Origin of the sequence: Cryobacterium sp. TMT2-17-1 (assembly GCF_004402765.1) — a bacterium.
GTDB lineage: Bacteria > Actinomycetota > Actinomycetes > Actinomycetales > Microbacteriaceae > Cryobacterium > Cryobacterium sandaracinum.
Genome location: NZ_SOGC01000019.1, coordinates 1 through 57,671 on the forward strand (window position 1 = coordinate 1; position 57,671 = coordinate 57,671).

Below are 57,671 nucleotides of genomic sequence, written 5' to 3' on the forward strand. Positions count from 1 at the left end.
CAAATCACCCGACGCCCTCATCGCCCTGGCCATGCTCAGCCTCGGCGGCCACAAACCAGTGCTCCCCGGCCGGGTTTAACCCACAGAAGCAGCAGGAGAGCCGAGATTTTGCCCGGATCGGCCTTAAACTGGCCGAGAATCGGCTCAAACATCAAAATCTCCGTCGAATTGGTTCGACACCGGTCGCTGACTCGGCGACACGCGGGCGTCCTGCCACAGCCGGGTGAGCACGTCGGCCGCCGGTTCTGCGCGGGCAGAGCGGAAGCCGGTGCCCGCCCAGAGGGCGAGTCCGTCGGCGTCGCCGCGTCGACCCGCATCCGCCCTGAGGCCACTGGTGAGATGGTTCACCTGAGGATAAGCCCGGGGCGCGGTGGCGTCGTGCTCGATGATGAACGCGTTGCGCAGCCCCCGTGCCGGACGCCCGGAGAACGCGCGCGTGACCACGGTGCGATCAAAGTTCGGGTCGACGAGCGCGTCCTTGTGCGCCTGCTGGGCGCCGGACTCCGCGGTGCGGAGGAACGCCGTGCCCAGTTGCACGGCGTCCGCGCCGGCCGCCAGGAGCGTCGCGATCCCGGCACCGGAGTGGATGCCCCCGGCCGCGATGAGCGGCAGAACCGCCAGGTCCGAAATGGCGCGGACCAGTTCGATCAGGGGAGTGGTCTCCGGTTCTTCGGCCGTCGTGAAGGTCGCCCGGTGTCCGCCTGCTTCCGGGCCCTGCACGCAGAGCACATCGACTCCGCGTTCCTCCGCGAGAACCGCCTCCCGAACCGAGGTGACCGTGGCGATCACGCACGCGTCGACGGCGTGCAAACCGTCCACGGCCTCGGCCGGCGGTAACCCGAAGGTGAACGACACCACGGGGACTCGGTGCCCGATGAGAAGGGACACCTTGGCGGAGAACCAGTCATCGTCCGCGGCCAGTGTCGGGGGCAATTCCACGCCGTGTTCCAGCGCGGTCGCTGTCAGGCTCCGGCGGTAGGCATCGACTCCGGCCTGGTCGGTCAGTGGTGGCCCGGGAACGAATACGTTCACGCCGTACGGCGGCCGCGAGCTCTGGTGCACGTCGGCGATCTGCCGGGCCAGCGCATCCGGGGTCTTGTACCCGGCGGCCAGGAACCCGAGGCCGCCCCCCGCGCTGAGGCTGCGCACCAGGGCTGGGGTGGACGCGCCACCGGCCATGGGTGCCGCGATGATCGGAATGCGAAGGTCCTTCAGACTGAACATTGTCTCTTTCCGGTGTGTGGGTGCTTGCGTCACAGTGTGCGAGCCGCCTCGTGCGTGCGGTGTTTCCGGCCTATCCCGCCGACGCCAGCAGCGCCGCCCAGAGGTCGGCGCGGGCGTGGAAGGCGCCGAGGTCCCGCCCGAGCAACTGCTCGGCGTGGCTGATCCGGCCGCGCACGGTGTGTCGGTGCACGCCGAGCTCCGTCGCGGCCGGGCCGAACTGGCCGTTGCGCTCGAGCCACACCCGCAGGGTGGGGAGCAGCGCCGTGCCGTGGGCGGCATCGTGGTCGGAGAGCGGCCGGAGGGTGGCGCGGCCGACCTCCGAGGCATCCGTTCGGGCCAGGAACGCGAGCACGCCCTGCCGTGAGATCACCTCGAATTCGACGATGCCCGCCGCGCCTTCGTGGGCGCGCTCGAGCGCCTGTCGGGCCTGGGCCGCCGCGTGCGGCAGGGCACGATAGGCGCTCCGGTCGGAGACGCCCACGTGCAGCCCGAGGCCCACCAGCTCGGCGAGCACCGGATCGGCGGCGACATCGAGGATGAGCAGCACCTGGCCACCGTCGCGGGCGAAGAACAGGTGCCCGGGGCGTTCCTCGACCCGCAGTTCGAGCAGCTCGGCCAGAGCGTCCAAGCGTTCGGGCGGCGGGGAGACGACGGCGACCCGTACCGGCTCGGCCGGGAGGGCACCCCAGAGCTCCCGGGAGATGCTCTGCACCAGCGGGAGGTCGCCGCCGAGCAGCGCCTGCAGCAGCCCGGACCGCAGGTGGCCGCGGGCGCGACCCTGGGCGCTGTTCTGCTCGAGCGCGAGCCCGGCGAGGGCGATGACGCTGGTCACCACCTGCTGGCTGGCCTGGTCGAGCAGGGTGCCGCCCCCGAGGGCCAGCACCCCGCGCAGCTGGCCCTGCCTCCCCAGGGTCTGCAGGGTCAAAGTCTCGCCGCCCTCGTCGAGGGTGGTGCCGGCCCGCTGCCCGCGGCGGAGCAGCCGGCCGGCCTCCGCCTGCACCTGCGGCAGGGCGGTGGAGGAGGCGGAACCGGAGAACGCGTCGCGGGGGAAGACCCGGTCGAGCGTGCCGCTCGCGTCAAAGAGCGCGACCCAGTGGCCCAGCTGCCGGGACAGCTCGCTAAGAATGTTGCTCAGGCCGTCGGGTCGGAGGGCCGCGTGCGAGATGGCCCGCTGGGCGTCCAGCGCCCAAGTGTTGCGGGCATAGCGCAACTCGGCGACCAGGTCGCCGGCCGCGCGGGCCACCGCGATGAACGGAGTGTCATAGGGCACCTCGATCAGGGGCAGCCCCTCGGCAAGGCAGGCCGCAACGAGGGCCTCCGGCGTGCCGGCGCGCACGACCTCCGTGCCGAAGCCGAGACAGGCGATGCCGCGGGCCGTGAGCCGGCGCACGTAGTCGCGGTAGTAGGCATCCGTCATCGGGTCGGCGAACTGGGTGCCGGTGGTGAGGAGCACCTGGCTGGCGGAGAGAAACGGCGTCGGGTCGGCCAGGTCGGAGCCGTGCACCCACTCCACGGGCTGGTCGAGCGCGTGTGCCGGCAGCTGCGGCTCGGCCGTGAGCAGGCGCAGCTGGAGGCCGGGCTGGGCCAGCAGGCGGCGCACGGTGGGCAGGAGCGGCGGGGCCAGGTTCGGAGCCATGCGACGAGTGTACAACGTGGCGAAAGTTCACCCGCGCGTTGTACACGGTGCCGGATGTTGCGGGTGGCCGCCCTGCGTAGCCTTCTGGAATCGGTATCGTCGCCGGCCCCGCGCCGATGCAACAGCCAGCGAACTGGAGCAGCAATGACCCTCGTAGACGCCCTTTCTGTGATCCCGGTCGGCGGACCGTCCCTTCCCCAGGAACGCCGCCTCGTCACCGCCATCCCCGGCCCGAAGTCCCAGGAGCTCGGACGTCGCAAGATCGAGGCCGTCTCCGCCGGGGTGGGAGTGACCCTGCCTGCCTATATCGTCGCGGCCGGCGGCGGTGTGCTTGTCGACGTCGACGGCAACTTCCTGATCGACCTCGGCAGCGGCATCGCCGTGACCGGCATCGGAAACAGCGCCCCCGAGGTCGTGGCCGCCGTGGCCGCCCAGCTGGCCCAGTTCACGCACACGTGCTTCACCGTGACGCCCTACGACTCGTACATCGAGGTAGCCGAGATGCTCAACCGGCTCACCCCGGGCGACCACGCCAAGCGCAGCGCCCTGTTCAACTCCGGCGCCGAGGCCGTGGAGAACGCCGTCAAGATCGCCCGGCACTACACCGGCAAGCAGGCCGTCGTCGCCTTCGACCACGCTTACCACGGCCGCACCACCCTGACCATGGGCCTCACCGCGAAGAACCAGCCGTACAAGAACGGCTTCGGCCCCTTCGCCGCGGAGATCTACCGGGCACCCATGTCGTACCCCTACCGCGACGCCGGACTCGACGGGGTAGGGGCCGCCCGGCGCGCCATTTCCCAGATCGAGAAGCAGGTCGGCGCCGACAACCTGGCCGCCCTGATCATCGAGCCGATCCAGGGTGAGGGCGGTTTCATCGTGCCCGCACCCGGCTTCCTTCCCACCCTGGTGGACTGGTGCCGCGCGAACGAGGTCGTCTTCATTGCCGACGAGGTGCAGACCGGATTCGCCCGCACCGGCGACCTCTTCGCCAGCAACCACGAGGGCATCGTGCCCGACCTGATGGTGATGGCCAAGGGCATCGCCGGCGGCCTGCCGCTCTCCGCCGTCACCGGCCGCGCCGAGATCATGGACGCACCGCAGGTCGGTGGCATCGGCGGCACCTACGGCGGCAACCCGCTCGCCTGCGCCGCGGCCCTGGCCACCATGCGCAGCTATGAGACCGAGAACCTGGCCCAGCGCGCCCGTGAAATCGGCGCCATCCTGACCGAGCGGCTGAACGCCATCCGTGCCGTCGACAAGCGTGTGGGCGATGTGCGCGGCCGCGGCGCCATGATCGCCATCGAACTGGTCGACCCGGTGACCGGAGACCCGGATGCCGCCCTCACCGGCCGCGTCGTGGCTGCCGCCCACGCCATGGGCGTCGTGCTGCTCACCTGCGGCACCTACGGCAACGTGATCCGCTTCCTGCCGCCTCTGAGCATCTCCGACGACCTCCTCGTCGAGGGCCTGCAGGTGCTGGTGAGCGTGCTCGCCGCCGCATGAGCCCTGGCTCCGCGGTCTCCTGCCCGAAGCCGACGGGGGCACAGGGCGATCAGTCATACTGGGGGAACGCCGCGGGGAGGGTGGCGGAAACGCCCTTTCTGCACGGCCTCCACCCCTGATCAAAACTTCATTCGCATTTCCCGTATCGCATCGGAAAGAGTCTCATCGTGTCCACTCGTGAAACCGAACTGCTCGCCCGCGTCCCGGACGGCCTCTACATCAACGGCACCTGGCAGCAGGGTGGCGGTAAGGCCATCGAGGTCACCGACCCGGCGACCGGTGCTGTGCTCAAACGGATCGCGAACGCGGATGCCGCCGACGGCATCCGTGCCCTCGATGCGGCCGTCGAGGCGGCCGAGTCGTGGGCGGCTACCGCGCCGCGTACGCGGGCCGAGATCCTGCGCCGGGCCTTCGACCTGCTGCAGGAGCGCCGCGATGATTTTGCGCTGCTGATGACCATGGAGATGGGCAAACCTCTCGCCGAGGCCAATGGAGAGGTCACCTACGGCGGCGAGTTCCTGCGCTGGTTCAGCGAGGAGGCCGTGCGCATCAGCGGTCGCTTCGGGCTGAACCCGGAGGGAACCGGCACGATGGTTGTCTCTCAGTATCCGGTCGGACCGTGCCTGCTGATCACTCCGTGGAACTTCCCGCTGGCCATGGCCACCCGCAAGATCGCCCCCGCGCTCGCCGCCGGCTGCACGGTCGTCGTGAAGCCCGCCGAGCTGACCCCGCTGACCACCCTCTTCTTCGTGCAGCTGCTCGAAGACGCCGGGGTACCGGCCGGCGTCGTCAACGTGATCACCACGTCGACCTCTTCCGCCGTTGCCGGGCCGATCATCGCCGACCCCAGGTTGCGGAAACTCAGCTTCACCGGGTCGACCCCCGTGGGCCGCAAGCTCATTCAGCAGGCGGCCCAGGGTGTGCTGCGCACCTCGATGGAGCTCGGCGGCAACGCCCCGTTCGTCGTCTTCGAAGACGCCGACCTGGACAAGGCCGTCGAGGGCGCGATGCTCGCCAAGTTCCGCAACATCGGGCAGGCCTGCACCGCGGCCAACCGTTTCATCGTGCACGAGTCCGTCGCCGCCGAGTTCGCCCGCCGCCTGACCGAGCGTGTCGGCGCGCTGAAGATCGGCCGGGGCACCGAAGCCGGCGTCACCATCGGCCCGCTCGTCAGCGAGGCTGCCGTCGCCGGCACCGACGCCCTCGTGCAGGACGCGCTGGCCCACGGTGCCACCCTGCTCGCCGGCGGCAAGCGCCCCGAAGGCGCCGGCTCCTTTTACGAGCCCACCGTGCTGACGGACGTGGCCCCGGCCAGCGCCCTCCTGACCGAGGAGATCTTCGGCCCGGTCGTCGGCATCGTCACCTTCGCCGACGAGGCCGAGGGCGTGCGTCTGGCGAACTCCACCGAGTACGGCTTGATCAGCTACGTGTACACCCAGGACCTCGCCCGCGGGCAGCGGATGATCGCCAAGCTTGAAACCGGAATGATGGGTCTGAACACGGGCCTGGTCTCCAACGCGGCGGCACCGTTCGGCGGTGTCAAGCAATCCGGTCTGGGCCGCGAAGGCGGGCTCGAGGGCATCCAGGAGTACCTGTCCACCAAGTACACGCTCATCCCGGTCTCCTGACCGGCGACGTACCTGTTTTTCACCTGCTTCCCCACCACCAGAACGCAATGGAGCACTTCTTGAGCATCATCGAACGTGACATCGTCATTATCGGCGCGGGGGCATCCGGCCTGACCGCCGCGACCGAGCTGCGGAAGGCCGGCCTCACCGTGGCCGTGCTCGAAGCGCGAGACCGCGTCGGCGGCCGCCTCCACACCGACGACATCAACGGTGCCATGCTCGAGATCGGCGGCCAGTGGGTTTCGCCCGATCAGGACGCACTCAAGGAGACCATCGCCGAGCTGGGCCTCGAGACCTTTGCGCGGTACCGCGAGGGCGAAAGCGTCTACATCAACGCCGCGGGGGAGCGAACCCGGTTCGAGGGCGAGATCTTCCCGGTCTCGGCCGACACCGAGCGCGAGATGGTGGCCCTGATCGCCACTCTCGACGAGCTCGTGGACCAGATGGACCCCGACCGTCCCTGGGCACACCCGCGTGCGGTGGAGCTCGACCAGATCTCCTTCCGGCGCTGGCTGGAGCAGGAGACCGACGACCAGGAGGCCCGCGACAACATTAGCCTCTTCATCGCCGGGGCCATGCTGACCAAGCCGGCGCACGCATTTTCCACGCTGCAGGCCCTCCTGATGGCGGCCAGCGCCGGCAGTTTCAGCAACCTCGTCGACGCCGACTTCATCCTCGACGAACGGGTCGTGGGCGGGCTGCAGCGGGTGCCGATCCTGCTGGCCGAGAACCTCGGTGACGACGTCTTCCTCGGGCAGGCCGCCCGCACCGTGCGCTGGGGCGACGCCGGCGTGAGTGTGCTCACCGACGACCTCGAGGTGCGTGCGCGTCGCGTGATCGTTGCCGTTCCTCCCGTGCTCTACACCCGGATCTCCTTCGATCCGCCGCTGCCGCGCCGCCAGCAGATGATGCACCAGCACCTCTCGATGGGCTTCGTGATCAAGGTGCACGCGGTCTACGAGACCCCGTTCTGGCGGGAGGACGGCCTCTCCGGCACGGCCTTCAGCCCCTACGAGCTTTCCCACGAGGCCTACGACAACACCAATTTCAACGACCCGCGCGGCACTCTGGTCGGCTTCGTCTCCGACGAGGCCGCCGATGGCGTGTTCACCGTCTCGGCGGAGGAGCGCAAGCAGCGCATCCTCACCTCGCTCTCGCACTACTTCGGCCAGAAGGCACTGACGCCCGTCGTCTACTACGAGAGCGACTGGGGCACGGAAGAGTGGACCCGCGGCGCCTACGCGGCGAGCTTCGACCTGGGCGGGCTGGCTCGCTTCGGCGCGGACCTGCGCACACCGGTTGGCCCGATCCTGTTCTCCTGCAGCGACCTCGCCGGAAGGGGCTACCAACACGTCGACGGCGCAATTCGGATGGGACGCGCAACGGCCGCGGAGATCGTCGCCGAGCTCGACTCGTAAAGCAGGCGCGGCGGCATCCGTCGGTCGGCCTGGTTCGGTCGGTCTGTGTCTCGCGGCGCAGATTGCAGAAGCGAGCGCACGGTAAAACCTGCGCCTGCGTCCCACGGGTGCGCCGAGAGCGGGTGCGCTGCTACTCGTCGAAGGTATTGAGCATTGCGAAGGCCGCGCGCTCGAGGTAGTCCCAGAGCTGGTCGCGCTGCAGCGGTGCAAGAGCGGCCTTGTCGACGGCGGCGCGCATGTGGTTCAGCCAGCGGTCGCGGGAATCCGGGTTCACCTTGAAGGGCTGGTGCCGTTGGCGCAGCCGCGGGTGGCCGCGCTGCTCGCTGTAGGTGGTCGGGCCACCCCAGAACTGCTCGAGGAACATGGTCAGACGCTCGGCGGCCGGGCCCAGGTCGTCTTCGGGGTACATCGGCTTCAGTACCGGGTCGGTAGCGACGCCGCGATAGAACTCGTTCACCAGATTCTCGAAGAACGGCCTACCGCCGACCTGCTCGTAGAACGTGGCGCCGATCGCGGTGCCGTTCTCGCCCGCGCGCAGGTGGACCGCACCGGGCGTGGCAGGAGTGGGGGCGCCGGCGTCATTCGTCATCGTGAGTCTCCGGATCTGGTGCCGTGTGCGTGGGTGCCTCGGTCTTGGGTGTCGGGGCCTTGGGTGCCGCGGTCTTGGGTGTCGGGGCCGTGGGCACAGCCGGGTCTGTACCGGAAACATCCGCTGACGCTGCGCGTGGGTGGGCCTCCTGGGGCAGCGCGGTCGCGGCGTTCTTGGGTCGGCGGGGTGCGCGGGGAGCCTTTTTCTTCCGCACCGGGATCGGGGCCGTGAACGGGCCGGTGGTGAGGTCCGGCATGGCCGCGGCTGCTTCCGCGGCCGCGTCGGGCGTTCCCTCGGAGCCGGGGTCGGAGCCGGCGGCGACCGCGCCATCCGTGCCGGCCATGACCACGCTGTTGAGCGGAGTCAGACCGATGCCGAGCCCGTCCAGCGCCTTCTTCAGGTGCAGGCGCAGGTCGCGGGCGAAGTCCCACTTCGCCGCCACCCGGGTCTTGACGACGAGGCGCACGACGAGGGCCTCGGCGGAGATCGACTCGAGTCCCCAGATCTCCGGCTTCTCCAATATCACCGACCGCCACTTGCGGCTGGAGGCGAGCGCCTTCGCGACGCGCAGCAACTCGTTCTGCACCGCCTCGACATCGGACGAGTAGGGGATGGCGAGGTCGATGATCACGCGCGCCCAGCCCTGGGACATGTTGCCGACGCGCAGGATCTCACCGTTGCGCACGAACCACAGAGTGCCGTCGATGTCACGCACCTGGGTGACACGGATGCCGACGGTCTCCACGACCCCGGAAGCGAAGCCCACGTCGACGATGTCGCCCACGCCGATCTGGTCCTCCACGACCATGAACAGCCCGTTCAGGATGTCCTTGACGATGTTCTGCGCGCCGAAACCGAGACCGGCGCCGAGCGCGGCCGTCAGCAGGGCGAAAGAGCCCAGGATTTCATTGTTGATGATGTTGACGATCAGCAGGATCGTCACGATCAACAGGGTCACGTTGATGATATTCGAGAGCACCGAACCGAGGGTGCGGGTGCGCTGCACGACGCGCACGGCGGCTAGCGGCGAAACGCTCAGCGCCTGCGTGTCCTCCACGTTCTGGGTCTTCTTGACCCCCGTGACGATCTGTTGCACGACGCGGTCGATCACGAAGCGCAACACCCACCGGATGACCAGCGCGGCCACAATGATGACGACGATATTGATGACCCTGAGCCACAGGTCGATTTTGAAAAATTGAATCAGTTCAAGCCAGATTGCGTCAAAGTCCATAACGATCCGAGTCTACAGAGCCGCGTCCTGTCCAAGTCCTGAGTCCGCGACACCGCACCCAGCCGCACCCTGTTGACCCCTGCCACCCGCCCGAACGAATTCGACGGAGATTTCTACCCAGGCGACGAGCTGAACCGGTTTTGTGCGGCTCGGGGAGCAGAATCTCCGTCGAATTTATTAGGGGCGAGGGCGAGGGCGAGGGCGAGGGTGGGAGCGAGAGCGAGAGCGGGGGTGGGGACGGGGGCGAGGGCGGATGCGGCGTGGGGCACGAACGGCGCGGGCGGGCGGATGCCTCGGCGCGGCTACTCCGCGTCGCGCGCCTGGGCGGCGAGGGCGCGTTCGACCCCGGCCAGGTTCTCGATCACCAGGCGACGCAGTGCGAGCGGCTCCGGGTTGGCGTCGAGCCACTTTCGCGTCGCGGTGACGAGCGCCCGGTCAGCCAACGGCGCCGGGTATAGGCCGAGCACCAGCTTTTCCGCGATGGAGAAGCTGCGGGCGGCCCAAACCGGCTGCAACATGGCGAAGTACTGCTCGACGAACGGCTCCAGCAACGTGGTGTCGTTGGCCCGCAGGAAACCGGCTGCCGTGACCCGCACGATGGTGTTCGGCGCGGTGTCCACGTCGATCAGAGACGACCAGGCGGACTGCTTGCCCTCCAGGGTGGGGATGGCGGCGCGGGCCTGCGCGGCCGACTGGGCGCCGGTCGCGGTGTTGTCCGCGGCCAGTGCTGCGTCGATCTCGACCGCGTCGGCCTTGCCGCCGGCTACGAGGGCGATGAGCAGCTCCCAGGAGAGGTCGGTGTCGATCTCGAGGCCGTCGAGCGGCGCCGTGCCACCACGCAGCGCGGCAACGGATGCCAGCTGGCTGTCGGTGGTCGCGATGGCGGCGAAGAACTTCACGAACTGGAACTGCTCGTCGCTGCCGGCGTCGGCGTGGCGGGCGAGGGACCAGAGCGCGTCACCGACCTCCTTGACTGTACTCGTACGGAATTCCTCGGCGACGTAGTACGAGGCGGCGAGCACAACCTGGCCGAGCACGGTGCGCAGCGTGGTGGACTCGGATTCCGTCGCGACGTTGCCGAGCACAAGCGTGATGAAGTCGCGCGCCGAGGTCTCGGCGTCGCGGGTGGCGTCCCAGACCGCGCCCCAGATGATGGCGCGGGCGAGGGGGCTCTCGATCGCGGAGAGGTTCTCGAGGGCCACCTCCTGCGATTCCGGGTCGAGGCGGATCTTGGCGTAGGCCAGGTCATCGTCATTGAGCAGAACGAGGTCGGGTTGTTGGCGGCCGAGCAGTGACGGGACATCCGTCTGCTCGCCGTCGACGTCGATCTCGATCCGGTGAGTGCGCACCAGGGCGCCGTCCACCCGGTCGTAAAAGCCGATGGCGAGGCGGTGCGGGCGGATGGTGGGGTAGTCGGCCGCGGCGGTCTGCAGCACCGTGAAGCCGGTGATGGCGCCGGACTTGTCCACGACGATCTCGGGACGCAGCGTGTTCACGCCCGCGGTCTCGAGCCACAGCTTCGTCCACTCGGTGAGATCGCGGCCGCTGGAGGCTTCGAGCAGGGCCATCAGGTCGGTCAGCTCGGTGTTGCCCCACTGGTGCTTCTGGAAGTACGCGGCGACGCCGGCGAAGAATTCATCGCGGCCGACCCAGGCCACGAGCTGCTTGAGCACGGAGCCGCCCTTGGCGTAGGTGATGCCATCGAAGTTGACCTGCACGTCTTCGAGGTCGTTGATCGTGGCGGTGATCGGGTGGGTGGAGGGCAGCTGGTCCTGCTTGTAGGCCCAGCTCTTCTCCATCACGGCGAAGGTGGTCCACGCTTCGGTCCACTCGGTGGCCTCGGCGGTTGCCATGGTCGACGCCCACTCGGCGAACGACTCGTTCAGCCACAGGTCGTTCCACCACTTCATGGTGACGAGGTCGCCGAACCACATGTGCGCCAGTTCGTGCAGCACGGTGACGACGCGGCGTTCCTTGATGGCGTCGGTGACCTTGGACCGGAACACGTACGTCTCCGTGAAGGTGACCGCGCCGGCGTTCTCCATGGCGCCCGCGTTGAATTCCGGCACGAACATCTGGTCGTACTTGTCGAACGGGTACGGGTAGTTGAACTTGCCCTCGAAGTATGCGAAGCCCTGGCGGGTCTTCTCGAACAGGTAATCCGCGTCGAGGAACTCGAACAGGCTTTTACGGCAGAAGAGCCCGAGCGGGATGACGCGGGCGTCGTTGGAGGTCAGCTCGCTGCGCACGACTGCGTAAGGGCCGGCGACGAGGGCAGTGATGTAGCTGGAGATGGTGTGGGTGGGGGCGAACGCCCAGGTCTTGTGGCCGCTGCCGGCATCCATCGGCTCGGGCGTGACGGAGTTGGAGATGACTTCCCAGGCGCCGGGGGCGGTGACGGTGAAGGCGAACGTGGCCTTGAGGTCGGGCTGCTCGAACACGGCGAAGACGCGGCGGGAGTCGGGCACCTCGAACTGGCTGTACAGGTAGACCTCGTTGTCGACCGGGTCGACGAAGCGGTGCAGGCCCTCGCCGGTGTTCGTGTACTCGGCGTCGGCGACGACGGTGAGCGTATTCTCGGCGGCTAGGCCGTCGAGCTGAATCCGGATGCCGTCACTGACGAGTGAGGGGTCGAGCGCGGCGCCGTTCAGCGTCACCGAGTGCACGGTGCGGGTGATCGCGTCGATGAAGGTGGACGCGCCGGGCGTCGCGGTGAAGTGCACCGTGGTCTCGCTGCCGAACGTTTCCGGTCCGGTCGTGAGGTCGAGGGTGACCTCGTAGCTCTGAACGGTGATGAGCGCGGCGCGCTCCTGGGCTTCGATCCTGGTGAGGTTCTCTCCGGGCAACGGTTTCTCCATCTCGGTTTCGCGGTCTGCACGCGCGCCGACGCTTGTGGCGCCGCGCACCGACAATCAGCCTAGCCAAGGAATATGGTGTCTGCACGAGGGTAAGCACCGACCCGTGGGCCGCGACGGACGACCGGTACCGTGAGTTTGCTGACGTGGGAGCGCGCGGCATGAGCGCCTGCTAAGAGGCGTGGGCGCACAAAGTGTCGGATGACCCGGCGACCTCCGCTCCGATCGCCGGTTCTCGGCTCTGAAACGGCTTCGTGCTCGCGCCCGATGCCGAACTCCTCGCAGTCCCCCGGCCGCATAGGCGGGCGCTGCACTGGCGGTGAGCAGGGACCGTCGCCCCGGCAGGTGAGCGGAGGCGTCGCCCGGTCGTGCGCGTGCGCTCACCCGTCATCCGGTGTCTGGTGTCCCGCGTCCGGTGTCGGGCGTGGAGTCAATTCGACGGAGATTCTGCGGAAAAGGGCGGATTAAGGCCTCCGTGGAGCCGTTTCGCGCAAAATCTCCGTCGAATTCGTTCTGGGCGGCTCTAGGGTTATCCACAATGACAACCCGAGACGCGCTCCGTGATGCCTACGACGCACAGCTTCGGCTCTGGGTTCCGACCGACCGGCCCACGGGCATCCGTTACGAACTGTCGGGCCCGGTTCTGCGGATCTTGGGACGGCACCAGGGGCTCGTCGAGACCGCTCGCGACGTGGGTGCGACCGGCGCGGCGCTCGACGCCCTGATCGCGGAGCACCGCGATTTCTTCGCTGCCCGCGGCGAGGCCTTCGAGTGGAAGACCCGCGGCCACGACCTGCCAGCCGATCTGCCGGACCGCCTGCTTGTGGCCGGCTTCGTGGCCGAGGAGCTGGAGACGGTCGTCGTCGCCGAGACCGAACGCCTGAACGCCGTGCCGGTGCTGCCGGTCGGCGTCACGATCAGGCAGGTCGACACCCGGGCCGACTTCGAGCGCATCGCCGCGCTGCAGTCGCAGGTCTGGGACGAGGACTACGCCTGGCTGGCCGACCAGCTGGAGGCCGGTGTGCGTGAGGCCCCGGGCGACGTGCTCGTGTTCGTCGCCGAGGCCGGCGGCGTGCACGGCGGCGAGCTCGTCTCCTCGTGCCGGCTCGAGTTCACCCGCGGCACTGATTTCGCGGGACTCTGGGGTGGGTCGACCCTGGCCGCCTGGCGGGGCCGCGGCATCTACCGGGCGCTGGTGGCATACCGCGCGCGGCTCGCGCACCAATGCGGTGTGCGCTACCTGCAAGTGGATGCCTCCGACGATAGCAAACCGATCCTGCTGCGGCTGGGCTTTCAGGCCATCACGACGACGACCCCCTGGGTCTGGACCCCGCCGGCTCCTGACTGAGGTGCGGTTCGGCGGGGCGCGATCCCGGTGCCGGCACCCAGCGGCATCCGCTCGCCGCACCAAAATGGCCCGCACCATGTCGCCCGCCCGAACCAATTCGACGGAGATTCTGCCGAAACCAGGCCGCAACCGGCCGCCCGGGTGCGCAAACCTCAAAATCTCCGTCGAATTGGTGAGGGGCCTGCCGGCTGTCCTGCTGCCTGTCCAGCGCGCCGACGTGACTCGCCGACTCGACTCGCCGACTCGACTCGCCGACTCGACTCGCCGACTCGACTCGCCGACTCGCAGGCCGACCCCGCCGACTTGACCCGCCGACTCGCAAGCCGACCCCGCCGACGACCTGCCCCGGCTACCAGGCGCCGGGCTTGTAGTCCTTGAGGAAGACGCCGCAGAGGTCCTCGCCGCCCTCGCCGCGCACAATCGGGTCGTAGACCCTCGCCGCGCCGTCGACCAGGTCGAGTGGGGCGTGGAAGCCCTCCTCGGCGAGGCGGATCTTGGTGGGGTGCGGCCGCTCGTCGGTGATCCAGCCGGTGTCGACGCTGGTCATCAGGATGCCGTCGGACAGCATTTCCTTCGCGCTCGTGCGGGTGAGCATGTTCAGCGCGGCTTTGGCCATGTTCGTGTGCGGGTGGCCGGGCCCCTTGTAGCCGCGGCCGAACACGCCCTCCATCGCCGACACGTTCACAATGTAGGTGCGGCGGGCGTCGGATGCCGCGAGCGAGCCACGCAGACGGCTCACCAGCAGGAACGGGGCCGTGGTGTTGCACAGCTGCACCTCCAGCATCTCCAGCGGGTCGACGTCTTCCACGTTCGCGGTCCAGCTGTTTCGGGAGTGCAGGTCGGGCACGAGCCCGCCGGCGTCGATCGCGGTGCCGGCGGCGAGACGCGCGAGAGACGAGGAGCCCGGTGCGAGCGCCAGGGCGGTCAGGTCGTCGGCCGTGAGTGCGCCACTCGCTCCGGCTGCTGCGGCCAGGATCGGGTGGCTGGTGACGGATGCCGCGAGCGCGGTCGGGTGCGCGTCACTGGTGTGCCCGAACGTGACGATCTCCGGGATGACGCCCTCCGGCAGCGGCGACTGCTCGGCCTCGACCAGCATCGAGTAGGAGCCGGGGGAGCGGCGCACGGTCTGGGCGGCGTTGTTGATCAGGATGTCCAGCGGCCCGGCCGCGGCGACGGAGTCGGCCAGGCCGATCACCTGGGCCGGGTCGCGCAGGTCGATCCCGACGATGCGGAGACGGTGCAGCCAGTCGGCCGAGTCCGGCATGGCGCTGAAGCGGCGCACCGCGTCGCGCGGGAACCGGGTGGTGATGGTGGTGTGGGCGCCGTCGCGCAGCAGGCGCAGGGCGATGTACATGCCGATCTTGGCGCGGCCGCCCGTGAGTAGGGCGCGCCTGCCGGTCAGGTCGGTGCGGGCATCCCGCTTCTCATGGCTCATCGTCGCGCAGGCAGGGCAGAGCTGGTGGTAGAAGGCGTCGACGAGGGTGTACTTCTGTTTGCAGATGTAGCAGGCCCGCGGCACGAGCAACTCGCCGGCCGACGCCCGGTCGGTGCCCAGGCGCAGCTGGGCGCCAATGGTCTCGTCGTCGATGCGGGTGGCGGCGCCGGTCGCGGTCGCGGCGATGACCTCCCGGTCGGCATCCGCAATCGCCTGCCGCTTCTCGCCGCGTCGCACCATCTTGACGGACTTGAACATCTTGGCGGTGGCCTGCCGCACGGTGACGAAATCGGGGTCTTCGGGGTCGATCTCGCTGAGCGAGGCGAGCACGCGCAGGGCGATCGCCATCTCGGCAGGGTCGATGCTGAGGGTGGACACGGCCCCGGGAGCGGGCTCGGTCGGAGGCGTCGTGGTCATCGAACAATTCTACGATGGCCCCCGCGATGGCCCGGCCCGGTGCACACAGCACACAGACCGGTGGCCCGGCGCGCCGAGACCAGGGTCTCCGAACGCCGGGCCACCGGTCGATGCAGCAGGGTGTCGCTAGACCTTCAGCGGCTCCGGCTCGGTTTCCGGCTCCGTCGCGAGCGATGAGAGATCCATCGACGAGGTCGGCGGCTCATAGGTCTCGTCGAACGGCATCTCGTCGGTGTCCAGGGCAGGGTTGTCATCCTGCGTGGCTACCAGTTCGCGGGCCTCGAAGACCGAGTCCACGCTGGGCATCGAGCCGATCAGCGGACGCCCGGCAGACTCGCGCAGGAAGAAGATCGCGATTCCACCGATGACGGATGTCCCCATCAGGTAGTAAGCCGGCATCATGTCGTTCTCGGTCGTGGCGATCAGCGCCGCGATGATGAACGGCGTCGTGCCACCGAAGATGGCCACCGAGAAGTTGTACGCGATGCCCATGGCACCGTAACGGCTTTCGGTCGGGAACAGCGCCGGCAGGGCCGAGGCGAGGTTGGAGACGTAGAACGTGACGGGCAGGGCGATCAGAGCCAGGCCGAGCAGCGTCGTCCAGATCTCGCCGACGCCGATCAGCATGAAGGCGGGGATGGAGAGCACTACGGCGCTGAGCGAACCCATCCAGAGCACGGGACGACGACCGATCTTGTCGGACAGGCGGCCGGCCAGGGGGATGCAGAGCGCCATGATAACGAGGATCGGGATGGTGAGCAGTGTCCCGTGCAGCTCGTCGTAGCCCTTGGTGGCGGTGAGGTAGGTCGGCATGTATGAGGTGAGCGCGTAGCCGAGCGTGTTGGCCGCGGCGACAAGGATCATGGCGACGATGATGCCGCGCCAGTGGTTCTTGAAAATGCTGACCGGGCTGTTGGACGGGGCGGACTCGTCGGAGAACGACGGGTCGGTCGCGGCCAGTTCCTTCGCGTCCAGGGTGGCCTGGAAGGTGGGGGATTCCTCGATCTTCAGACGGAACCAGATGGCGATCAGGCCGAGCGGTCCGGCGATCAGGAATGGGATGCGCCAACCCCAGTCTTCCATGACGGGCTGCCCGAGGGTGACCTGCAGGATGGACACGAGCGCGGCGCCGATGGCGAAGCCGAGGTAGCTGCCCATATCGAGCAGGCTGGCGAAGAAGCCGCGGTGCTTGTCGGGCGAGTGCTCGCTCACGAAGGTGGTCGCACCGGCGTACTCACCGCCGGTGGAGAAGCCCTGCACGAGTTTGGTGAAGACCAGCAGCGCGGCGGCGAGCATGCCCACCTGGGCGTAGCCGGGCAGCAGGCCCACGGCGAAAGTGGATGCCGCCATCAGGATCAGGGTCATCGACAGCACCTTCTGGCGGCCGATCTTGTCCCCGAGCCAGCCGAAGAACACACCACCCAGCGGACGGGCGATGAACGTCGCGGCGAAGGTGCCGAGCAGGAACAGGGTCTGCACGGTCGGGTCGGACTCGGGCAGGAACACCGGACCCATGGTCGTGATGAGGTAGCCGAACACGCCGACGTCGTACCACTCCATCGTGTTTCCCACGATGGTTCCGCCGAGGGCTTTCTTCAGCCTTGACTGATCGACCACGTTCACGTGCGACACCTTCAAGCGGCGCTGCAGGAGCGGATTCTTGGTCTTCACCGCCGTGCCGTCGGCACCGGAAAGTGAGCTGGTTCTGGGCATGGGAACTTCTCTCGTAGAGATCATGTTGCTGCGAAAAAAAGGGGCCCGCTTTCGGGCATAACGAATAATTTTAGTCGGAAATGGGCAACAACCAGACATTTTGCCGAGGATACCGTCTCTGGACAGGGGTTTACGTTCGGTCTCCGTCGGCGCTTTCCCAGCCGGGAGACACTTAGGCTGGGCCCCATGGCTGACTCTGTGAAGTTCTGGTTCGACCCCTCCTGCCCCTGGGCCTGGATGACCTCCCGCTGGGTGGAGGAGGTCTCCGCCCTGCGCGGTTTCGACGTCGAGTGGAAGGTGATGAGCCTCGCCGTCCTGAACGAGGACCAGGACGTGTCCGAGGAGTACCGCGCGTTCTTCCCCCGGGCTCTCAAGTACACCCGCCTGGTTGCTGCCGCACAGGAACTGCACGGCCAGAAAACGGTCAAGGCGGTCTACGATGCCCTGGGCGCCCGCATCCACCTCGGTGGCAGCACAAACCCCGACGAGGTCATTCCCGCCGCGCTCGCCGAGGTGGGCCTGCCGGCATCGTTCGCGGAGTGGGCCGACAGCGACCACTACGACGTGCAGATGCGCGCCAGCCACTTCGACGCCATGGAGCGGGTGGGCCAGGATGTCGGCACCCCCGTCATCGCCGTGAACGACGTGGCCTTCTTCGGCCCGGTCATCTCGCCCGCGCCGAGCGGAGATGTGGCGCTCAAGCTTTGGGACGGTGTGGTGGCCGTTGCCGGGTATGACGGTTTCTTCGAGCTGAAGCGCTCCCGCACCCGCGAGCCGATCTTCGCCGCGGCTGCGACGGTACCAGCCGAGTAAGCCGAGTAAATATAATCGGTTGCATGCGCATCCACATCGCCACTGACCACGCCGGCCTCGACTTCAGCCACCAGCTGGTCACGCACCTCGCCCTTGCCGGTCACGAAGTCGTGGACCACGGGCCGGAGGTCTACGACGCCCTCGACGACTACCCCGGTTTCTGCATCCGGGCGGCCGAGGCCGTCGTCGCCGACCTGTCCGTCGGCGTCGACGCGCTCGGCGTCGTCTTCGGCGGCTCGGGCAACGGCGAGCAGATGGCCGCTAACAAGGTGAAGGGCGTGCGCGCCGCGCTGGTCTGGAGCCTCAGTACCGCCAGGCTCGCCCGCGAGCACAACGACGCGAACGTCATCTCCATCGGTGCCAGGCAGCACAGCATCGAGGACGCCATCGACTTCATCGACGCCTTTATCTCGGAGCCGTTCCCCGGCGACGAACGCCACTGCCGCCGCATCCTGCAGCTGGCGGAGTACGAGGCGCACTGCACCATCAACGGCACGCGTCTCGCCGACTAGCCGTGCCTGAGGGTCATTCCGTCCACCGCATTGCGCGCCAGTTCGCCCGCAACTTCGTGGGTAAAAGCATCCGACTGTCGTCGCCGCAGGGCCGCTTCGTGGACGGCGCGGCGATGCTCGACGGCCACATCATGACGGATGCCCGTGCCGTCGGCAAGCAGATGTTCCTCGAATTCGACAACGGGCTCTGGCTGCGCGTGCACCTGGGGCTCTACGGCGCCTGGGACTTTGCCGGGGACATCCAAGCGCACGGTACGGACGCCGCCATCAAGGGTCGCAGGCGCCGGACCGTCAGGCGCGACGCGGGTGACGTCATGCAGGGCCTGGCGGGGGAGGACTCGCTGCAGAGCATCGGCGCGCCCCGGCTGACCCGGCTGCGGATGGCGGAAGACGAGAAGGTCAGCGTCGAGCCCGACGGCTTCCCGCCCGCACCCATCGGCCAGGTGCGGGTGCGTCTGCTGGCCGACGACGTCGTTGCGGACCTGCGCGGGCCCACGGCTTGCGTGGTGCTCGACTCTCAGGAGGTGCACGTGGCGATGGACCGTCTCGGGCCGGACCCGATGCTCGACGACAGCCGCGCCGCCGAGGACCGCTTCGTCACGGTGGTGCGGAAGAAGCCCACCCCGATCGGGCGCCTTTTGATGGACCAGTTGGTGGTCAGCGGCATCGGCAACGTCTACCGGGCCGAGTTGCTCTTCCGTGCGCGCCTGAACCCGTATGCGCCGGGCAAGTCGCTCAGCGACGAGCAGTCCCGTGCGCTCTGGCGAGACTGGGCGCACCTGCTGAAGATCGGCGTGTCGACCGGGCAGATGATGACCATGGACGGCCTCGGCGACGCGGCTTATGGGCGAGCCCTGAGGCGACGGGCCGACCGGCACTGGGTGTACAAGCGCGAGGGGCTGCCCTGCCGGGTCTGCGGCACCCACATCACCGTTGAGGAGATGGCCGCACGCAAGCTCTACTGGTGCCCGAAATGCCAGGCCTGACCTGCTCGCCCTGATCTGCTTCACCTGATCTGAACCCACGACCAGAACGGGACACCGATGAGACACAACCCCATTTTTGAGCAGGGCGACCCGGCCGAGATCCGCCGTCTCATCCGGGAGAACCCATGGGCCACGCTGATCAGCCACACCGAGTCGGGTCTGGTGGCCTCGCACTACCCGGTACTGCTCGACGAGGAGGCCGACGAGACCGACGGAATCGTGCTGGTCAGCCACGTCGGACGCCCCGACGAGGCCCTGCACGAACTCGGCCGGCACGAGCTGCTGGTGATCATCCAGGGACCCCACGGCTACATCTCGCCCGGCTGGTACGACGCGGCGCCCGCCGTTCCCACCTGGAACTTCGTCGCCGCGCACCTGAACGGCACACCCGAACTACTCAGCGACGAGGAGAACCTGCGGGTGCTGGACCGCCTGGTCGACCACTTCGAGGAGCGGATGCCTGAACCGCGTCGCCTGTCCGGCACCGAGGCCAACGCCGCCTACGCCGCCCGTATTGCGGCCGGTACGGTCGGCTTCCGGCTCAGGGTGAACCGCCTCACCGCCAAGTGCAAGCTCAGCCAGAACAAGCCGGCCGAGACCGTGGCGCGCATTCTGGGTGAACTCGAGGGAGACGGTCCCTATGCGAGCCCGGGCCTGGCAGCCGAAATGCGCCGGGTGCACGGGGTCGACCGGTGAGCGTGTCCACGCCCGCTCCGGCAACAGCGTCGGCCCCTCCGCTCGTCTTGCGGAACGGCCGGCTGCCGGGAAGCGACGAGATCGTCGACACGCTGATCGTCGACGGCCGGGTGCGCCGGCTCGGGTATCTGAGTCAGTCGGCTGCGGGCATCCGTTCGGTCGATTTGGAAGAACGCTGGCTGATTCCGGGCCTCTGGGACAACCACGTGCACTTCAGCCAGTGGGCGCAGACGAATCAGCGGCTGGATCTGTCCGGCACCGACAGTGCCGCCGCCGCGGCCGACCTGGTGGCCGAACGGGTGCCCGGCGTTTCGAGGGGGGAGACCCTGGTCGGGTTCGGGTTTCGCGACGCTCTGTGGCCGGATGCCCCGAGCCGGCCCCTGCTGGACGCCGCCGCCGGCACCGTTCCGACCGTGTTGATCAGCGGTGACCTACACTCATGCTGGCTGAACTCGGCCGCGCTCGCCCGCCACGGCCACACGGAGCACCCGACCGGGCTGCTCCGTGAGGAGGACTGCTTCGCCGTGGTGCGCACGCTCGCCGAGGTGCCCGATGTCGTGATGGACGGCTGGGCCGACAGCGCGGCCCGGGCCGCGGCGGCTCGCGGGGTCGTGGGCATCGTCGACATGGAGATGGACTGGAACCTCGCCACCTGGCTGCGGCGCATCCAGGGCGGCACCGACTCGCTGCGGGTGGAGTTCGGTATCTACACCCAGCATTTGGAGCGCGCCATCGCACTCGGTCTGCGGAGTGGGGCCGGCATCGACGGCACCGGCGGGCTGCTCACGGTGGGATCCTGCAAGGTGATCACCGACGGCTCGCTGAACACCCGCACCGCGTACTGCGTCGACGAGTACCCCGGCCTGGAGGGCCAGCCCGGGTCACGCGGGATGCTCACCGTGCCGCCGGAGGAGCTGCTCGCGCACCTGGGCCGGGCCGTGGCCGCGGGCATCCGCCCCGCCGTGCACGCCATCGGCGACCGGGCCAACGCGCTGGCCCTCGACGCCTTCGAGCAGCTCGGCTGCGCCGGCAGCATCGAGCACGCGCAGCTGCTCACGAGGGAGGACGTCGCCCGTTTCGCCCGGCTCGGCGTGGTAGCGAGCGTGCAGCCCGAGCACGCCCTCGACGACCGGGACGTCGCCGACCGCTACTGGGTGGGACGCACCGACCGGGCCTTCGTGCTGAAGAGCCTGCTGAACGCCGGGGTCACGCTCGCGCTCGGGTCCGACGCCCCGGTCGCTCCGCTGGACCCGTGGGTGAGCATCGCCGCCGCCGTCGGGCGCACTCGCGGCAGCCGCGAACCCTGGCACGCCGAGCAAGCCATCTCCCGGCAGGCCGCGCTCGCCGCGTCCGCGCGCGGCCGGCACCGCGTTCTGGCGGGAGACGTCGCCGACCTCGCGGTGTGCGAGATCGACCCGTTCGTCGCCTCAGTGCCCGACCTGCGACGGATGCCCGTGGCCGCCACCCTGCTCGCCGGCCGCTTCACCCACACCACCCTCTGACCTGGGGGGTTACCCCCGGCGAGATCCGGTTGGCAGCGGGATGTCGTCTACTCGACCCGGCGATCAGGCTGAGTACCGACAGACTTACTGGAGGACACCATGACCGCACCGACCGAAACCCCCGCACGCGCCGGCTATCGCGCGCTCTGGCGGCGCGTGCCGCAGGAGCTGCTCTTTCTACTGCTGACCCTGCCGGTGGTCGTGATCGCCCTCACCGTTCTGAGCACCGTATTCTTCACCGGCATCGGCCTGCTCGCCGCCGTCGTTGGGATCGTCGTCGTCGTGGCGTCCCTCTACCTCGCCCGCGGCATCGGTCTGGTCGAACTCGCCCGCCTGCGCTGGGCCGGCCAGCCTGCCATCACCCCGCCGCGGTGGGCGACGCCGGGGGAGCCGGCCACCACCCTCCGCGCCCTGCTCGGCCCGCTCGTCAACGGGCACTACTGGCTCTACCTGCTGCACGGCATGGTCGTGAACTTCGTGGTCGGGCTTGTCAGCTGGATCGTCACCGTAGTCTGGCTGTCGGTGGGCCTCGGCGGCGTCAGCTACTGGATCTGGGGCCGCTTCCTCCCCGAGGACCGGAACGACGACCTGCACGCGATCATCCTGAACTGGATTCTGCCGGGCACCACGCTCCCGATCGACCCGCTCCTGGCCGAAAGCCTCCTCCAGCTCGTCCTGGGCATCCTCTTTCTGCTGACCCTGCCGTACATCACCCACGCGTTCACCCGGCTGCACCAGTTCGCGGCCCGCGGCATGCTGGGCGCCTGGCGGTCCGAGGCCCTGCAGCGTGAGGTCGCCGACCTCAGCGCGTCGCGCGGGGCGGCCGTCGCCGCGGAAGACCAGTCCCTGCGACGCCTGGAACGGGACATCCACGATGGTCCGCAGCAGCGCCTGGTGCGCCTGCAGATGGACCTCGCCAGCGCCGAGCGCAAGCTCGATACCGACCCGGATGCCGCGCGCACCCTGATCGTGGAGGCCCGGGAGCAGGCTCACGACACCCTCGAGGAGCTGCGGGCGCTGTCCCGCGGTCTGGTGCCGCCCCTCCTGCAGGACCGCGGTCTCCTCGCCGGCCTCGAGTCCCTGGCCGCCCGTAGCACCATCCCTGTGCGGCTCGAGCTGCAGGTCGACCCGGCGCTGCGGCTGCCCAGCGAAATCGAGCGGAGCGCGTATTTCGTCGGCGCGGAGTTGCTCACCAACGCCGCCAAGCACTCGCGGGCCACGGACATCCGTCTGCACCTGGCCCTACGCGCCGTCCCCGACGATGGGAGCACCGGCAGCCCTGCCAGCACGGGGGCCGCCGGCGTCATCTGGCTCGACATCTGGGTGATCGACGACGGCATCGGCGGGGCCCGGCTGACCGATGCCCACGGCCTGCAAGGACTCGACGAACGCCTGCACGGCCTTCGCGGGGTGTTGTCGGTGCGGAGCCCCGAGGGTGGCCCGACCGCGATCGGGGCACACATCCCACTGCCCGCGGCCCGGCCGGCGCGAGCGGTCGCCGTATCCTGAACGGATGACCGACCTCGCTTCAGCCATTCTCGCCGCTCCCTCCGCCCCACCCCTGCGGCTCGTGCTGGCCGAGGACTCGGTGCTGCTCAGAGAAGGTCTGATCCGCCTGTTCGACGAGGCCGGGTTTGTGACCGTCGCGTCCTACGGCGACGCGGATTCCCTCCTGGCCGAGGTAGACGCGCTGCGGCCCGACATCGCCGTGCTGGATGTGCGGATGCCGCCCACCTTCCGGGACGAGGGCGTGCGCGCCGCGCTGGAACTGCGCCGCAGGTTGCCGTCGGTGGGCATCCTGCTGCTCAGCCAGTATGTGGAGGGCACCTACGCGCATGAACTTCTCGCCGCCGGCAACGGGGGACTGGGCTACCTGCTCAAGGACCGGGTGGCGTCGCTCGACGAGCTGCGGGACGCCGTGACCCGGATCAGCGCGGGCGGCACCGTGCTCGACCCGCAGGTCGTGCGCGAGTTGCTGGCCCGCCGCACCGACCCGGTCGCGGCCCTCACCCCGCGTGAGCGTGACGTGCTCGGGCTGATGGCGGAGGGGCGCACCAACGCCGGCATCGCCGCGAAGCTCGTGATCGGCGTCGGCGCGGTCGAGAAGAACGTCACCTCGATCTTCCAGAAGCTTGGCCTCGACGACTCGGGCTCCGACCACCGCCGGGTGCTGGCCGTGCTCACCTACCTGCGGCACTGACCCTGCGGCACTGACTCAGCCACGGATATCCGGATACTCGGATCCGGCCCGGTCAGGGGTGCAGAATGAGCTTATGAGCGAGATCGCGAATTCCAAGCTGGCCATCATCGGAGCCGGGGCCGTCGGGTCGTCCCTGGCCTACGCCGCACTGATCCGGCAGTCCGCGCGGGAAGTCGTGCTCTACGACATCAACGGGCCCAAGGTGGAGGCCGAGGTTCTCGACCTGGCCCACGGCACCCAGTTCACGGGTGCTTCCTGCGTGGCCGGCGGCAGCGACCTCGACGCCATCGCGGGGGCGAACATGGTCGTGATCACGGCCGGGGCCAGACAGCACCCCGGTCAGTCCCGGCTCGAGATGGCCGGCGTCAATGTCGGGATCCTGCGGGAGCTGATGCCCCAGCTGGTCGAGCGAGCCCCGGACGCCGTCTATATGCTCGTCACCAACCCCTGCGACGTGCTTGCCTATGCTGCCCGCCAGTTCAGCGGGCTGCCGGCCACGCGCGTCTTCGGGTCGGGCACGGTGCTCGACTCCTCCCGGCTGCGCTGGATGCTCGCGCACCGGGTCGGCGTCGCGATCGCCAATGTGCACGCCGTGATCGTCGGAGAGCACGGCGACTCGGAGTTCCCGCTCTGGTCCCAGGCCCGGATCGGCCCGATCTCCCTGGCCGAGTGGGTGCAGGACGACATCTCGCCTAAGGGTCTGGTGCCGTTCTCGGAGGCGGAATTCGACGCGATCACCGAGAGCGTGAAGACCGCGGCGTATACGGTCATCGCCGGCAAGGGCGCCACGAACTACGCGATCGGGCTTTCGGGCGCCCGGATCGTCGAGGCCGTGCTGCGCGACGAGGGCGCCGTGCTTCCGGTCAGCTCGGTGCTCACCGACTACCGGGGCGTCAGCGACGTGGCGCTGTCGGTGCCGAGCGTGATCAACGCCGAGGGCGTCTCGCGCGTGATCGAGGTTCCCTTCAGCGAGAAGGAGCAGGAGCTGTTCGAGCACTCGGCGACGACGTTGCGCACGACGCTGAACGGGCTCGGACTCGACTGAGCCGTGTGAGACGATCCGTCCAGGATGTTGTGTGGAGGGGATGACGGGAATCGAACCCGCGCCATCAGTTTGGAAAACTGAGGCTCTACCATTGAGCTACATCCCCCGGGCGCAGTCCCCCGCGCACTCACTCAGCGTAGTACACGTCGACGGTCGCCAGTTGCACGCCTCGACCCGCGGCATCCGGACCGTGCAGTAGACTTATCGAGGTCATTCTGCGAATTGCGCGAACTCTGCGCGCCAAGCGGATGCCATCACCGGGTTGAGAAATTGTCCGGGGCGTAGCTCAGCTTGGTAGAGCGCTCGGTTTGGGGCCGAGAGGTCGCAGGTTCGAATCCTGTCGCCCCGACCAACACCCCCTAAATACATCGGTCGAACACAGGAGATTGCCACGTGAAGTCCACGGTAGAACAACTGAGCCCCACTCGCGCGAAGGTCACCATCTCGGTGGCTCCCGAGGAGCTGAAGCCCAGCATCACCCACGCCTACGGCCACATCGCCGAGGACATCAACATCCCCGGCTTCCGCAAGGGCAAGGTCCCGCCGGCCATCATCGACCAGCGTGTCGGCAAGTCCGCCGTGCTCGAGCATGCGGTCAACGAGAGCCTCGACGGTTTCTACCGCTCGGCCGTGACCGAGCACAAGCTGCGCCCCCTGGGCCGCCCCGAGGCAGACATCGTCGCCTGGCCCAGCGACAAGGACTTCTCCGGAGACCTGGAACTGGCCATCGAGGTCGACGTGCGCCCCGAGATCGACCTGCCGAACTACTCCGGGCTGAAGCTCACCGTCGACGCCGTCGAGGTGTCCGATGAAGAGGTCACCGAGGAACTCGACAACCTGCGCAGCCGCTTCGGCACTCTCGTCACCGTCGATCGTCCCGCCACCACGGGCGACTTCGTGCAGATCGACCTGATCGCCGCCATCAACAGCGTCGAGGTCGACAACGCCACCGGCATCTCCTACGAGGTCGGATCCGGCGACCTCATCGACGGCATCGACGAGGCGCTCGACTCTCTCAGCGCCGGTGAGACCACCACCTTCAATTCCAACCTCATGGGTGGGGACCACGAGGGCGAGACCGCCGAGATCACCGTCACCGTCGGCGCCGTCAAGGAGCGCGAGCTTCCCACCGCCGACGACGACTTCGCGCAGATCGCCAGCGAGTTCGACACCATCGCCGAACTGACCGAGAGCCTCAAGGGCCAGGTCGAGCGCTCCAAGGTCTTCGGCCAAGGCACCCAGGCCCGCGAGAAGCTCGTCGAGCAGCTGCTCGAGTCGGTCGAGGTTCCGATTCCGACCGCGATCATCGAGGACGAGGTGCGTCGCCACCTCGAGGGCGAGAACCGCCTCGAAGACGCCGAGCACCGCGCCGAGGTCACCGAGGCCAGCGAGAAGACCTTCCGTCAGCAGATCCTGCTCGACACCATCGCCGAGGCCGAGAAGGTCCAGGTCAGCCAGGACGAGCTCACTCAGTACCTGATCCAGGGCGCAGCCCAGTACGGCATGGACCCGAGCGAATTCGTCCAGGCGCTGAGCGGCAACGGTCAGATCCCGTCGATGGTGGCCGAGGTTGCCCGCAACAAGGCCCTCGCCATCGCGCTGGGCAAGGCCGAGGTCGTTGACTCCAACGGTAACGCCGTCGACCTGTCCGAGTTCGTCGCGGTCGCCGACGAGGCGTCCGGCGAGGACGAGGAAGAGGAGATCGAGGAGGACGACTCCGACGCCGCCGAGGTCGAGGCCGAGGTCGACGCCGAGGTCGAGGCCATCAAGGCCACGGCAGCGAAGGCAGCCAAGGCCAAGGCCACCGCGGCGAAGAAGAAGGCCGCCGCCAAGAAGTGACACGACGACCGCTCACGCGGGCGTTCGGGTCGGATGTCACAGACATCCGGCCCGTTCCGCGTTTCTGCCCTGCCGCCCCCGCTCCCGTCCCTTGCCCTCAGCTCTCCCGCCCTGGACCAATTCGACGGAGATTTTCGGGTTAAGGGCCGTTATGCACGGTTTTCGGGACCAGGAGAGCAGAATCTCCGTCGAATTGGTTCGGAGCGACTGATGCGTGGGCGGCGCGTTATCTGCCGAGGGCGAACACAGCCGTTCCGGAGCGTTGGCTCCTATAGATTCAATCTGAAGCGACAAGTGAAACGGAGCGCGACATGGCCGATATGACACCTACACCGGGCGTTTTTGACCGACTGCTGAAAGACCGCATCATCTGGCTGGGTTCAGAGGTCCGGGATGAGAACGCCAACGAGATTTGTGCCAAAATCCTGCTGCTGGCCGCAGAGGACTCGGAGCGGGATATCTTCCTGTACATCAACTCCCCCGGCGGCTCAATCACGGCGGGCATGGCCATCTACGACACGATGAGGTTCGTTCCGAACGACATCGTCACCGTCGGCATCGGACTCGCTGCCTCGATGGGGCAGTTCCTGTTGTCCTCTGGAACCAAGGGCAAGCGCTACATCACACCCAACGCCCGGGTCCTGTTGCACCAGCCGTCCGGCGGATTCGGTGGCACGGCCGCCGACATCCAGACGCAGGCGAAGGTCATCCTGGATATGAAGAAGCGGATGGCCGAACTCACGGCAGAGCAGACCGGCAAGTCGGTCGAGCAGATCCTCATTGACAACGACCGCGACAACTGGTTCACCGCTCACGAGGCCGTGGCCTATGGTTTTGTCGACCACCTGCGCGGCTCCGCGTCGGAAGTGGTCGGCGGCGGCGGCACCGACGACTCAGTGAACAAGAAGTAGGACGGGCGAGACGACATGGAATTCACGAATTTTGGTCACCAGGCCGGGGGCCGCGCTTCGCAGGCTCCCGAGGCCCGATACATCCTTCCCACGTTTGAAGAGCGCACGGCCTACGGCTACAAGCGCCAGGACCCCTACGCGAAGCTCTTCGAGGACCGCATCATCTTTCTCGGCGTGCAGGTGGACGACGCGTCCGCCGATGACGTCATGGCCCAGCTCTTGGTGCTCGAGAGCCAGGACCCGGACCGGGACATCGTGATGTACATCAACTCACCGGGTGGCTCCTTCACCGCGATGACGGCGATCTACGACACGATGCAGTACATTCGTCCGCACATCCAGACGGTCTGCCTCGGCCAGGCGGCATCCGCTGCGGCCGTGCTGCTTGCCGGCGGCACACCCGGGAAGCGCCTCGCCCTTCCCAACGCCCGCATCCTCATCCACCAGCCCTCGGCCGGCGGACAGGGCGGAGGTCAGGCCTCCGACATCGAGATCCAGGCAGCTGAGATTCAGCGGATGCGGGAGTGGCTCGAATTCACCATCGCTCACCACTCCAACCGCAGCGCGGAGCAGGTTCACAAGGATATCGACCGCGACAAGATCCTCGGCTCGGCCGAGGCCCTCGAGTACGGCCTGATCGACCAGATCCTGACCAGCCGCAAAAACGTGCCCACGCTCGTCAAGTAGAAGAGCGAAACCGTGAACGCGACGGATGTCCGGCTCAACGGAGCCGGGCATCCGTCGCGTTTCGCATATCGGAGAGTTCGGGCAGAACGGTGCCTGAACGTTATTCGACAGATGCGGTCAGCCTGCACCCGTGCCGCACAGGCACAGGCTAGGCTCGATGCAGTTGTCAATGGAGGAGGCTGACGGATGGCCCGAATAGGCGAAAGCGCTGACCTGTTGAAATGCTCTTTCTGCGGAAAGAGCCAGAAGCAGGTGCAGCAGCTCATTGCGGGCCCCGGTGTCTACATCTGCGACGAGTGCGTCGAGTTGTGCAACGAGATCATCGAGGAGCGTTTGGCCGAAGCCACCGCTGAAGACGGTACCGGCGAATTCGAATTGCCCAAGCCGAAGGAGATCTTCGGCTTCCTCGAGGAATACGTCATCGGGCAGGAAGCCGCAAAGCGCGCCCTCGCCGTTGCCGTCTACAACCATTACAAGCGCGTACGCTCCCGCGCCACCCTCACCGCCGCCGACGCCATCCACGATGACGTAGAGATCGCCAAGTCCAACATTCTGTTGATCGGCCCTACCGGCTGCGGCAAGACCTACCTCGCCCAGACACTGGCAAAACGCCTCAACGTTCCCTTCGCCGTGGCGGATGCGACGGCCCTCACCGAGGCCGGCTATGTCGGTGAAGACGTGGAGAACATCCTCCTCAAGTTGATCCAGGCCGCCGACTACGACGTCAAACGCGCCGAGACCGGCATCATCTACATCGACGAGATCGACAAGATCGCGCGCAAGGCCGAGAATCCCTCGATCACCCGCGACGTGTCCGGCGAGGGTGTTCAGCAGGCCCTGTTGAAGATTCTCGAGGGCACTGTGGCCTCGGTTCCGCCGCAGGGTGGGCGCAAGCATCCGCACCAGGAATTCATTCAGATCGACACCACGAATGTACTGTTCATCGTGGCCGGCGCGTTCGCGGGCCTGGATGACATCATTTCGACCCGGGCCGGCAAGAAGGGCATCGGGTTCGGCGCTCCGCTTCACAGCAAGGGTGACGACGTCAACCTGTTCAGTGAGGTGCTCCCCGAAGACCTGCACAAATTCGGCCTGATCCCCGAGTTCATCGGCCGTCTGCCCGTGGTCACCACCGTCACCCAGCTCGACCAGGTGGCCCTGATGCAGATTTTGACCGTCCCGAAGAACGCCCTCGTGCGGCAGTACCAGCGCATGTTCCAGCTCGACGGCGTCGAGCTCGAGTTCGAACAGCCGGCGCTGGAGGCCATCGCCGACCTCGCGGTCCTGCGCAAGACCGGTGCGCGTGGCCTGCGAGCGATCATGGAAGAAGTGCTCGGACCGATCATGTTCGAGGTGCCGTCGAGCTCCGAGGTGGCGCGCGTCGTGGTCACCCGGGCCGCCGTGCTCGATAACGCCGAGCCCACGATCGTGCTGCACAAGGCCCGCCGCGTCGACAAGTCCGCCTAGGTTCAGCGTCCGGCCTCACCCCGCTTCGGCACCCGACCGAACTGAGCCCGGGGGCCGCCGTGTACCAGCCCGCCTTCGTCGGCGTCGTTGCGGCGGTCACCGGATTCGCGGGTTCATTCGTGCTCGTCATCGCCGGGCTGCAGGCCGTGGGCGCGACCGATTCGCAGACGGCACCCGTGCTGTTGGCGCCCTGCCTGCTGGTCGGCATCGACGGCGTGCTGTATCCCGAAGCCGATCGCCAGTGCGATGCTTGCCGGCATCATGTTCCCGATCTGCCCGGCCCCGGTGACGGCAGCCGTGCAGCAGCCGCTGCTCGCGGTGCCGGTTGTTCTGGTCTGGCTCGCCGCGGGCAAGCCGGCGCGCGCGTGCATGGTGCCGGCGACCATGGCCGTGGCCGCGATCATCGACGTTCGGCTACCAGCCTCCGCCCTGCGCGATCTGGTCGGCTCCGGTCTGGCGAACGCGGTCGGATCGGTCGTCGGCGCGCTCGGCATCACCCTGACGGCAATCACGACCGCGCCGATGGCCGGCCCCGACGCGCATCCTGACGGCCCGAAGCGGTGGATCGCCACGGCTGCCTCCGGGGCGGCCTGCCTCGTCCTGGTCACCGCGTCGGGCGTTTCGGTGTTGGGCATCGGCTCTGCGTTCGGGGGCTGGTCATCGGCGGCGTGGTCATGCTCTGGCTCGGCTGGATGCCCTCCGGGTGCTCTCACCCAACTGCCGTCGCTGCCCCCTAACGAATTCGACGGAGATTTTGCCGAAATCGGACCCACACGGGCCGAAAGCGGCCGGTTTCCGTAAAATCTCCGTCGAATTGGTTCAGGGGCGGGGCGTTAGGGCGCCGGGCAGGGCCGGGCAGGGCCGGGCAGGGCCGGACGGTGCTAGTTCAGGCCGCGACGGTCGAGCAGCGGCTGAATGTCGGCGTCACGACCGCGGAAATGGCGGTAGGCGGCGAGCGGGTCTGTGCTGCCGCCCACGCTCAGCAGCCGCGACCGGAAACGGTCTCCGTTGGCCCGGGTGAGCCCGCCGTTCTCTGCGAACCACTCGCCGGTGTCGGCGTCCAGCACCTCGCTCCAGATGTAGGAGTAGTAGCCGGCGTCGTAGCCGCCGGCAAAGGTGTGCGCGAAGTAGGTGCTGGAATAGCGGGTCGGCACGGCAGGATTGTCGAGCCCCACGGCGGCGAGGGCGGATGCCTCGAACGCGGCGACATCCGTCACCCTGTCGTCGGCTTCGATGCGGTGCCAGGCCTGGTCGAGCAGGGCCGCCGCAAGGTACTCGCTGGTGGAGAAGCCCTCGTTGAAGGTGGACGAGGCGTGGATGCGGTCGACGAGGTCCTGGGGCATGGGCTCCCCGGTCTCGTGGTGACGAGCATAGTTCGCGAGCACGTCGGGCCACAGCATCCACATCTCGTTGACCTGGCTGGGGAACTCCACAAAGTCGCGGTACACATTGGTGCCGGCGAATTTCGGGTAGGTGACCCGCGCGAACAGGCCGTGCAGGGCGTGCCCGAACTCGTGGAACAGGGTGACGACCTCGTCGAAACTGAGCAGGGTGGGCTCGCCCGTCGCCGGCCGGGGAACGTTCAGGTTGTTGCAGACGATCGTGGGGGTACCTATAAGCGTCGACTGGGAGCCCAGGGCGTTCATCCAGGCGCCGCCCCGCTTGGAGTCGCGGGTGTAGACGTCGATGATGTACAGGCCCACGGGCGAGCCGTCGGCCTCGGCGACCTCGAACACACGCGCGCCGGGGTGCCAGGCGACGAGGTCGGGTCGCTCGGTGAAGGTGACGCCGTAGAGCCGATTGGCCGCGTAGAACACGCCGTCCTGCAGCACCCGTTCGAACTCGAAGTAGGGGCGCATGGCCGCGGTGTCCACGTCGTAGCGGGCTCGCCGCACCCTCTCCGTGTAGAAGGCCCAGTCCCAGGCGGCGAGCTCGAAGTCCCCGCCGTCCGCATCGATCTGCTCCTGCAGGTCGGCCTGCTCGACGCGCGCATTCCGGGCTGCCGCCGGCGCGAGGCGCCCGAGCATGTCGGCGACCGCCTCCGGGGTCTTCGCCGTCTGGTCCGCGGTCACGCCGGCTGCGTGGCTGTCGAATCCGAGCAGCCGGGCTCGCTCGGCACGCAGCCGCGAGATCTCCAGCACGAGGGCGCGGTTGTCGAACTGCCCGCCACGGATGCCCCGGGACCGTGAGGCGGCCAGCAGCCGTTCCCGCACACCCCGGTTCGTCAGCTGTGCCAAGTAGGGGTGCGAAGTAGCCAGCACCAGAGTGATCACGTAACGGCCGGTCAGGCCGCGCTCGTGGGCGGCCTCGGCCGCGGCGGAGATCTGACCGGGGGTGAGGCCATCCAGCTCGCTCACGTCGTCGAGCACGAGTGCCAGATCGATGGTGTCGGCGAGCAGGTTCTTGTCGAACCGGGTGGTGACCGTGGAGAGCCGCTTATTGTAGTTACGCAGCCGGGCCTTGTCGTCGTCGCCGAGGCCCGCGCCCGCGAGCGTGAACTCGGTGAAGTACCGCTCGATCAGGTAGCGCTCCTCCGGCTCCAGGTCCAACCGGTCCCGCTGCTCCTGCAGAGCGGCGATCCGGGTGAACAGGCCAGGGTCCAGACGGATGGCGTCCGCGTGCGCCGCGAGGAGCGGGGCCAGTTCCTCCTCGAGGGCGTTGGTGAAGTCGCTGGAGTCCGACGAACTCCGGTTGAAGAACACCTCGGCCACCCGGGTCAGCAACGGTCCGCTGCGCTCGAGCGGAACCATCGTGTTGTCGAAGGTGGGGGCATCCGTGCTCGCGCAGATCGCCGCAATCTCGGCCAACTGCTCGGACATACCGTCCAGGAACGCCGGCCGGTAGTGCTCCTCCGCAATCAGCGCGAACGGGGGCAGCTCGAACGGAAGCGTGCTGATGCTGGCGAAGGGGTTCATTTCTTCACCCTGTCACATCCACATTTCGTCTGTCGGAGTATTCCCCCGCACGCCTAGGATCGGTTCATGATCGACGAGCCGGCACGCCCCGAGACCGCGCCCCGGGAGCAGTACACGCACGGGCATCACGAGAGCGTGCTGCGCTCGCATACCTGGCGCACGGTGGCCAACTCGGCGGCCTACCTGATCCCACACCTGGATGCCGGGCTGACCCTGCTCGACGTGGGCTGCGGTCCGGGCACGGTCACGGTCGACCTGGCACGCCGGCTGTATCCCGGTCAGGTTACCGGCATCGATGCGTCGGAGCAGATTGTGCTGCGCGCAGCCGGGCTGGCCTTCGATGAGGGGGTGCGGAACGTGTCGTTCCGGGTGGGTGACGCCTACGCGCTCGGCTTCGCCGACGCGAGCTTCGACATCGTGCACGCGCACCAGGTGCTCCAGCACCTCGCCAACCCCGTCGCCGCGCTGCGGGAGTTCCGGCGCGTGCTGAGACCGGGCGGAATCCTCGCCGCCCGCGACGTCGATTCCGGGGGAGTGATGTACTACCCGAAGCTTCAGGGCCTGCAGCTGTGGGAGAGCGCCTTCCGCGACGTGCAGTACTGGAACGGCGGCGACCCCGACGCCGGGCGCGCTCTCAAAGCCTGGGCGCGCAAGGCCGGGTTCACCGACGTGGCGAGTTCGGCATCCCTTTGGTGCTTCGCCTCGGATGTCGAACGCGAGTGGTGGGGGCAATCCTGGGCCGAGCGGGTGATCGAGTCCGACTTCGCGGCACACGCCATCGAGGTGGGCGCGGCCGACCTCGCCGACCTTCGGATGATGCAAGCCGCATGGCTGCAGTGGGCCGGCGACCCCGATGGCTGGTGCGGTATCCCACACGGCGAGATCGTCGCCAGGAAGTAGCCCGTGCCGTTCCTCGACCGACTCCAACACTGGGCCCAGGTTCAGCCCGACGCCACCGCCGTCGCGGTCGGCGCCGACCGAATCAGCTTCGCCGAGCTCCGCGATGCGGCGGCGGCGATCCTGCCCGCGACGCCCCGGATCTCCAGCGTCTGCCTGCCCCACGGCACCGCGTTCGCCGTTGCCTTCGCCGCGGGCGTCGCCGAAGGCCGCTGCTCTGCGATTCTCAACCCTGACTGGCCGGAGGCGCAGCGCAGGGTGGTCGAGAGCCGCCTGGCGAGGACCGCCGGGTTGGACGGACGGGTCGCCGCCGGCGCGCCCCTGCTCGGCACGGAGCTGCGCGACGGTCCACCCGACAGGGACTTCCTCTACGGGTTCACCTCCGGCACGACCTCCGTACCCAAGGCATTCACGCGCAGCCGAGCCTCCTGGCAGCGCTCGTTCGCGCTGGGCACCGAGTTCTTCGGCCTGACTCGGCACGACCGCACACTGGCGCCCGGCCCGCTCTCTGCCAGCCTCAGCCTCTACGCTTTCGCCGAATCGCTGCACACCGGCTCCGCCTTCTTCGCTCTGCCCCGCTTCTCCGCCGCCGCCGCTGTCGCCTGTGTCACTGTCGAGCAGATCACCCGGATCGTGGCGGCGCCGACCGTGCTGCGTGTGATCGCCGCGCACGCGCTGTCCGTCGGCACGGACGGCAGGCCCCCCACCGGCAGGGGGCTCACCGGCATCGTGAGTGCAGGGGCCAAACTCGACCCGGGAACCCTGTCGATGCTGCGCCTCTGGGCGCCGGACGCCAGCGTGTTCGAGTACTACGGGGCGGCCGAACTGAGCTTCGTGACGGCATCCGTGCTGCGTCCCGGCGAGGTGTCGCCGATCTCGGCGACCGCCGTCGGGCGGGCTCTGCCCGGCGTGGAGGTGCGCATCCAGGACGACGCGGGCCGCGCCCTGCCGACCGGCACCCCGGGCACCATCTTCGTGCGCAGCCTTCTGGTGGGCGGCGGGTACGCCTGGGGCGACGACGGCGAGGCGTTCCGCCGCGAGGTCGACTGGTGCACGGTCGGCGACATCGGCTTCCTCGACCCGGCGGCCGTGCTGCACCACCTCGGCCGCCGCGCCGACCTCATCGTCACGTCCGGGCACAACGTCTACCCGCAGCAGGTCGAAGCGGCTTTGCGCGGCCTTCCCGGCGTGGAGGCGGCCGTCGTCACCGGTCTGCCGGACCCCGTTCGCGGGACCCGCGTGGTGGCCGCCGTGATCGCGGGCTCCGAGACGGATGCCGCGCGCATCCGGTCATACGTCGCGGCTCTGCTCGCCGCGCCCCACCGGCCCCGCGCCTACTACGCCCTGGCGGAACTGCCGCTCACCTCGGCCGGTAAACTCAGCCGGGTGATGCTGCGCCGCTGGATCGAGGAGGGTGACCGTCGTGTGCGCCCGCTCCGCTGACCCAATCCGGCCGGACGCGGTCGGTGCCGACGGCTCCGCTGCTCCCAGCGCCGACACCGTCGATTCGCACGCCGGCCCGCCAACCGACGATGCCCGGGAACCCGTGATCGTTCTTGCCCGCCGCACCGCCTTCGGCCGCCGCAACGGGGTGTTCGCGCACACCCGTGCCGAAGACCTGCTGGCCCTTGTGCTGAACGCCGTGGTGTCCGGCGGCGGGGTGTCCCCGGCTGCCATCGACGACGTCATCATCGGCAACGCGGCGGGCGGCGGCGGCAATGTTGCCCGCCTCGCCGCGCTGACGGCCGGTCTGCCGGATTCCGTCCCTGGCCTCACGATCGACCGGCAGTGCGGCTCCGGCCTTGAGGCCATCGTGCTGGCCTGCCGGTTGGTTGCCGCCGGCGCTGGCGACCTCTACCTTGCCGGGGGAGTCGAGAGTTGCAGCACGGCCCCGCTGCGTGCGCACCGGCTCACCTCGAGCGCCGGGCAGCCGGACTTCTTCGATCGCGTGCGTTTCGCCCCCGATTCGATCGGCGACCCCGACATGGGCGTCGCCGCCGAGAACGTGGCCGACCGCTACGGCATCTCCCGGCAGCGGCAGGATGCCTTCGCCCTCCGCAGTCACCGGCTGGCCGCCACGGCTGCCGCCGTGCCGGCCCCCGAGATCGTGCCGCTGCCGACAGAGACCGGCCCGGTTTTCGTCGACGAGGGTCCCCGCCCGGGTCTGACTGAGGCCCTGCTGGCCCGGTTCGCGCCGGTCTTCCGGCCGGGAGGAACGGTCACCGCCGGCAACTCCTGCGCGGATGCCGATGGCGCCGTCGTGGTCCTGGTCACCAGCCGCCGGCGGGCACGCGAACTCGGACTGACCGGCTGGTTATCCTTCGTCGACGCCGCGGTCACCGGCACGGACCCGAACTTCCTCGGCATCGCCGGCGCCGAGGCCGCGCGCCTCGTGCTGCTCCGGCAGGGCCTGACCGGGGCCGACCTGGCTCGGATCGAGTTCAACGAGGCGTTCGCGGCGCAGGTGCTCGCATCCCTCGATCTGCTCGGCGTTGCGGAGGAGCACGCCAACCGCGAGGGCGGAGCGCTGGCCCTCGGGCATCCGTTCGGCGCCAGCGGAGCCCTGCTGGTACTGAGGCTGCTGCAGCAGTGTCGCGCCGCGGCAACGCCGGGGGACGCCGCCCTCGCGGCGGTCAGCATCGCCGGCGGCCTGGGGGTCGCCGCCCTGTTCCGCTGGGAGCAGTCCCTGTCATCGGAGGCAGCAGGCGTCGAACGACTCTCACGCTGACGCACGACCACGGGGTGCGGAGTGGCCCCGCGGAGTACCGGAATGCCGGTCAGCAGAGGTTAGATCCAGTCGTCTTCGTCGTCGAGCACGATCGACGGCTGCGTGATCGTGGCACTGTCCTCGCCCGGGTCATAGCGGATGATCGTGCCGTCGTCGAGCTCGAGCACGGGGTTGCCCTCGAGCCAGGTCAGTGTCCAGCGCCAGGCGCTGGAGTCCTCCGCCAGCGCGGTGAGGTCCTCTTCGACCGCACGGATGGCGATTTCCACCACATGAGGCAGCCCGGCCGGCGCCGGGTGACCCAGAGGCCAGCGGGTTCCCATCTTCACTTACAGCTCGATCTCGTAGGTGACCCAGTCCGTGCGGGTGGCCACATCGTCGTACAGGCGCTGCGCGGTCTCGTTGTCGGCGGCGGTCAGCCACTGCACGGTCGTGAGACGGTCCGCCGCGGCGCACTCCTTGGCGAACTCGATCAAGGCCCGGCCGACGCCCGTGCTGCGGGACTCCGGCGACACGAACAGGTCGTCCAGGAACAGTCCGCGAGTGGCGGTCAGGGTGCTCGGGACCTCGCGGTAATGGGCGAAGCCGACGAACTCGCCGTCCTCGTCGACAGCCACGGCACCGGCGAGAGACTCGTTCTTGTCGATGATCCAGCTCCAGACCTGGAGCGCTTTCTGATCAGTCAGTTCGCTCTTGTAGAACTCGCTGTAGCCCTCGAAGAGTCCCAGCCATGAGAAGAAGTCCTTGTCGCCGAGCGCGCGTACCTTGATTGACATTCGGTTCTCCTAGTTCTCCAGCACCGTGGCGAGCACGATGTCAGTGACAGCCAATTCGCTGCCCTCAATAAAAACCAACTCCGAGATGCGGCCAACGGCCCTCAGATCGGCTGCAGCCTGCCTGAGCAGGGCAATCTCTGCAGCCGTACCGCTAATTACAGCAGAAACAACGGCGGATTTCTGGGATGCCTTGGCATCCGTTTTCGCGCGGCGGATGCCGGTGAGCGCCCGGCTGCACAGGTCCAGCAGGGCCACGTTGCCGCCCTGCCCTCCGCCGAGCTCGGTCTGAACGGGCCAGGGGGTACGGTGGATGGACCCCTCGTTGGACCAGGACCAGGCTTCTTCGGTCGCGAACGGCACGAATGGGGCGAAGAGGCGCAGCTGGGTGGCCAGGGCGGTGCGCAGGGCGGCGACGGCCGAAGCCTGGCCGGCTCCGGCTTCGCCGTACGCGCGCTCTTTGACCAGTTCGAGGTAGTCGTCGCAGAACGTCCAGAAGAAGCTCTCGGTGAGTTCCAGCGCACGGGCGTGGTCGTAGCCCTCGATCGCGGCGGTGGCGTGGCCGACGACGACGCTGAGCCGAGCGAGCATGCTCTGGTCGAGCGGCTCGGTCACGGGGGCGCCGGCGGCGCCGTCGAAGGCAAGGATGAACTTTGACGCGTTCAGGATCTTGATCGCCAGGCGACGGCCGATTTTGATCTGGGTCGGGTTCTTGGGGTCGAAGGCCGCGTCGGTGCCGAGGCGCGACGACGCGGCCCAGTAGCGCACGGCATCCGAACCGTGCTGCTCGAGCATGTCTGCCGGGGTGACCACATTGCCCTTGGACTTGGACATCTTCTTACGGTCGGGGTCGACGATGAAGCCGGACAGGGCTGCGTGCTGCCACGGCGAGACGCCGTGTTCCAGCTCGGAGCGCAGCAGGGTGGAGAACAGCCAGGTGCGGATGATGTCCTGGCCCTGCGGGCGCAGCGAGTACGGGTAGACGAGATCGAACAGTGCGGGGTCGCGCTCCCAGCCGCCCGCCAGCTGCGGGGTCAGGGAGGAGGTCGCCCAGGTGTCCATCACGTCGACCTCGCCGACGAAGCCGTTCGCCTGGCCGCGCTGGTCGGCGGCAAAGCCCGGAGCGGTGTCGGAGGACGGGTCGACCGGGAGCGTCTCGCGGGTGGCGACGATGGGCTGGTCGAAGAGCGGGTTCGCGTCGGCATCCAGCGGGTACCAGATCGGCAGCGGAACGCCGAAGAAGCGCTGGCGGGAGACGAGCCAGTCGCCGGTGAGGCCGTTGACCCAGTTCTCGTAGCGCACACGCATGAACTCCGGGTGCCACTGCAGGTCGGTACCGTGCGTGAACAGGCGGGCGCGCAGCTCCTCGTCCCGAGCGCCGTTGCGGATATACCACTGACGGGTCGACACGATCTCGAGCGGTTTGTCGCCCTTCTCGAAGAACTTGACCGGGTGCACGATCGCGCGGGGCTCGCCGATCAGGTCGCCGCCGATGCGGAGCAAGTCAACCACGGCTGCCTTGGCGGAGAAGACGGTCTTGCCGGCCAGCTGCGCGTACGCGGCCTGTCCGGCCTCGCTTGTGATCGCCTCGGGCGCCTCGGCGATGATGCGGCCGTCAAAGCCCATGATGGCGCGGTTCGGAAGGTCGAGTTCACGCCACCAGATCACATCGGTGACGTCGCCGAACGTGCAGATCATGGCGATGCCACTGCCCTTGTCCTTCTGCGCGAGGTGGTGGGCCAGGATCGGCACTTCCACGTCGAAGAGGGGGGTGCGCACGGTCGTGCCGAACAGCGCCTGGTAGCGCTCGTCGTCCGGATGCGCCACGAGCGCCACACAGGCCGGCAGCAGTTCCGGGCGGGTGGTCTCGATCTCGATGGCGCCGCCATCGGGCTTGGCGAAGGCGACCCGGTGGTAGAACGCCGGCATCTCCTTGTCTTCGAGCTCGGCCTGGGCGACCGCGGTGCGGAAGGTGACGTCCCAGAGGGTGGGGGCCATGGCCTGGTAGGCCTCACCGCGCTCGACGTTACCGATGAAGGCGGACTGGGAGGTGACCAGGGAGTCATTGCCGATCGTGCGGTAGGTCTGGGCCCAGTCGACGCTCAGGCCCAGCATGCGCCAAACGGCCTCGAACTGCTTCTCGTCCTCGATGGTGAGGCGCTCGCACAGCTCGATGAAGTTGCGGCGGCTGATCGGCAGCTGGTCGGCGGCTTTGGTGCTTTTGCCGTCTCCGCCCTCGAACGGGGCGGTGAACTCGGTGGCGTAGGGCAGCGACGGATCGCAGCGCACGCCGTAGTAGTTTTGCACGCGCCGCTCGGTGGGCAGGCCGTTATCGTCCCAGCCCATCGGGTAGAAGACGCTCTTGCCGCGCATCCGCTGGAAGCGGGCGATGACATCCGTGTGGGTGTAAGAGAAGACGTGGCCGATGTGCAGGGAGCCGGAAGCGGTCGGCGGCGGGGTATCGATGGAGAAGATACTCTCCCGTGTGGCCGAGTCACGGTCGAAACGGTAGGTGCCGGTCTCTTCCCACGAGCCGCCCCACTTGGTTTCGAGGCCTTCAAGGGCCGGTTTTTCCGGAACGTTGGCGGCGGTCATGTTTCTCCGATTCGATCTGTGCGGCACCGTGTCGTTGGTGAAGTGCCTGAGTATTGGGCCTTATCCAACTTACCGGATGCCCCGTCGTCCGCCGACTCCGGCCGTCACCAGGCTGCCGGAGCGCCTGCAGCGCCCGGCCGGGCCTCGCCGTGAGTGGCAGGATTGGAGCGGGAAGGGGTGCCATGGATGACCCGGGAACACTGTCCGAGGCCCGTCGCACGGTGCTGCGCCGCACGGTGCGCTGGATCGTGGGTTTCACGATCGGCTACAACGTGCTCGAGGCCGTCGCCTCGATCGTGGCGGGCGCCGCGGCATCCTCGACCGCCCTGATCGCCTTCGGCCTGGACTCCGTCATCGAGGTGCTCTCCGCCGCGGTCATCGCGTGGCAGTTCTCCCGTCGCGATCCTGAGCGCTGGCAGAAACCGGCCCTCCGAGCCATCGCGATCGCGTTCTTCACCCTCGCCGGGTACGTGATCCTGGCCGCCGGCCTGAGCTTCGCCGGGGTTGTCGAGGCGGCGCCCAGCCCGCTGGGCATCGTCATCGCGTGCCTCAGCCTCGTGATCATGCCCGGGGTGGCAGGCGTGGAGCGCCGGACCGGCGCGGAGCTCGGCAGTGCCAGCGTGATCGCCGACGCCCGGCAGCTGCTGCTCTGCGCGTGGCTGTCCGGGTCGATGCTGCTCGGGCTGGCGGCCAACGCGCTCCTCGGCTGGGCCTGGGCGGACTCGCTCGCCGCCCTCGTGATCGCCGGGTTCGCGATCAAGGAGGGCATCGAGGCATGGCGCGGCGAGGTAGAGCCGCCGGTGGTGCTGCACGTCAACTAAAAGGGTGAGCCCCCGTATCAGGCGGTGGTCTAACCAATTCGACGGAGATTTTGCTCTGGGAGCCGGTTGTCGGGTCCAAACAAGACGTTTCGGGCAAAATCTCCGTCGAATTCGTTCGGTACGGAGTTGCTCGAGGGTCAGAACCCGATCCGGGGGACCGCGCCGAGCAGGGTCTGCGTGTACGGATGCTCCGGCGCGGCGAAGACCCGGGCCGTTGCGCCGGTTTCGACGATACGGCCGTCCAGCATTACGGCGACCTGGTCGCTGACGTGCTGAATCACCCCGAGGTCGTGGGAGATGAACAGCAGGCTGAGGCCCAGGTTCCGCTGCAGCTCGTCGAGGAGGTCGAGCACCTGGGCCTGCACGGTCACGTCGAGGGACGACACGGGCTCGTCGCAGATCAGGATCTGCGGCCTCGACGCCAGCGCCCGGGCGATGCTCACCCGCTGCCGCTGCCCGCCGGAGAGGGACAGCGGCCGCCGGCCAAGCAGCCCCTGCGGCAGACCCACCGCGTCGAGCAGCGCCAGCACGCGCAGCCGGTCGGCAGCCGAGGCAGTGGCCGCAGTGGCGGCAGTGGCAGCAGTGGCAGCCGAGGCGGATGCCGCGCCGCGCCCGGTGCGCCCGCCGCCGACCGCGTCCCGGAGCACCTGCTCGACGCTCAGCCGCGGGTCGAAGGAGCTGAGCGCATCCTGATAGACCGCACCAAGCCGGGGCCGCAGGAGCCGCCGTTCCTTCTCCGAGGCGGCGCTGAACGGCTGCCCGAGCACCCGCACCTCGCCGGCGTCCGGCCGGGTCAGCGCCAGCGCGAGGCGGGCCGTCGTGGTTTTGCCGGAGCCGGACTCGCCGACGATGCCGAGCGTCGTGCCGCGTTCGAGCCGGAACGAGACCCCGTCGACCGCGAGCTGCTCGGTGCCGTCGGGCCGGGTGAAGCGCTTGACCAGGCCGGTGGCCTCCAGCACCGTGTTGCGGGGAGCGACAGGGTCGGCACGATCTGAGAGAGCGAGAAAGGGCGCGGCGGCGGGCGACACCGGGGCCGCGGCCCGCGGGCTGAGGCGCAGCCCGCGCGGCTTGTCGACCGGGATCGCGGCGAGCATCTGCCGGGTGACCGGATGCTCCGGCCGGGTCAGAATTGCGTGCGCCGGTCCCTGTTCCACGATCCGTCCCTCGCTCAGCACAGCGATCCGGTCGGCGATGCGGCCGACGACGGCCAGGTCGTGGCTGATCAGCAGGATGCCGGTGCCGGCGCGTTTCAGACCCGTCAGCAGCTCCAGGATTTGTGCCTGCACCGTGACGTCGAGCGCCGTCGTGGGCTCGTCGGCGATCAGCAGTGGCGGGTCCAGGGCGATCGCGGCCGCGATCAGGGCGCGCTGGCGCTGGCCGCCGGAGAGTTCGCCCGCGCGCTTCCGCACAGAGTTGCCGGCGTCGGACAGGCCCACCCGGGCCAGCACCTCGAGCACCCGGGCGTGGCGCGCCGCTGCACCGAGGCGGGTGTGCAGTCGCAGCGAGTCGGCGATCTCCCGGCCCACCGGGCGCAGCGGGTCCAGCGACACCAGGGCATCCTGCAGCACCAGGCCCACGTCGCGGCCGCGCCGCCGGCGCCAGCTCTGCTCGGAGAGTCCGCGCACGTCGGAGCCTGCGAGGCTCAGCTCGTCGGCGCGCACCCAGGCGTTGTCGCCGGCCAGGCCGAGCAGGCTGCGCGCGGTGACGCTCTTGCCCGAGCCTGACTCTCCCACCAGGGCCAGGCATTCCCCGGGGGCCACCTCGAACGAGACGCCGTTCAGCACCGGGTCGGTATCATTTTGCGGTCCAAAGCCCACGACGAGGTTCTGCACCCGCACGGCCGGGGCAACCCCGCCGTCACCCTCGTCTGGCGCGCCCACCGAAGCGCCTACGCCGCTCTCGTCACTCACGCGCGCCTCACCCGTCGCTCGATGCCGCGACCGAGCGCCGTGGCCGACACCGCCGTCAGCACGATGAACAGCCCGGGGAAGAAGCTCATCCACCAGGCCGAGCCGATGTAGGTGCGCCCGGCGGAGAGCATCGCGCCCCACTCCGCGGCGGGCGGCGCCGAGCCCAGGCCGAGGTAGCTCAGCGCCGACGCCCAGACGATGGCCTGACCGATGCCGAGGGTGCCGAGCACGAACAGCGGCGCGAGCGTGTTCGGCAGGATGTGGCGCATCAGGATCTGGACGGGGCTGCGCCCGAGCACGGTCGCCGCCTCGACGAAGGCCGATGACCGCACCGACAAGAGCTGGCCGCGGATGATGCGGGCGTAGCCGGGAGCGGTCGCCAGGCCCACGGCGATGGTCGCCGTGGCGACGCCCGGCCCGAAGATCAGGATGAAGAGCAGGGCCAGCAGCAGGCCGGGGAACGCGAACAGCACCTCGAGGAACCGGTTCACGGTGAAGTCCACGACCGGGCCGAGCATACCGGCCAGGGTGCCGAGCACGAGGCCCAGGCCGAGGCCGATCACGGTGGCGAGGGTGCCGATCAGCAGGGAGCTGCCGGTGCCGTGGCTGACCCGGGTATAGATGTCCCGGCCGGACTCGTCGGTGCCGAACCAGTGCGCGGGTGAGGGGGTCTGAAACGCGGACAGCGGGTCGATCCCGAGCGGGTCGCCGGGCGCTACGAGCGCGGGGAACAATGCCGCCGTGACCAGGAACAGCGCGAACAGGCCCGCCAGGACCTCGGCCACGCCGAACCGGCGAATGCGGGGCGCGCGCGGCGACTGGGGCGCGCCGGTGCGCGGCGACCGGCCCAGCCCGGCCTGGATCTCGAGGTCGCTCATCGTGCCCGCGGCCTCGGGTCGGCGATGCGCTGGGCCAAATCGGTGAACAGGGTCATCAGGATGTACCCGACGGCCACGATCAGCACAGCACCAACCACGACCGGCACGTCGCGCACGGTCACCGCGTTCAGAAGCGTGCGGCCGAGGCCCGGCCGGGCGAAGATGGTCTCGACCACCACTGCCCCGCTGATCAGGGAGCCGAATGCCCAGCCGGAGAGGCTGATCGCCGGCAGTGACGCGTGCCGGATCACGTGCACCCAGCGCACCCCGCGTTCGCTCTCGCCCCGGGCGCGGGCGGAGAGCACGAATGGGGATTCCAGCGCGGTGAGCAGGGACTCCCGCATGATCTGGCCAAGGAACCCGGCCAGCGGCACGGCGAGGGTGAGCACCGGCAGCACCAGCCCGGAAACCCCGGAGGTACTGATCGGCGGCAGCCAGCCCAGCCAGACGCTGAACAACACGATCAGCGCTGTCGCGAGCCAGAAGTGAGGGAGCGCGGCAGCCACGATCTCCAGACCGGAGCCCAGGTACCAGGCGACGCGCCCGCCGCGGGTCGACCAGGTGGCCAGCCCGAGGGCGAGCAGCCAGGCCACAGCGAGGGCGAGCACGGCCAGCAGCAGGGTGCCGCCGAGCTGGCCGACCAGGAGCGGGGCGACGTCCTGGTCCAGTGAGTAGGAGCGGCCAAGATCCCCGGTGGCCAGGCGAGCCAACTGTGCCAGGTACTGCACGAGCACGGGCTGGTCGAGCCCGTATTCCGCCCGCACCGCGGCGAGCGCCTCCGGGGAGGTCTGCGAGCCGGGGCCACCCAGGATGGCCTCGGCCGGGTCTCCGGGAATCAGACGGATGGCGAAAAAGGTGAGCGTGGCCACCATCCAGAGCACCAGCACCGCCCCTCCCAGGCGGGCCAGGACGACCCGGGCTGCCCGCGCTACTTCAGCCACGCATCGTAGAACGTGGGCGTCGACACGGTCGGCAGCGCCCGCGCGCCCACCACATCGGTGCCGAGCAGGTAGTGGTTCTGCTGGTCGAAGAGCGGCAGGATGTAGAAGCCCGCGAGCACCTGGTTCTGCGCGTCGGCGTAGAGGGCGGCGCGTTCATCGGCATCCGTCACCTGGCCGGCCTGGGTGAGTAGGGCGTCGATGGCCGGGTCGTTCACCTGGGCGTGGTTGGCGAAGTAGCCGCTGGGTGCCGGGGTGATCCCGTCGGAGTGGAAGAGGATGCGCAGAACGTCGGGTCCGACCTTCGTGTACGGCGCGCTGACGGCGTCGTAGTCGTTCTCGCCCAGCGCGGTGTACCAACTGGAGAGGTCCATCGGGCTGAGCAGAACCTCGAAGCCGGTCTTCTTCGCGGTGGCCTGGATCTGCTCGAACAGGGACTGCTCCGCCGGAATGGACTGGTTCGTACTCACCGGGAAGTCGACCGTGAGGCGCTCGCCGTCTTTCACCCGGTAACCGTTGGAATCACGCTCGGTCCAGCCGGCGGAATCGAGGAGGTCCGAGGCGGCCTCGGGGTCGTACGCGAACAGGTCCGGGCCCGACACGGCGAGGGGTTCGACGCTGGAGAGGGCGGAGTAGGAGCGCTCGGCCGTGCCCCGGAAGAGGCTGGTGACGGCGTCGTCGACATTCGCCGAGCGGATGAACGCCTCCCGCACGAGCGGGTCGTTGAAGGGCGCGCGGCCGGAGTTCAGTTCGATTCGGTTCGAGGCACCCGGGCGAGGGGCGTCGAGGTGCACGATGGTGTCGCTCTTCTCGGCCTGCACGATGGTGTCGGGCTGGGCGTTGTCGATCACGTCGGCGTCGCCGGACTGCAGAGCCGCGTAGCGGGACGCGGAGTCGGGGATGAAGCGCCAGACGATGGAGTCGAGGTAGGCAGGCCCGGTGTGCGCGGCATCCGCGGGCGGGGAGTTGTACTTCTCGTTCCGCACCAGGGTGATCGATTCCTGCTGTACCCACTTCTCGACCTGGAAGGGGCCGGTGCCGACCGGGGAGGCGCAGTTCTCGTCCTGGCTCCGGGCCAGCGCGGTGGGCGATTCGATCGCCAGCCACGGCTGTGACAGGGATTCGAGCAGGGCGCTGTCTGGTTCGCTGAGCGTAAGGCGCACAACGTTGGTGGAGACCGCGTCGGTGCCGGTGACCTTCCCCAGAGCGAGGTAGCCGGTCGACGAGGCCGTTTCCGGGTCTTGGATGTGCGCGATATTCGCCTGCACGGCGGCGGCGTCGAGCGGGGTGCCGTCGGTGAAACTCACGCCGGCGGCGAGCGTGAAGTCCCAGGCCAGCCCGTCGGCGCTCTCGGTCCACGAATCTGCCAGCCAGGGGATGATCTCACCGTCCGCGTTGCGGGACACAAGCGACTCAAGGTACTGCGTGCTGACCAGGGCCTGCGGGTAGTTGCCGCCCACGTGCGGGTCCAGGCAGGTGGGCTCGGCGTCGCCGGATGCGTAGGTCAACGTGCCGCCGGTGAGAGGCCGGGTGGCTTCGGGGGACTCAGCGGTGGCGCAGCCGGTGAGCAGGATGCCGGTGGCGGCGAGGCCGACCAGCCCGGTCAGGGTGCGCGCTGTGCGATGGGTGTACCCCGAAGTGTGCATTATGGGTCTCTTTCCGCGGCGCCCGATGGGCCGAGTGTGCACCTGCTGGACCCGTAAGATTAGGGGCCTCGGGCACGTGTTGGACGGGGTCCACAAATAAAATGATTGAGGACCATCGTAGAACACAGGAGAGCTGTTCGCTGAGCAGACGTGTGCGGGCACCGCGCGCTGTACACCCGGGGTTAGGCGCAGGGTAGACTTTTCAAGTAGGACTGTGATCCGGCTATCACCGGTGAGTCTTCGGAAGAACGGCAACCACCCTCGCGGCGGTTCTCAGTAGAACCGAACGGGTCGGGCCCGTCACAGCCTCAGAACAAGCGGTTTTCCGAAGCCTCGGCTCCGGGAGACAAGCGAGGTGGTACCGCGGCGAATCCCGTTCGGAGTCGGCGTCCTCGTGGAACAGGGGCAGATCTGTGAATGACACAACCTGCCCGACTCGTCCAGGAGAGACATGACGTACCCCAAAGGCCAGCAGTCCGCTTCTCCCGCCCAACCCGGCGGCATCGTGCCCTCACCGAACTTTCCCCAGATCGAAACCGAGGTGCTCGCGTTCTGGAAAGCCGACGGCACCTTCCAGGCGTCGATCGACAACCGTGCGGATGCCCCCGAGTGGGTCTTCTATGACGGCCCGCCGTTCGCCAACGGGCTGCCGCACTACGGCCACCTGCTGACCGGGTACGCGAAGGACCTCTTCCCGCGCTTCCAGACCATGCGCGGCAAGCAGGTGCACCGCCGGTTCGGCTGGGACACGCACGGCTTGCCGGCCGAGCTCGAAGCCGAACGCGAGCTCGGCATCACCGACAAGAGCGAGATCGAGAAGATGGGCATCGGGGCCTTCAACGCCGTCGCCCGCAGCTCCGTGCTCAAGTACACCAAGGTGTGGGAGGAGTACGTCACCCGCCAGGCGCGCTGGGTCGACTTCGAGAACGACTACAAGACGCTCGACATCACCTTCATGGAGTCCGTGATCTGGGCCTTCAAGCGCCTGCACGACAAGGGCCTGGCCTACGAGGGCTACCGGGTGCTGCCGTACTGTTGGCGCGACCAGACACCGCTGTCCAACCACGAACTGCGCATGGACGACGACGTCTACAAGATGCGCCAGGACCAGACCGTCACGGTCACCTTCCCGCTGGTCGGCGCCAAGGCCGAAGCCCTCGGGCTGACCGCCGTGCGCGCCCTGGCCTGGACGACCACCCCCTGGACCCTCCCGACGAACCTGGCGCTCGCCGTGGGCCCGGAGATCGTCTATGCCGTCGTGCCGGCCGGGCCGAACGGCACCCCGGACGCCACCGTGCTGCGGGAGGCCGTTTCCGGAGCGGATGCCGCGGCATCCGTCGCAACCACCGAGGTTTTCGGCGCCGAATACCTGATCGCGATCGACCTGGTCGGCAACTACGCCAAGGACCTCGGCTACGACTCGGCGGCAGAGGCGACCGCGGCGATCTCCCGCACGGTTCTCGGCAGCGCCCTGGAGGGCGTCAGCTACGACCGCCTCTTCGACTACTACGCCGACACCGCGGTCTGGGGCACCGAGAACGCCTGGACCGTCGTCGTGGCCGACTACGTCACCACCGCCGACGGAACCGGCATCGTGCACCAGGCGCCCGCATACGGCGAGGAGGACCAGAAGATCTCCGTGGCCGCCGGCATCCCGGTGATCATCTCCCTCGACGCGGGCGGCAAGTTCCTCTCCGACGTGCCCGAGGTCGCCGGCCAGCTCTGGAGCGACGCGAACAAGCCGCTCACCCAGCTGATCAAGAATGAGGGGCGCCTGCTGCGCCAGGCCAGCTACGAGCACTCCTACCCGCACTGCTGGCGCTGCCGCAACCCGCTGATCTACAAGGCCGTGTCGAGCTGGTTCGTGCGCGTCACGGACTTCCGCGAGCGTCTGGTGGACCTGAACCAGGACATCAATTGGGTGCCGGAGAACGTCAAGGACGGCCAGTTCGGCAAGTGGATCGGCAACGCCCGCGACTGGTCGATCAGCCGCAACCGGTACTGGGGTTCGCCCATCCCGGTCTGGAAGAGCGACAACCCCGACTATCCGCGCGTCGACGTCTACGGCTCGCTCGACGAGCTCGAGGCGGACTTCGGCGTGCGCCCCACCGACCTTCACCGCCCCTATATCGACGCGCTCACCCGACCCAACCCCGACGACCCCACCGGGCGGTCCACCATGCGGCGCATCACGGATGTGCTCGACGTCTGGTTCGACTCCGGCTCGATGCCGTTCGCGCAGGTGCACTACCCGTTCGAGAACGCCGACTGGTTCGACAGCCACAACCCGGCCGACTTCATCGTGGAGTACATCGGCCAGACCCGCGGCTGGTTCTACATGCTGCACACGCTCTCCACCGCCCTGTTCGACCGTCCGGCCTTCAAGAACGTGGTCAGCCACGGCATCGTGCTCGGCAACGACGGCCAGAAGATGTCCAAGTCGCTGCGCAACTATCCCGACGTGAACGAGGTGTTCGACCGGGACGGCTCGGATGCCATGCGCTGGTTCCTGATGAGCTCCTCCGTGCTGCGCGGTGGCAACCTGATCGTCACCGAGGAGGGCATCCGCGAGGGTACCCGCCAGGTTATGCTCCCGCTCTGGAGCACCTGGTACTTCTTCTCCCTCTACGCCAACGCGTCCGGGGAGAACGGCTACGACGCCACCTGGCGCACCGACTCGACCGACGTGCTCGACCGCTACCTGCTGGCCAAGACCCGCGATCTGATCGTGGAAGTCACTGCCGACCTCGAGAACCTCGACAGCACCCAGGCGACCGCTCGAATCCGGGACTTCGCCGACGTGCTCACCAACTGGTACGTTCGCCGCTCGCGCGACCGGTTCTGGGCCGGCGCCGGCGCCGGGGCCTCTGTCTCGGTCTCGACGGTCTCATCCACCGCAAACGAGGCTTTCGACACGCTCTACACCGTGCTCGAAACGGTGACGCGGGTGGCCGCCCCGATGCTCCCGCTCGTCACCGAGCGTATCTGGCAGGGCCTCACCGGCGGTCGCAGCGTGCACCTGACCGACTGGCCCGACGCCGAATTGTTCCCGGCCGATGCCGTTCTCGTCACCGCGATGGACCAGGTGCGCACCATCAGCTCCACCGTGCTGTCACTGCGCAAGCAGTCCGGGCTGCGCGTGCGTCTGCCGCTGGCCACCCTGACCGTGGTCACCACCGACACGGCGGCCCTGGCCCCGTTCGAGGGCATCCTGCGCGACGAGCTGAATGTGAAGAGCGTGCGTTTGGTCGAACTGGCCGACGACAGCGCGAGCGCCTACGGCATCACCTCCCGGCTCACCGTGAACGCCCGGGCAGCCGGCCCGCGACTCGGCAAGCAGGTGCAGCAGGTCATCAAGGCCGCCCGCGCCGGCGACTGGAGCGAAACCGACGGCGTCGTCACCGCCGGCGGTACCCCGCTCGCCGCGGGGGAGTACGAACTCGTGCTGCAGACCGGTCCGGCCGACGGTTCCGCCGTCGCTGACGACACGGCGGTGGATGCCCCGGCTCTGGCGCTCCTGGCGGGCGGCGGTTTCGTGCTGCTGGAGACGCAGACCACTCCGGAACTCGAGGCGGAGGGCTTCGCCCGCGACCTGATCCGCGCCGTGCAGGACACCCGCAAGTCGGCCGGATTCGAAGTGAGCGACCGCATCCGTCTCGACCTTGTCTTCTACTCCGCCGAGGACGCCGCGACCTTCGCCCTTGCGGCCGGCATCGACGTCGCTGCGGAGACCCTGACCCTCCGGTTCGCCACCCATGTGGCCACCGAGGTGTCCGATGACAGCCTGGCGCACGGCCTGCCGTCCGAATGGCTGCAGAGCCTGGTCGGCTTCCCCGTCGAGCACTACGTGCTTTACGAGGCTGGTCACTATGCCAACCGGGGGACCGTCCTGGTCGCCGTCGCCCGAGAGAACGGACTCGTCCATGTCTGAACCCAAGAAGCCCGGATCGAAGAAGCCCGGATCGAAGGAGCCCGGATCGAAGGAGCCCGGATCGAAGAGGCCGCGCCAGTCCTCCGACGCCGGCCGTGAGGCCGGGGACGCCGTCTTCGCCGCCCTCCTCGCCCGCGTGGGCGAGGGTGCGCCGAAGCCGCGTCTGGCCCCGACCCGGCGGGCGCTCGAACTGCTGGGTGACCCTCAGACCGTCTACCCGGTGATCCATATCACCGGCACCAACGGCAAGACCAGCACGAGCCGCATCACCGAGAGCATCGTGCGCGCCTACGGGCTGCGCACGGGACTGATGACGAGCCCGCACCTGGTGCGGCTCAACGAGCGCATCGTGATCGACGGGGAGTTCATCACCGATGAGGCCCTGGCCGCGAACTGGGCCGACATCGAACCCTTCCTGGCCATGGTCGACGCGGAGCTCGAGGCGGCAGGCGACGACGTGCTCACCTTCTTCGAGGCGCTCACCGTGCTGGCCTTCGCCTGCTTCGCCGACGCCCCCGTCGACGTCGCCGTGATCGAGGTCGGCATGGGCGGCGAGTGGGATTCCACCAACGTCGCCGACGGGCAGGTGGCCGTGTTCACGCCCATCGCCCTCGACCACACGCTCCGCCTCGGCAACACGATCGCCGAGATCGCCCGCACCAAGGCCGGCATCATCAAGCCGTCCGCCGCCGTGGTCTCCGCCCGGCAGGGCGAGGCGGCGCAGGCCGAACTCGAGCGGGCCGCCGAGCTGACCGAATCGACCCTGGCCAGTGAGGGCGAGGATTTCGTCCTGCTCAAAAACCAGGTCGCCGTGGGCGGGCAGCTCATCTCGGTGCGCGGCCTCGCCGGCACCTACTCGGACCTGTTCCTGCCGCTGTACGGCACGCACCAGGCGCAGAATGCGGCCGTCGCGATCGCCGCCGTCGAGTCCTTCCTCGGGGCCGGCACCACGGCGCTCTCGCATGACCTGGTCGAGGAGGGCCTCGCGCAGGTCACCTCGCCCGGACGCCTGCAACTGATCGGGATCGCACCGACCGTCCTGGTGGATGCCGCGCACAATCCGCACGGAGCGGCCGCCCTCAGCACTGCACTGGCCGATTACTTCGACTTCGACGAGATTGTGGCCGTGGTGGGCATCCTCACCGACAAGGATGCGACCGGCATCATCACCGCGCTGCAGTCCAAGGTGGTGCGGTTCCACGTCACACAGTCGCAGTCCGAGCGCGCGATCGGCGTCGACGACCTCGCCGATCTGATCGCCGACCTCGGCAGCGAGGAGACAACCGTCCGGTTCGACGACCTCGCGCAGGCCCTCGACTCCGCCAGGGACTGGGCCCTCGAGTCGCCCAAGCGGGCTGTGATCGTGACCGGGTCGATCACCCTCGTCGGCGAAGCCATCATTCTGGCCGACGCACGGGAATGGCTGGCGAAATGACGTCCGCTCCCCGCTCGGTGAAGCGCACGCTCGCGACGATCGTGCTCGGCTTCGAGGTCATCGTGGTTGCCCTCGCCGCCCTGGTGATCTTCGGTCTGCAGGCGTTGCCGCCGTGGCTCGCCCTCGGCGGCGGAGCCGTGCTGGGGCTGGCCATGGTGGCCGTGCTCGCGCTGCTTCGTTACGAGTGGGCCTACGTGGTCGGCTGGATCCTCCAGCTGATCATGGTGGCCGCCGGCTTCCTCAATCCGGCCATGTTCTTCGTCGGCGGCATGTTCGCCGCCATGTGGACGTACTGCATGATCGCCGGCTCCCGGATCGACAACCAGAACCAGAACTTTCCCAACAACGAGAACAACGAGAAGGAGAACTCATGAGCACCCAGGTCCAGGAAACGCTCGTATTGGTCAAACCGGATGGCGTTGCCCGCAACCTCTCCGGCGAGATCCTGCGTCGCATTGAGCAGAAGGGGTACTCCCTCGTCGACGCGAAGCTCGTGCAGGCCGACAGGTCCCTGCTGGCCGAGCATTACGCCGAGCACCAGGGCAAGCCGTTCTTCGAACCTCTCGTGGAGTTCATGGAAAGCGGTCCGATCCTCGTGCTGCGCATCGCCGGCGAACGCGTGATCGAGGGCTTCCGCTCCCTGGCCGGCACAACCGACCCGACCACCGCGGCTCCCGGCACCATCCGCGGCGACTTCGGCCGAGACTGGGGCACCAAGGAGCAGCAGAACCTCGTGCACGGCTCCGACTCGCCCGAGTCGGCCGACCGCGAACTGGCCCTCTGGTTCGACTGACCCTTACCGACCGGGGAACAGCCACTGACCGGATGCTTGGAGGCGGCTGTTCTCGTCGGTACCAGATGTCGTTGCTTTGTGCACCAAGCGCACCGCTGTCGCAGAATGGCCGATGATGGCAGAGCCCCGCTGAGCATGTGCCGACATCCTCTTTGATTCGTCTGACTAGAAAGCCTCACCATGCCGCATGCCCGGAACCCCTGGTTCAATCTGGTCTGGGCAATCCCGCTGGCGATCATCCTGCTGGTCGCCGTCGTGCTCGCCGCCCGGGGCATCCGTTCCCTGCCGATGGCGCAGGAGTTCTTGGTCGACTTCCCGGGGGCCTCGCCGTTGCCGTCGTGGGCCCCCGTCGGCTTCCCCGCGTGGCTGGCGTGGCAGCACGGCCTGAATGTTTTCTTCCTGCTCTTCATCGTGCGTTCGGGTTGGCAGATCCGCACGGCCGGGCGCCCGAGCATGTTCTGGACCCGGCGCAACACCGGCCTTTTTCGAACCCGACGTGCCCCCCGCCGGCTGGGCATCAACCTCTGGCTGCACCTCGCGGTGGATGCCCTTTGGGTACTCAACGGGATCGTCTTCTACGTGCTGCTGTTCGTCACCGGTCAGTGGGTGCGCATCGTGCCGGTCAGCTGGGACATCATTCCGAATGCGCTCTCGGCCGCCCTCCAGTACGCCTCGCTGGACTGGCCGGTCACCGACGGCTGGGTGAACTACAACGCGCTACAAACTCTGAGCTACTTCAGCATCGTGTTCGTGGCCGCGCCGCTCGCCTTGGCCTCGGGCATCCGTCTGTCACCGCTCTGCACGTCGCGCCGGCTTGGAGAACTGTTTCCGCTGCGCCCGACCAGGGCCGTGCACGTGGGCGTGATGGTCTTTTTCCTTGCATTCATCGTGATCCACGTCACGCTGGTGTTCGCCACCGGTGCCCTGCGCAACCTGAACCACATGTACGCGGCGCAGAGCGACGACGGCTGGACCGGATTCTGGATCTTCGCCGCATCCCTGGTCGTGATGCTCGTGGCCTGGGTCGCCGAGGGTCCCCGACTGCTGCGGGCGGTCGCCTCTCTCGGCGGAACCGTAACCACGCGCTGAGCCGCGGTGCTGGCTGAGCCGGCCGATGGCTCTGCCGGTCGAAACCCGGTGGTTGTGTGAACCCCCCCCGGCCGGGGTCTTTCCCTGGCCTTGTCTTTGGCTGCCTGGGCCGCGTCGCGGGCCAGGGCTTCGGCGAACCGGCGGGCCTGATCGACCTGTTCGGCCAGGTGGGCGTCGACCCAGGGCGGCGTCCGCCTGGGTCTCCCGGATGGCGTCGAAGTGACGACCCAGGCGTTCTAGCTGCTCACTGTATGAGGACTCCATGAGACAAACGTTACGGGCAGCCACTGACATTCCATGCCCCAGATCGGCACCCGTCAGCGCCCTGTGGATAACCTGATCAAACGCGTATTGTGGTGGAAAGGGAACAGCCGTCGCGGGGCGCGCAGCACGCATCCGTCGTCACATAAACGCGGAAATTTTTGAGACACACCGGTTTTGGCGCCGTGAGCGGCGTGTCGCAAAAATCTCCGAGGTTAGCAACCGCCACGGATGCCCGGAGCGGCAACCTCCGGCCGCCACGTCACCGGAGCTCGACCACCGGGTCTCAACCGGACGGGGGCAGGGTCGCCATTACAGGCGGTTCAGGAAGTCCATCTCGACCTGGGCGATGACGGCGGCGATCAGATAGCAGACGATCGTGATCACGATGATCCAGGAGGAGGCGACGGATGCCAGGCGCCGCACGCGCGGCCCCGCTGGGAGGTTGCCCGCCGTGAGGTTGTGCAGCGTCACGGCTAGGAACATTGGGATCGTGACCGTCCAGGTCACCATGCACCACGGGCAGAGCACGTCGAGCTCGAAGAAGCTCTGCGCCATCAGCCAGATCACGAACGCGAGGGCGCCGGTGACGCCCACGTTCAGCGCGATCCAGAACCAGCGGGCTAACCGCGCCCCGGCCAGGATCGCGGCGCCGATCGCGATGACGACCGGCCAGGCCATCAAGCCGATCACCGGGTTGGGGAAACCGAGGATGGCACCCTGCCACGATCCCAGGTTGGTGCTGCAGCCCACCAGCACACTGAAGTTGCAGGAAAGCTGGGCCTGCGGGTCCTCGAGGATCGCGAACTTGTCGACGGTCAGGAGGAAAGCCGCGGTGAGGGCGATCAAACCACCGATGATGAAGAAGATGGCGAGCCCGATGGGGCGCTTGACGGGCGGGTTGTGGGGCACGTTTGGATTATGTCATGTGCCTCGCATGTGTTCCTGAGAATGCATGCGATAATCGGAACAGTCGCTTGGGCCGCGCTCAAGTTGACGCCATACAAGTCTTAATGGGCCGTAAAGGCCCAGATTCATTGGTCCCACGACCAAAGGTATTAGCAGCCAGAGCCAAGAGCCGGTTGCGAACGACGAGGATTTCCGAGGGTTTCGCGCAAGCGTGATCCTCGCACGAGAGAGTAGCCGGATGGGTGGCGCGGTCGCCCACACTGGTCAAGGAGCGCGCCAGTGATGGTGGAAGACAACGAAAACATCAAAAAACGCAAGGGTTTATTCGGCACCCGCCGCACCTCGCGGAGGGCTGCCACCCCGGTGGCCGTTCCGGAGGCCGCGCCTGAGAACAACAGTGCGCAGCACAATGACGCCGCACAGAACGTCGCTGCGGCGACGCGCGAGCCGCTTTCAGCAGCGCAGACACCCCGCGTCCACACCGACGACGCCGTGACCGAGCCGGCAGCCGCCGCTCCGTTCGGCGAAACCCCCGACTCAGAACAGGACGCTGCCGTGGAACCGACGCCGCCGCCCACCCCGACCGCCGATGTGGTTCGCCGCCCGTCCACCTCGCTGGTGTTCCAGGCCCCGGTCATCGTGCCGCAACCGGCCCGCACCGGAGCGCGCCGCGACACCGCGCGCCAGGACCAGCGCCAGGACACCGGCCAGGACATCCGTCAGGACCATGACGACGAGGGCGACGAGTCGTCGACCGTTCGTCGTCGCGCCCGTCGGCGCACCGGCGACGAGAACCGGTCCGGATCCGACGACCCCGCGAACACCGTTGTTCGCGTGCGTACGCCCCGCGAACCCGAACTCATCACCGAACCCCAGCGGATCAAGGGGTCGACCCGCCTCGAGGCCAAGAAGCAGCGCCGCCGTGACGGCCGCGATGCCGGGCGCCGTCGCCCGGTGATCACCGAGGCCGAGTTCCTCGCCCGCCGCGAATCCGTCGACCGGGTCATGGTCGTGCGGGCCAAGCAGAACAAGATTCAGATCGGGGTGCTGGAAGACGGTGTGCTGGTCGAGCACTACGTCGCCAAGAATCAGGATGCCTCGCTGATCGGAAACGTCTACCTGGGCAAGGTGCAGAACGTGCTGCCGAGCATGGAAGCAGCCTTCGTCGACATCGGACGCGGCCGCAACGCCGTGCTGTACTCGGGTGAGGTCGACTGGGAGGCTGCCGCCGAGAACTCCGGCAACAGCAGCCAGGCTCGGCGCATCGAGCTCGCGCTCAAGCCGGGCGACAAGGTGCTCGTGCAGGTCACGAAGGACCCGATCGGGCACAAGGGTGCGCGACTCACCAGCCAAGTGTCACTGCCCGGCCGCTACCTCGTCTACGTGCCGAACGGCTCGATGAACGGGATCAGCCGCAAGTTGCCCGACACCGAGCGGGCGCGCTTGAAGAAGATCCTCAAGGAGGTTCTGCCCGAGAACGTGGGAGTCATCGTGCGCACCGCGGCCGAGGGTGCCACCGACGAGCAGCTCACGCTCGACGTCAACCGGCTCACCTCGCAGTGGGCGTCCATCGCCAAGCAGGTCGACACGGTGCAGGCACCGGCCCTGCTGCACAGCGAACCGGACCTTCTGATCAAGATCGTGCGGGATGTCTTCAACGAGGACTTTCAGAAGATGGTCATCTCCGGCGAGGAATCCCGGGAGGTCATCGAGGCCTACCTGCGCCAGGTCGCACCGGACCTGGTGGAGCGCGTGGAGCGCTACGAGGGCGAGAACGACGCCTTCGACGAGCACCGCATTTCGGAGCAGATCGAGAAGGCCCTCGACCGCAAGGTCTGGCTACCGTCCGGTGGCTCCCTCGTGATCGACCGCACCGAGGCCATGACCGTCGTCGATGTCAACACCGGCAAGTTCGTCGGCTCTGGTGGAAACCTCGAGGAGACCGTCACGAAGAACAACCTCGAGGCTGCCGAAGAGATCGTTCGCCAGCTGCGTCTGCGCGACATCGGCGGCATCATCGTCGTCGACTTCATCGACATGGTCCTCGAAACCAACCGCGACCTCGTGCTGCGCCGCATGCTCGAATGCCTGAGCCGCGACCGCACCAAGCATCAGGTCGCCGAGGTCACCTCGCTCGGGCTTGTGCAGATGACCCGCAAAAAGCTCGGTCTCGGACTCCTGGAATCATTTAGCGAGAACTGTGAAGCCTGCGCCGGCCGAGGCATCGTCATCCACCACGACCCGGTGCTCAAGCACCGCCAGACGGCTCAGCCGGCCATGGAGCGTCGCCCGCGCAGCAAGTCGGGCACCAATTCCGGCGGCGACAACGGACACCGCGGCGGAAACGGAAACGGAAACGGTACCAACTCCGCAGCCGTGCACGCGTCTCAGGCCGATGCCGGCAAGTCCGGACACGGCACCCACGGCATCACCGAGGATGCCAAGCACGCCCTCGCCCTGATCGCCGCCCGCACCATCCCGCGCGCCCTGACCGGCTCGATCCCGATCATTGCCCTGCCTGAGGCGATGCCGGAATCGGTTCCCGCGGAGAAGGCGGCCGCCCCCGCGGCCTCAGCCGACGGGTCATCTGTCGGCGCGGCGACCGCCGCATCAGCCAACCCGGCCGCCGAGGCCAACCCGATCGAGGAGGCCGTGAATGAGGCAGTCGCGGCCGAGACGTCTGCACCGTCGGCACGCCGCAGCCGTAGGGCGTCCTCCACGCCCCGCCAGCGGGGCGCAGCGCCCATCGTGACCCCGGAAACCCCGGTGCAGGACGCGCAGCAGACCCCGGTCGAGGCGCCTGCCGCGCACGAGGCCGCAGCGCCCGACGACGACGAGCCCGTCGCCATCCTGGACATCCCGGTCAAGAAGTCCTCCCGTAGCCGCCGCACGGTCAGCAAGCAGGTCACCGACCAGCTGCTGGACTCGGTGCTGGACGCCCTGCCCGAGCCCAAGCAGCCGGGCCAGGGGCGTTCGCGCAGCCGGCGGGTGACGACGGCCGGCGGATCCACCGGGTCGGCCCAGCCGATCATGACCACGGCCCCGGATTCCCAGCAGTAACGAGAATCCCTGCAGGAACGAATCGAGTCGATCGGGAGACCGGCGGCGCACAGCCCACGGGGCTGGGCGTCGCCGGTCTCCCGATCTCTTTCAACCGGCGAGGCAGCGCTTCGGGCCCCGATCAGGACTCTGGGAGAGAGCCGCTGCCCGATCGGTCCCGCCCGCGCACACGCAGGCCGCTTGCGCGGAGCCGGAGAACCAGTTCCCGATTGTCCACCGGATGCGCCCCCGAGGCCACGAGGGCGTCATAGCGGTGGGCGGGTACGTCGTAGTGGTCCAGGTCGAAGCCGCGGCGGGGGATTCCGTTGCGGGCCGCGAAAGCGTGCAGTTCGGCCAGTGACGAATCGCTGACAAGATGGGACCAGACGGTGCCATGCGCGGGCCACATCGGCTTGTCGATCAAGACGGTCATTACCCGATTCTATGATCCGGCC

At 68.3% G+C, this 57,671-nt stretch carries 44 protein-coding genes and 2 tRNA genes; 28 read left to right on the forward strand and 18 right to left on the reverse strand.

The annotated features are described in order from the left end of the window. Positions 1-144: 144 nt before the first annotated feature. Both E3O47_RS04595 and E3O47_RS04600 read right to left on the reverse strand, forming a co-directional pair. Complete coding sequence (locus E3O47_RS04595; protein ID WP_104103306.1) at positions 145-1,224, reverse strand: nitronate monooxygenase; 1,080 nt, start codon at positions 1,222-1,224, stop codon at positions 145-147. Positions 1,225-1,294: 70 nt separating this feature from the next. Continuing rightward, on the reverse strand, positions 1,295-2,860 hold the full coding sequence (locus tag E3O47_RS04600; RefSeq protein WP_104103309.1) for a PucR family transcriptional regulator: 1,566 nt from the start codon (positions 2,858-2,860) through the stop codon (positions 1,295-1,297). Between the two features lie 144 nt (positions 2,861-3,004). On the opposite strand from E3O47_RS04600, the gene gabT reads away from it, so the two are divergent. The 3 genes from gabT (at position 3,005) to E3O47_RS04615 (ending at position 7,412) form a co-directional block, all read left to right on the forward strand. Beyond that, entirely contained in the window at positions 3,005-4,366 is a 1,362-nt protein-coding gene (gene gabT / locus E3O47_RS04605; RefSeq protein WP_134374204.1) for a 4-aminobutyrate--2-oxoglutarate transaminase, read from the forward strand. Positions 4,367-4,530: 164 nt separating this feature from the next. Continuing rightward, entirely contained in the window at positions 4,531-5,994 is a 1,464-nt protein-coding gene (locus E3O47_RS04610) for an NAD-dependent succinate-semialdehyde dehydrogenase (protein WP_104103314.1), read from the forward strand. A 59-nt stretch (positions 5,995-6,053) separates the two neighbouring features. Continuing rightward, positions 6,054-7,412, forward strand: a complete 1,359-nt coding sequence (locus E3O47_RS04615) for an NAD(P)/FAD-dependent oxidoreductase (protein ID WP_277870365.1) — start codon at positions 6,054-6,056, stop codon at positions 7,410-7,412. A 130-nt stretch (positions 7,413-7,542) separates the two neighbouring features. Here E3O47_RS04615 and E3O47_RS04620 read toward each other — a convergent pair whose 3' ends face one another. The 3 genes from E3O47_RS04620 to pepN form a co-directional block, all read right to left on the reverse strand. After that, the gene (locus E3O47_RS04620) at positions 7,543-8,001 is read right to left on the reverse strand and encodes a globin (protein WP_134400932.1); all 459 of its coding nucleotides are present in this window, start codon (positions 7,999-8,001) and stop codon (positions 7,543-7,545) included. Then, positions 7,991-9,235: a mechanosensitive ion channel family protein gene (locus tag E3O47_RS04625; protein WP_134343117.1), complete on the reverse strand. Its 1,245-nt coding sequence runs from the start codon at positions 9,233-9,235 to the stop codon at positions 7,991-7,993. The genes E3O47_RS04620 and E3O47_RS04625 overlap by 11 nt, the downstream gene beginning before the upstream one ends. Before the next feature lie 302 nt (positions 9,236-9,537). Continuing rightward, complete coding sequence (pepN, locus tag E3O47_RS04630) at positions 9,538-12,081, reverse strand: aminopeptidase N (protein WP_134419653.1); 2,544 nt, start codon at positions 12,079-12,081, stop codon at positions 9,538-9,540. Positions 12,082-12,628: 547 nt separating this feature from the next. Between pepN and E3O47_RS04635 the strand changes: the two genes are divergently transcribed. Next, positions 12,629-13,438 (forward strand): GNAT family N-acetyltransferase, encoded by an 810-nt coding sequence (locus tag E3O47_RS04635; protein WP_134419655.1) that lies wholly within the window; start codon positions 12,629-12,631, stop codon positions 13,436-13,438. 349 nt (positions 13,439-13,787) lie between these two features. Here E3O47_RS04635 and E3O47_RS04640 read toward each other — a convergent pair whose 3' ends face one another. Both E3O47_RS04640 and E3O47_RS04645 read right to left on the reverse strand, forming a co-directional pair. After that, on the reverse strand, positions 13,788-15,290 hold the full coding sequence (locus E3O47_RS04640; RefSeq protein ID WP_134419657.1) for an SDR family NAD(P)-dependent oxidoreductase: 1,503 nt from the start codon (positions 15,288-15,290) through the stop codon (positions 13,788-13,790). Between the two features lie 126 nt (positions 15,291-15,416). Next, a complete protein-coding gene (locus tag E3O47_RS04645; protein WP_233191541.1) occupies positions 15,417-17,003 on the reverse strand; it encodes an MFS transporter in 1,587 nt (528 codons plus the stop codon). A gap of 186 nt (positions 17,004-17,189) precedes the next feature. On the opposite strand from E3O47_RS04645, the gene E3O47_RS04650 reads away from it, so the two are divergent. The 8 genes from E3O47_RS04650 to E3O47_RS04685 all read left to right on the forward strand — a co-directional run bounded on the left by E3O47_RS04650 (position 17,190) and on the right by E3O47_RS04685 (position 24,757). After that, positions 17,190-17,816, forward strand: coding sequence for a disulfide bond formation protein DsbA (locus E3O47_RS04650; RefSeq protein WP_134419659.1), 627 nt, complete (start codon positions 17,190-17,192; stop codon positions 17,814-17,816). Between the two features lie 23 nt (positions 17,817-17,839). Beyond that, complete coding sequence (locus tag E3O47_RS04655) at positions 17,840-18,328, forward strand: ribose-5-phosphate isomerase (protein ID WP_104103334.1); 489 nt, start codon at positions 17,840-17,842, stop codon at positions 18,326-18,328. A gap of 2 nt (positions 18,329-18,330) precedes the next feature. Continuing rightward, positions 18,331-19,314 carry a DNA-formamidopyrimidine glycosylase family protein gene (locus E3O47_RS04660; RefSeq protein WP_104103336.1) on the forward strand — a complete coding sequence of 328 codons (984 nt, stop codon included), beginning with the start codon at positions 18,331-18,333 and terminating at the stop codon, positions 19,312-19,314. Positions 19,315-19,371: 57 nt separating this feature from the next. After that, entirely contained in the window at positions 19,372-20,010 is a 639-nt protein-coding gene (locus E3O47_RS04665; protein ID WP_104103338.1) for an FMN-binding negative transcriptional regulator, read from the forward strand. A gap of 2 nt (positions 20,011-20,012) precedes the next feature. Continuing rightward, positions 20,013-21,512: an amidohydrolase family protein gene (locus E3O47_RS04670; protein ID WP_134400935.1), complete on the forward strand. Its 1,500-nt coding sequence runs from the start codon at positions 20,013-20,015 to the stop codon at positions 21,510-21,512. A 99-nt stretch (positions 21,513-21,611) separates the two neighbouring features. Beyond that, positions 21,612-23,021: a sensor domain-containing protein gene (locus E3O47_RS04675; RefSeq protein ID WP_104103344.1), complete on the forward strand. Its 1,410-nt coding sequence runs from the start codon at positions 21,612-21,614 to the stop codon at positions 23,019-23,021. A 4-nt stretch (positions 23,022-23,025) separates the two neighbouring features. Continuing rightward, entirely contained in the window at positions 23,026-23,712 is a 687-nt protein-coding gene (locus E3O47_RS04680) for a response regulator transcription factor (RefSeq protein ID WP_104103347.1), read from the forward strand. A gap of 73 nt (positions 23,713-23,785) precedes the next feature. Then, positions 23,786-24,757, forward strand: a complete 972-nt coding sequence (locus tag E3O47_RS04685; protein WP_134343127.1) for an L-lactate dehydrogenase — start codon at positions 23,786-23,788, stop codon at positions 24,755-24,757. Positions 24,758-24,789: 32 nt separating this feature from the next. On the opposite strand, the gene E3O47_RS04690 is transcribed toward E3O47_RS04685, so the two are convergent. Then, positions 24,790-24,863 (reverse strand) — tRNA-Gly (locus E3O47_RS04690). Between the two features lie 169 nt (positions 24,864-25,032). Here E3O47_RS04690 and E3O47_RS04695 point away from each other — a divergent pair. From E3O47_RS04695 to E3O47_RS04725, 6 genes are all read left to right on the forward strand, one after another. After that, a tRNA-Pro gene (locus E3O47_RS04695) sits at positions 25,033-25,109 on the forward strand. Positions 25,110-25,150: 41 nt separating this feature from the next. Beyond that, complete coding sequence (gene tig, locus E3O47_RS04700) at positions 25,151-26,596, forward strand: trigger factor (RefSeq protein ID WP_134419661.1); 1,446 nt, start codon at positions 25,151-25,153, stop codon at positions 26,594-26,596. A 311-nt stretch (positions 26,597-26,907) separates the two neighbouring features. Beyond that, a complete protein-coding gene (locus tag E3O47_RS04705; RefSeq protein WP_104103353.1) occupies positions 26,908-27,507 on the forward strand; it encodes an ATP-dependent Clp protease proteolytic subunit in 600 nt (199 codons plus the stop codon). Positions 27,508-27,522: 15 nt separating this feature from the next. Beyond that, the gene (locus E3O47_RS04710) at positions 27,523-28,194 is read left to right on the forward strand and encodes an ATP-dependent Clp protease proteolytic subunit (RefSeq protein WP_104103356.1); all 672 of its coding nucleotides are present in this window, start codon (positions 27,523-27,525) and stop codon (positions 28,192-28,194) included. A gap of 186 nt (positions 28,195-28,380) precedes the next feature. Continuing rightward, complete coding sequence (gene clpX / locus E3O47_RS04715) at positions 28,381-29,661, forward strand: ATP-dependent Clp protease ATP-binding subunit ClpX (protein WP_134416614.1); 1,281 nt, start codon at positions 28,381-28,383, stop codon at positions 29,659-29,661. A gap of 246 nt (positions 29,662-29,907) precedes the next feature. Beyond that, on the forward strand, positions 29,908-30,462 hold the full coding sequence (locus E3O47_RS04725; RefSeq protein ID WP_134416616.1) for a benzoate/H(+) symporter BenE family transporter: 555 nt from the start codon (positions 29,908-29,910) through the stop codon (positions 30,460-30,462). Between the two features lie 80 nt (positions 30,463-30,542). Here the strand turns inward: E3O47_RS04725 and E3O47_RS04730 are convergent, their stop codons facing one another. Then, positions 30,543-32,576 carry a M3 family metallopeptidase gene (locus tag E3O47_RS04730; protein WP_134419663.1) on the reverse strand — a complete coding sequence of 678 codons (2,034 nt, stop codon included), beginning with the start codon at positions 32,574-32,576 and terminating at the stop codon, positions 30,543-30,545. A 66-nt stretch (positions 32,577-32,642) separates the two neighbouring features. Between E3O47_RS04730 and E3O47_RS04735 the strand changes: the two genes are divergently transcribed. From E3O47_RS04735 to E3O47_RS04745, 3 genes are read left to right on the forward strand one after another with little or no spacing between them, the layout of a single operon-like run. Next, a complete protein-coding gene (locus E3O47_RS04735) occupies positions 32,643-33,476 on the forward strand; it encodes a methyltransferase domain-containing protein (RefSeq protein ID WP_134343131.1) in 834 nt (277 codons plus the stop codon). Between the two features lie 3 nt (positions 33,477-33,479). After that, complete coding sequence (locus E3O47_RS04740) at positions 33,480-34,916, forward strand: AMP-binding protein (RefSeq protein ID WP_134343132.1); 1,437 nt, start codon at positions 33,480-33,482, stop codon at positions 34,914-34,916. Next, positions 34,888-36,201, forward strand: a complete 1,314-nt coding sequence (locus E3O47_RS04745; protein WP_347232580.1) for a thiolase family protein — start codon at positions 34,888-34,890, stop codon at positions 36,199-36,201. The genes E3O47_RS04740 and E3O47_RS04745 overlap by 29 nt, the downstream gene beginning before the upstream one ends. 59 nt (positions 36,202-36,260) lie before the next feature. On the opposite strand, the gene E3O47_RS04750 is transcribed toward E3O47_RS04745, so the two are convergent. The 3 genes from E3O47_RS04750 to valS are packed head-to-tail and all read right to left on the reverse strand — an operon-like array spanning position 36,261 to position 39,566. Then, complete coding sequence (locus E3O47_RS04750; RefSeq protein WP_233191554.1) at positions 36,261-36,521, reverse strand: hypothetical protein; 261 nt, start codon at positions 36,519-36,521, stop codon at positions 36,261-36,263. A gap of 6 nt (positions 36,522-36,527) precedes the next feature. Then, positions 36,528-36,974: a GNAT family N-acetyltransferase gene (locus tag E3O47_RS04755; RefSeq protein WP_134419665.1), complete on the reverse strand. Its 447-nt coding sequence runs from the start codon at positions 36,972-36,974 to the stop codon at positions 36,528-36,530. A gap of 9 nt (positions 36,975-36,983) precedes the next feature. Next, positions 36,984-39,566 carry a valine--tRNA ligase gene (gene valS / locus E3O47_RS04760; protein WP_134419667.1) on the reverse strand — a complete coding sequence of 861 codons (2,583 nt, stop codon included), beginning with the start codon at positions 39,564-39,566 and terminating at the stop codon, positions 36,984-36,986. Positions 39,567-39,748: 182 nt separating this feature from the next. Here valS and E3O47_RS04765 point away from each other — a divergent pair, with 182 nt between their 5' ends. Next, positions 39,749-40,387 carry a cation transporter gene (locus tag E3O47_RS04765; RefSeq protein WP_104103381.1) on the forward strand — a complete coding sequence of 213 codons (639 nt, stop codon included), beginning with the start codon at positions 39,749-39,751 and terminating at the stop codon, positions 40,385-40,387. A gap of 137 nt (positions 40,388-40,524) precedes the next feature. Here the strand turns inward: E3O47_RS04765 and E3O47_RS04770 are convergent, their stop codons facing one another. From E3O47_RS04770 to E3O47_RS04785, 4 genes are read right to left on the reverse strand one after another with little or no spacing between them, the layout of a single operon-like run. Continuing rightward, complete coding sequence (locus E3O47_RS04770; RefSeq protein WP_174722134.1) at positions 40,525-42,267, reverse strand: ABC transporter ATP-binding protein; 1,743 nt, start codon at positions 42,265-42,267, stop codon at positions 40,525-40,527. Between the two features lie 26 nt (positions 42,268-42,293). Further along, a complete protein-coding gene (locus E3O47_RS04775; RefSeq protein WP_104103383.1) occupies positions 42,294-43,175 on the reverse strand; it encodes an ABC transporter permease in 882 nt (293 codons plus the stop codon). After that, positions 43,172-44,116: an ABC transporter permease gene (locus tag E3O47_RS04780; protein WP_277870367.1), complete on the reverse strand. Its 945-nt coding sequence runs from the start codon at positions 44,114-44,116 to the stop codon at positions 43,172-43,174. Before E3O47_RS04780 ends, E3O47_RS04775 begins: the two co-directional genes overlap by 4 nt. Further along, positions 44,104-45,759: an ABC transporter substrate-binding protein gene (locus E3O47_RS04785; RefSeq protein WP_134419669.1), complete on the reverse strand. Its 1,656-nt coding sequence runs from the start codon at positions 45,757-45,759 to the stop codon at positions 44,104-44,106. The genes E3O47_RS04780 and E3O47_RS04785 overlap by 13 nt, the downstream gene beginning before the upstream one ends. Before the next feature lie 451 nt (positions 45,760-46,210). Between E3O47_RS04785 and ileS the strand changes: the two genes are divergently transcribed. The 5 genes from ileS to E3O47_RS04810 all read left to right on the forward strand — a co-directional run bounded on the left by ileS (position 46,211) and on the right by E3O47_RS04810 (position 53,007). Beyond that, positions 46,211-49,690, forward strand: a complete 3,480-nt coding sequence (ileS, locus tag E3O47_RS04790) for an isoleucine--tRNA ligase (RefSeq protein ID WP_134419671.1) — start codon at positions 46,211-46,213, stop codon at positions 49,688-49,690. Beyond that, complete coding sequence (locus E3O47_RS04795; protein WP_134419673.1) at positions 49,683-51,125, forward strand: folylpolyglutamate synthase/dihydrofolate synthase family protein; 1,443 nt, start codon at positions 49,683-49,685, stop codon at positions 51,123-51,125. The genes ileS and E3O47_RS04795 overlap by 8 nt, the downstream gene beginning before the upstream one ends. Next, the gene (locus E3O47_RS04800) at positions 51,122-51,499 is read left to right on the forward strand and encodes a DUF4233 domain-containing protein (protein ID WP_158250313.1); all 378 of its coding nucleotides are present in this window, start codon (positions 51,122-51,124) and stop codon (positions 51,497-51,499) included. The genes E3O47_RS04795 and E3O47_RS04800 overlap by 4 nt, the downstream gene beginning before the upstream one ends. After that, on the forward strand, positions 51,496-51,918 hold the full coding sequence (ndk, locus tag E3O47_RS04805) for a nucleoside-diphosphate kinase (protein WP_104103399.1): 423 nt from the start codon (positions 51,496-51,498) through the stop codon (positions 51,916-51,918). Before E3O47_RS04800 ends, ndk begins: the two co-directional genes overlap by 4 nt. 180 nt (positions 51,919-52,098) lie before the next feature. Beyond that, entirely contained in the window at positions 52,099-53,007 is a 909-nt protein-coding gene (locus tag E3O47_RS04810) for a hypothetical protein (RefSeq protein WP_104103402.1), read from the forward strand. 573 nt (positions 53,008-53,580) lie between these two features. Here the strand turns inward: E3O47_RS04810 and E3O47_RS04815 are convergent. After that, the gene (locus E3O47_RS04815) at positions 53,581-54,180 is read right to left on the reverse strand and encodes a vitamin K epoxide reductase family protein (protein WP_241977406.1); all 600 of its coding nucleotides are present in this window, start codon (positions 54,178-54,180) and stop codon (positions 53,581-53,583) included. A gap of 279 nt (positions 54,181-54,459) precedes the next feature. On the opposite strand from E3O47_RS04815, the gene E3O47_RS04820 reads away from it, so the two are divergent. After that, positions 54,460-57,237 carry an Rne/Rng family ribonuclease gene (locus E3O47_RS04820; RefSeq protein WP_134419686.1) on the forward strand — a complete coding sequence of 926 codons (2,778 nt, stop codon included), beginning with the start codon at positions 54,460-54,462 and terminating at the stop codon, positions 57,235-57,237. 121 nt (positions 57,238-57,358) lie between these two features. Here the strand turns inward: E3O47_RS04820 and E3O47_RS04825 are convergent, their stop codons facing one another. Beyond that, the gene (locus tag E3O47_RS04825; RefSeq protein ID WP_104103409.1) at positions 57,359-57,649 is read right to left on the reverse strand and encodes a DUF4031 domain-containing protein; all 291 of its coding nucleotides are present in this window, start codon (positions 57,647-57,649) and stop codon (positions 57,359-57,361) included. Positions 57,650-57,671: the final 22 nt, after the last annotated feature.

Bases quoted from the DNA above. Each gene is read 5' to 3' on its own strand.
- E3O47_RS04820 (WP_134419686.1), top strand. From the start codon at position 54,460: ATGGTGGAAGACAACGAAAACATCAAAAAACGCAAGGGTTTATTCGGC.
- E3O47_RS04750 (WP_233191554.1), bottom strand. From the start codon at position 36,521: ATGGGAACCCGCTGGCCTCTGGGTCACCCGGCGCCGGCCGGGCTGCCT.
- clpX (WP_134416614.1), top strand. From the start codon at position 28,381: ATGGCCCGAATAGGCGAAAGCGCTGACCTGTTGAAATGCTCTTTCTGC.
- E3O47_RS04685 (WP_134343127.1), top strand. From the start codon at position 23,786: ATGAGCGAGATCGCGAATTCCAAGCTGGCCATCATCGGAGCCGGGGCC.
- E3O47_RS04655 (WP_104103334.1), top strand. From the start codon at position 17,840: ATGCGCATCCACATCGCCACTGACCACGCCGGCCTCGACTTCAGCCAC.
- E3O47_RS04725 (WP_134416616.1), top strand. From the start codon at position 29,908: ATGCTTGCCGGCATCATGTTCCCGATCTGCCCGGCCCCGGTGACGGCA.
- E3O47_RS04640 (WP_134419657.1), bottom strand. From the start codon at position 15,290: ATGACCACGACGCCTCCGACCGAGCCCGCTCCCGGGGCCGTGTCCACC.
- E3O47_RS04800 (WP_158250313.1), top strand. From the start codon at position 51,122: ATGACGTCCGCTCCCCGCTCGGTGAAGCGCACGCTCGCGACGATCGTG.
- ileS (WP_134419671.1), top strand. From the start codon at position 46,211: ATGACGTACCCCAAAGGCCAGCAGTCCGCTTCTCCCGCCCAACCCGGC.
- E3O47_RS04810 (WP_104103402.1), top strand. From the start codon at position 52,099: ATGCCGCATGCCCGGAACCCCTGGTTCAATCTGGTCTGGGCAATCCCG.
- E3O47_RS04680 (WP_104103347.1), top strand. From the start codon at position 23,026: ATGACCGACCTCGCTTCAGCCATTCTCGCCGCTCCCTCCGCCCCACCC.
- valS (WP_134419667.1), bottom strand. From the start codon at position 39,566: ATGACCGCCGCCAACGTTCCGGAAAAACCGGCCCTTGAAGGCCTCGAA.
- E3O47_RS04795 (WP_134419673.1), top strand. From the start codon at position 49,683: ATGTCTGAACCCAAGAAGCCCGGATCGAAGAAGCCCGGATCGAAGGAG.
- E3O47_RS04635 (WP_134419655.1), top strand. From the start codon at position 12,629: ATGACAACCCGAGACGCGCTCCGTGATGCCTACGACGCACAGCTTCGG.
- E3O47_RS04755 (WP_134419665.1), bottom strand. From the start codon at position 36,974: ATGTCAATCAAGGTACGCGCGCTCGGCGACAAGGACTTCTTCTCATGG.
- E3O47_RS04705 (WP_104103353.1), top strand. From the start codon at position 26,908: ATGGCCGATATGACACCTACACCGGGCGTTTTTGACCGACTGCTGAAA.
- E3O47_RS04625 (WP_134343117.1), bottom strand. From the start codon at position 9,235: ATGGACTTTGACGCAATCTGGCTTGAACTGATTCAATTTTTCAAAATC.
- E3O47_RS04765 (WP_104103381.1), top strand. From the start codon at position 39,749: ATGGATGACCCGGGAACACTGTCCGAGGCCCGTCGCACGGTGCTGCGC.
- E3O47_RS04595 (WP_104103306.1), bottom strand. From the start codon at position 1,224: ATGTTCAGTCTGAAGGACCTTCGCATTCCGATCATCGCGGCACCCATG.
- E3O47_RS04735 (WP_134343131.1), top strand. From the start codon at position 32,643: ATGATCGACGAGCCGGCACGCCCCGAGACCGCGCCCCGGGAGCAGTAC.
- E3O47_RS04710 (WP_104103356.1), top strand. From the start codon at position 27,523: ATGGAATTCACGAATTTTGGTCACCAGGCCGGGGGCCGCGCTTCGCAG.
- E3O47_RS04600 (WP_104103309.1), bottom strand. From the start codon at position 2,860: ATGGCTCCGAACCTGGCCCCGCCGCTCCTGCCCACCGTGCGCCGCCTG.
- E3O47_RS04665 (WP_104103338.1), top strand. From the start codon at position 19,372: ATGAGACACAACCCCATTTTTGAGCAGGGCGACCCGGCCGAGATCCGC.
- E3O47_RS04775 (WP_104103383.1), bottom strand. From the start codon at position 43,175: ATGAGCGACCTCGAGATCCAGGCCGGGCTGGGCCGGTCGCCGCGCACC.
- E3O47_RS04825 (WP_104103409.1), bottom strand. From the start codon at position 57,649: ATGACCGTCTTGATCGACAAGCCGATGTGGCCCGCGCATGGCACCGTC.
- gabT (WP_134374204.1), top strand. From the start codon at position 3,005: ATGACCCTCGTAGACGCCCTTTCTGTGATCCCGGTCGGCGGACCGTCC.
- E3O47_RS04645 (WP_233191541.1), bottom strand. From the start codon at position 17,003: ATGCCCAGAACCAGCTCACTTTCCGGTGCCGACGGCACGGCGGTGAAG.
- ndk (WP_104103399.1), top strand. From the start codon at position 51,496: ATGAGCACCCAGGTCCAGGAAACGCTCGTATTGGTCAAACCGGATGGC.
- E3O47_RS04650 (WP_134419659.1), top strand. From the start codon at position 17,190: ATGGCTGACTCTGTGAAGTTCTGGTTCGACCCCTCCTGCCCCTGGGCC.
- E3O47_RS04785 (WP_134419669.1), bottom strand. From the start codon at position 45,759: ATGCACACTTCGGGGTACACCCATCGCACAGCGCGCACCCTGACCGGG.
- E3O47_RS04730 (WP_134419663.1), bottom strand. From the start codon at position 32,576: ATGAACCCCTTCGCCAGCATCAGCACGCTTCCGTTCGAGCTGCCCCCG.
- E3O47_RS04620 (WP_134400932.1), bottom strand. From the start codon at position 8,001: ATGACGAATGACGCCGGCGCCCCCACTCCTGCCACGCCCGGTGCGGTC.
- E3O47_RS04675 (WP_104103344.1), top strand. From the start codon at position 21,612: ATGACCGCACCGACCGAAACCCCCGCACGCGCCGGCTATCGCGCGCTC.